This is a genomic window from Pseudomonas sp. SF2 (assembly GCF_036858055.1).
Taxonomy (GTDB): domain Bacteria; phylum Pseudomonadota; class Gammaproteobacteria; order Pseudomonadales; family Pseudomonadaceae; genus Aquipseudomonas.
In genome coordinates, this window is sequence record NZ_JAMBDI010000014.1 from 114,399 (window position 1) to 172,069 (window position 57,671).

The following is a 57,671-nucleotide window of genomic DNA, read 5'->3' on the forward strand; positions in this document are numbered from 1 at the left end:
CTTGAAGTGGCGCAGCGCCTCCATTTGCTGTTCCAGGTCGTCCTCGGGAATGCGCGTCAGGCGCTCGCGCAGCTCGCTGGCCAACTCCGGCGCCAGTGGCGGGCTGAACAGGCGGCCTTCGTTGAGCAGTTCGTCGAGCAGCAGCGGGTAACGGGCAATCTGCTCGGCAATCCACGGGCTGGCGGCGCACAGGGTCAGCAGGCGGCGCAAGGCGCCGGGGTTTTCGGTGAGCAACACCAGATAGGCAGAACGCCGTGCCACGGCCTCGACCAGCGGCAGCACGCGCTCGAGCACCAGGTCGGGGTTGTCATGTTCCACAGCCTGGGCCAGCAGCCGTGGGATAAAGGCGTCCAGGCGTTCACGCCCGATCCGTTGCATGGAACGCAGCTGCGGGCTGGAGCGCAGCGCGGCCAGGCGCCGCAGGGCTTCGGCGGGCTGCTGGAAACCGGCCTCTTGCAGCTGGCGGCCAGCGGCATCTTCATCCTGCGCCTGCTCCCACAGCGGCGACCATTCGCCCCCCACCACCAGTTCGCCCTCGCCGTCTTCATCATCCGGGTCGGCGATCACCTGGCGGAAGTGCCAGTCAATGCGGCCACGCCAGTGCGTCAGCTGGTCATGGAAGCTTTGCCAGTCGGCATAACCGAGCATGTAGGCCACCCGCGCCTGATCGGTCTCACTGTCCGGCAGCATCTGCGTCTGACGGTCGGCAATGGCCTGGATGGCGTGCTCGGCATAACGCAGGAATTCATAACCTTCACGCAGTTCGGCAACCACGGCCGGTGGCAGGTAGCCCTGGCCTTCAAGGGTGGCCAGCACTTTCAGCAAAGGCCGCTGCTGCAAGCTGAGGTCGCGCCCGCCGTGGATCAGCTGGAAGGCCTGGGCGATGAACTCCACCTCGCGAATGCCCCCGGCACCCAGCTTGATGTTGTCGGCCATGCCCTTGCGCCGCACTTCCTGCTGGATCAGCTGCTTCATGGTGCGCAGCGCTTCGATCGCGGAAAAGTCCAGGTAACGGCGGTACACGAACGGCCGCAGCATCTCCTGCAACTGCGCACCGGCCGCCTGATCACCGGCCACCACCCGCGCCTTGATCATCGCGTAGCGTTCCCAGTCACGGCCCTGGTCCTGGTAGTACTGCTCCAGGGCATTGAAGCTGAGCACCAGCGCGCCGGCCGAGCCGTACGGGCGCAGGCGCATGTCGACACGGAACACGAAGCCGTCGACGGTGACCGGGTCCAGTGCCTTGATCAGGCGCTGGCCCAGGCGGGTGAAGAACTCCTGGTTGTCCAGCGAGCGCTTCACCCCTTCGGTTTCGCCGCCTTCGGGGAAGGCGAAGATCAGGTCGATGTCCGACGACAGGTTCAGCTCCACCGCGCCCAGCTTGCCCATGCCCAGCACCACCATGTGCTGCGGCTGGCCGCTGCGGTTGCCGACAGGCGTACCGAACTGCTGACAGTGGCGCGGGTACAGCCATTGGTAGGCTTCGTCGATGGCGGCATCGGCCAGATCGGACAGGTCGCGGCAGGTTTCGCCCAGCGCGGCCTGGCGGGTGATGTCGCGCCAGATGATGCGCATCTGCTGGCGGTTGCGCTCGCGGCGCAGGTTGCGTGCCAGCTCGTCCTCGCTCTGCGCCGCCTGGGCGGCTGCCGCGATGTGACCGCGCAGTTCGCCTGCGGCGTAACGCCGGTCCAGCTCGCCACTGGCCAGCAGGCCGAACAACATGGCCGGCTCGCGCCGGGCCAGGCCGAGCACGAAGTCACTGGCGGCGGCAACCTGGTCGAACTGTTGCCGGTGCAGCGGGCTCCAGGCCTGCAGGTCGAGTTCCGGGTGGGCAGCCACGGCATCGCTGATGAATTGCTGGTTGCGCGCGACCAGTGGTTGCAGGGTAGCGGGCAGATCGGACGGCAAAGGTAGGCGCATGGTCTATCCTTGATCGGCGTGAAATAGAGGGGAAGAAGCGGCCAAGGGGAAGCCGGACCACGGTTGGACTGTCGTACAAAAGTTGGAAATAGCTGAAATGAACGAAAAAATGGCAACAACCATCAAGAATTACCCGCTCGCGACACAACGCCAACCAACATGAACGTTTTTCCTCACAAGCCAGCATGCGACGAAACGTCGCACAAATGTAGTTTTACTACTACCCGTGTCGTGTAAAAGCATGAAATGCGAAAGCAAATGTAGTAAAACTACACGGCGCCGGAGGACACCCCGGTAATCCAAGAATTCACGACGTCTGCCCATAAGGCCAGTCGCAACTTCAGGCAATCGATTCTGGTTGCCTTTCCGCCCTGGAGCAAGCCATGCAAGACCTCGATCCAATCGAAACCCAGGAATGGCTGGATGCCCTGGAGTCGGTCCTCGACAAAGAAGGCGAAGACCGCGCTCATTACCTGATGACCCGTATGGGCGAGCTGGCCACCCGTAGTGGCTCCCAGCTGCCGTATGCGATCACCACGCCATACCGCAACACCATCCCTGTCACCCACGAAGCACGCATGCCTGGCGACCTGTTCATGGAACGCCGCATTCGCTCGATGGTGCGTTGGAACGCCCTGGCCATGGTCATGCGTACCAACCTGAAAGACTCGGACCTGGGCGGACACATCTCCAGCTTCGCCTCCAGCGCCACCCTGTACGACATCGGCTTCAACTACTTCTTCCAGGCACCGACCGAAGAACACGGCGGCGACCTGATCTTCTTCCAGGGCCACGCCTCGCCAGGCGTCTACGCCCGTGCCTTCATGGAAGGCCGCATCAGCGAAGACCAGATGAACAACTTCCGTCAGGAAGTGGACGGCAACGGCCTGTCTTCGTACCCGCACCCATGGCTGATGCCTGACTTCTGGCAGTTCCCGACCGTATCGATGGGTCTGGGCCCGATCCAGGCCATCTACCAGGCACGCTTCATGAAGTACCTGGAAGCCCGCGGCTTCATCCCGGCCGGCAAGCAGAAGGTCTGGTGCTTCATGGGCGACGGCGAGTGCGACGAGCCGGAATCCCTGGGCGCAATCGCCCTGGCCGGCCGCGAGAAGCTGGACAACCTGATCTTCGTCATCAACTGCAACCTGCAGCGCCTCGACGGCCCGGTTCGCGGCAACGGCAAGATCATCCAGGAACTCGAAGGCGTGTTCCGTGGCGGTGGCTGGAACGTCAACAAGGTCGTCTGGGGCCGCTTCTGGGACCCACTGTTCGCCAAGGACACCAACGGTGCCCTGCAGCGCCGCATGGACGAAGTCATCGACGGCGAGTACCAGAACTACAAAGCCAAAGACGGCGCGTACGTTCGTGAGAACTTCTTCAACACCCCAGAGCTCAAGGCCATGGTCGAAGACCTGTCCGACGAAGAGATCTGGAAGCTCAACCGTGGCGGCCACGACCCGTACAAGGTCTACGCGGCGTACCACCAGGCGGTCAACCACAAGGACCAGCCTACCGTCATCCTGGCCAAGACCATCAAGGGTTACGGTACCGGTGCCGGCGAAGCCAAGAACACCGCACACAACACCAAGAAGGTCGACGTCGACAGCCTGCGTCACTTCCGTGACCGCTTCGACATCCCGGTCAAGGATGCCGACCTGGAGAACCTGCCGTTCTTCAAGCCGGAAGAAGGTTCTGCCGAAGCCAAGTACCTGGCCGAGCGCCGTGCTGCCCTGGGCGGTTTCGTGCCACAGCGCCGCGCCAAGAGCTTCAGCGTACCGACCCCGCCACTGGAAACGCTGAAAGCGATCCTGGACGGCTCGGGCGACCGCGAAATCTCCACCACCATGGCCTTCGTGCGTATTCTGGCGCAGCTGGTCAAGGACAAGGAAATCGGCCAGCGCATCGTCCCGATCATCCCGGACGAAGCCCGTACCTTCGGTATGGAAGGCATGTTCCGCCAGCTGGGCATCTACTCGTCGGTCGGCCAGCTCTACGAGCCAGTCGATAAAGACCAGGTGATGTTCTACCGCGAAGACAAGAAGGGCCAGATCCTCGAGGAAGGCATCAACGAAGCCGGCGCCATGTCGTCGTTCATCGCTGCCGGTACCTCGTACAGCTGCCACAACCAGCCGATGCTGCCGTTCTACATCTTCTACTCGATGTTCGGCTTCCAGCGCATTGGCGACCTGGCCTGGGCCGCTGGCGACAGCCGCACCCGTGGCTTCCTGATCGGCGGTACCGCCGGCCGTACCACCCTCAACGGTGAAGGCCTGCAGCACGAAGACGGTCACAGCCACATGATGGCGGGCACCATCCCGAACTGCCGCACCTACGATCCGACCTACGGCTACGAGCTGGCGGTGATCATCCAGGACGGCATGAAGAAGATGACCGAAGAGCAACAGGACATCTTCTACTACATCACCGTGATGAACGAATCCTACCAGCAGCCAGCCATGCCGGCCGGTGTCGAGGAAGGCATCATCAAGGGCATGTACCTGCTGGAAGAAGACACCCGCGAAGCCGCGCACCATGTACAGCTGATGGGCTCCGGCACCATCCTGCGCGAAGTCCGCGAAGCGGCGAAGATCCTGCGTGAAGAGTTCAACGTCGGTGCCGACGTGTGGAGCGTCACCAGCTTCAACGAACTGCGTCGCGACGGCCTGGCCGTGGAACGCGCCAACCGCCTGAAGCCTGGCCAGAAGCCACAGCAGACCTACGTCGAGCAGTGCCTGACCGGTCGCAAGGGCCCGGTCATCGCCTCCACCGACTACATGAAGCTGTTCGCCGAGCAGATTCGCCAGTGGGTGCCGAGCAAAGAATTCAAGGTCCTGGGTACCGACGGTTACGGTCGCAGCGACAGCCGCAAGAAGCTGCGTCACTTCTTCGAAGTCGACCGTCACTTCGTGGTGCTGGCTGCCCTGGAAGCCCTGGCTGACCGTGGCGAGATCGAACCCAAGGTTGTTGCAGACGCTATCGTCAAGTTCGGTATCGACCCGGACAAGCGCAACCCACTGGACTGCTGAGGAGTATTTTTAAGTGAGCGAACTCATTCGCGTACCTGACATCGGCAGCGGTGAAGGTGAAATCATCGAGCTGTTCGTCAAGGTCGGTGATCGTATCGAGGCTGACCAGAGCCTGCTGACCCTGGAGTCCGACAAGGCCTCCATGGAGATCCCGGCCCCGAAAGCCGGCGTCATCAAGGAACTGAAGGTCAAGCTGGGCGACCGCCTGAAAGAAGGCGACGAGCTGCTGGTTCTGGAAGCCGAGGGCGCCGCTGCTGCGGCCCCTGAGGCCCCGGCTGCCGCTCCGGCTCCAGCTGCTGCACCAGCGCCTGCCGCCGAAGCTGCCCCTGCGCCGGCAGCAGCGCCGGCTGCCGCCAGCGTGCAGGACATCCACGTACCGGACATCGGTTCGTCGGGCAAGGCCAAGATCATCGAAGTGCTGGTCAAGGTCGGCGACACCGTCGAAGCCGACCAGTCGCTGATTACCCTGGAGTCCGACAAGGCCTCCATGGAAATCCCGTCGCCGGCTGCCGGCGTGGTCGAAGAAGTCCTGTGCAAGCTGGAAGACGAAGTCGGCACTGGCGACCTGATCTTCAAGCTGAAAGTTGCAGGCGCTGCGCCGGCTGCCGCTCCGGCACCTGCCGCTGCTGCTGCCCCGGCCAAGGCTGAGGCTGCTCCGGCCGCCGCACCTGCCGCTGCAGCCCCGGCTGCTGCTCCTGCACCGGTTGCCACCGCACCGGCTGCCGGCAGCAATGCCAAGGTTCACGCCGGCCCGGCGGTTCGTCAGCTGGCTCGTGAATTCGGTGTCGACCTGGGCGCGGTTGCCGCGACCGGTCCGCACGGCCGCATCCTCAAAGAAGACGTGCAGGTCTACGTCAAGGCGATGATGCAGAAGGCCAAGGAAGCTCCGGCAGCCGCCGGTGCAACCGGTGGCGCCGGCATCCCGCCGATCCCTGCCGTGGACTTCAGCAAGTTCGGCGAAGTGGAAGAAGTGGCCCTGACCCGCCTGATGCAGGTCGGTGCTGCCAACCTGCACCGCAGCTGGCTGAACGTGCCGCACGTCACCCAGTTCGACTCCGCCGACATCACCGAGCTGGAAGCCTTCCGCGTTGCGCAGAAGGCCGTGGCCGAGAAGGCTGGCGTCAAGCTGACCGTGCTGCCACTGCTGCTCAAGGCCTGCGCCTTCCTGCTCAAGGAACTGCCGGACTTCAACAGCTCGCTGGCGCCAAGCGGCAAGGCCATCATCCGCAAGAAGTACGTGCACATCGGCTTCGCCGTGGACACTCCGGACGGCCTGCTGGTCCCTGTGATCAAGAACGTCGACCAGAAGAGCCTGCTGCAACTGGCTGCCGAAGCGGCTGCGCTGGCCGAAAAAGCCCGCACCAAGAAGCTGTCGGCCGACGAGATGCAAGGCGCCTGCTTCACCATCTCCAGCCTCGGCCACATTGGCGGCACCGGCTTCACGCCGATCGTCAACGCGCCGGAAGTGGCTATCCTGGGCGTCTCCAAGGCGACCATGCAGCCGGTCTGGGATGGCAAGGCCTTCCAGCCGAAGCTGATGCTGCCGCTGTCGCTGTCCTACGATCACCGTGTGATCAACGGCGCTGCCGCCGCACGCTTCACCAAGCGCCTGGGCGACGTGCTGGGCGATATCCGCACCATGCTGCTGTAAGGCAGCACACTGCCCCTCACCGCGAGGGGCAGTACCCTTTCGAGCTGCCACGCTCGTACCTCAACCCCGTCGATTGGCGGGGCTTTTTTTTACCTGCCGATAGAGGTTTGGCGCCTGTGAAATCGAGCGCCGCGCGGGCGGCGCTCGACCGCCCAGACGCCAAAAATCTCAAGGCGATCCAAGATTTGCCGATAACCCGTCCACAGCATCACGCATGGCTGCTTGCCAGCCCCCGGGACATGATGCAACCTTGCCAGATCCGCCGCCGCCCCAAAGCAGCGTCACCTCTTCAAGCGAGTCTTCGATGAAAAGCCAACCCGATGCCACCAGCCGTGTGGTGGCCGAGGTCGTCACGCAGTTACCCGTGCCCTCGCGGCTCGGCATGCTGCGTTTCGAAAGGCTCAACGAAGCCACCTGGTCCATGCTCTACCTCGACCCGGCCTGCGAGCGCCAGTTCGGCCTGCACGCCAGCGACCTGTGCGCCCTGGTAGACGCGCCCTATGCCAGCCTGATGGAGCCCGAGGCCCGCTACCGGCTGCACGACGAGATCCAGTTGCAACTGGCCCAGCGCGGCTACTACCGCGTGCGCTACACCCTGCACACGCCAGCTGCATCGCTACGCCTGCTGGAAGCTGGTGAAGCCTACAAGCAGCACAACCGCCACCTGTTACGCGGCTACCTGAGCGTGTTCGACGAGCAGCCCGAGGATACCGGCGAGGCCGGTGCCAGCGACCTGGAGTCGCGCAACAACCGCCTGCAACTGGCACTGCAACTGAACCAGCGCGCGCAGCAGGAACAATTCGAGCATCTGGAACGGGTACGCGGCCAGCAGGACCTGATCCTGCGCCTGGCCCGTCAGCGCTACAGCGCCGGTAACTCGCTGCGGGAAGCCGCCCAGCTGATTACCCGCAGCGCCTGCGAGATCTACAAGGTCGATATTGCCAGCATCTGGCACCTGGAAGACCAGCGCCTGGAGCCGATCACCGCCTGGTACCGGGAAGCGCAGGAGTACCGCCAGCCCAAAGCCATCGATGCCAGCCGCTTCCCCGACTACCTCGACGCGCTGCACGCCAGCCGCGCCATCGACGCTCACAATGCCGGCCACGACCCGCGCACCCGCGCCCTGGCACAAAGCCTGTACCCGGAAAACAAGGCGATGCTGGATGCCAGTATTCGCGTCGATGGTCAGGTAGTCGGCGTGCTGTGCCTGGAGCAGACCGGCCAGACACGGGCCTGGCAATCGGACGAAATCGCCTTTGCCGGCGAGCTGGCCGACCAGTTCGCCCAGGTCATCACCAACCACAACCGGCGCACCGCCGCCAGCGCCCTGCACCTGTTCCAGCGTGCCGTCGAGCAGAGCGCCAACGCCTTCCTGCTGGTCAACCGCGACGGCGTGGTGGAGTACGTCAACCCCAGCTTTACCGCCATCACCCAGTACAGCACCGAGGAAGTGCAAGGCCGCCACCTGGGCGAGCTGCCGGCGCTGGAAAACCTGAGCGAGCTGCTGTTCGACTCGCCGTCGAGCCTGGCCATGGGCAACAGCTGGCAGGGCGAGTTCAAGAGCCGGCGCAAGAACCTCGAGCCCTACTGGGGCCAGTTGTCGATTTCCAAGGTCTACGGCGACAACCGTGAGCTGACCCACTATATCGGCATCTACGAAGACGTCACCCAGACCAAGCTGGCCCAGCAGCGCATCGAGCGCCTGGCCTACACCGACAACCTGACCAACCTGGGCAACCGCCCGGCGTTCATCCGCAGCCTGGACGAGCGCTTTGCCCGCGATGGTGAGAACTCGATGTGCCTGCTGCTGGTGGACATCGACAACTTCAAGCGCATCAACGACAGCCTCGGCCACCAGACCGGCGACAAGCTGCTGATCAGCCTGGCCCGGCGCCTGCGCAACAGCTTGCACACCGGCGGTATCCTGGCGCGCTTTGCCAGTAACGAGTTCGCCGTGCTGCTCGACGACACCAGCCTGGAAGATGGCCAGGGCGTCGCCCAGCAATTGCTGCGCACCCTCGACAAGCCGATGTTCGTCGATAACCAGCTGATCAACGTCACCGCCTCGGTGGGCCTGGCCTGCGCGCCACTGCACGGTGCCGACCCGGCCAGCCTGATGAAGAACGCCGGCCTCGCGCTGCACAAGGCCAAGGCCAACGGCAAGCACCAGGTGCAGGTGTTTACCGAAGTGCTCAATGCCGAAGCCAGCTACAAGCTGTTCGTCGAGAACAACCTGCGTCGTGCCCTGACCCAGAACGAGCTGGAGGTGTTCTACCAGCCCAAGCTGTGCCTGCGCAGCGGCCGCCTGCTGGGGCTGGAAGCACTGCTGCGCTGGAACCACCCCGAGCGCGGCATGATCCGCCCGGACCAGTTCATCAGCGTGGCGGAAGAGACCGGCCTGATCATCCCCATCGGCAAATGGGTGGTACGCCAGTCGTGCCGCATGAGCCAGCAGCTGCGCGAGGCCGGCATGGGCAACCTGCATGTGGCCATCAACCTGTCGCCCAAGCAGTTCTCCGACCCGGACCTGGTGGCGTCGATCAGCACCATTCTCAAGGAAGAAGCCCTGCCCCCGCACCTGCTGGAGCTGGAACTGACTGAAGGCCTGCTGCTGGAGGCCACCGAAGATACCCACCGCCAGCTGGATGAGCTGAAGGACTTGGGCCTGACCCTGGCCATGGACGACTTCGGCACCGGTTATTCGTCGCTGAGCTACCTGAAGAAGTTTCCGATCGACATCCTCAAGATCGACCGCAGCTTCATCAATGAAATCCCGGACAACCAGGACGACATGGAAATCACCTCGGCGGTGGTGGCCATGGCCCACAACCTCAAGCTGAAAGTGGTGGCCGAGGGTATCGAGACGCCGGAGCAACTGGCGTTCCTGCGCCGGCACCGCTGTGACGTGGGCCAGGGCTACCTGTTCGACCGGCCGATCCCGGGGCGGGAGCTGGCCGAACGACTGAAGCGCTACCCGCGTGGTCCTGTGGCCTGACAGCCGCATAAACCTCGGGCACTATAGCGCTCATACGGGCCCCTTCGCGGGTAAACCCGCTCCCACAGGTACACCACAATATTCGAAATCTGTGCAGGACCTGTGGGAGCGGGTTTACCCGCGAATGCCCCAGCCCCCATCTCAAAGATCTACAGAGGAACGGCCATGGTCCTGCGTTCGGAAATCCTGGTGAACAAAAACGTCATGCCTACCGCGGAACAGGCCCTGCCTGGCCGCGAAACGCCAATGAGCCTGCCCGAGTTCCATTATGTCTTCAAAGACACGCCACTGCTCGGGCCCTTCTTCGAGGGCGCCATCGACTTCGCCATCTTCGGCCTGGGTTGCTTCTGGGGTGCCGAACGCCGCTTCTGGCAGCGTGAAGGCGTGGTCAGCACGGTGGTCGGCTACGCCGGCGGCTTCACCCCCCACCCCACCTACGAGGAAGTCTGCTCGGGCCTGACCGGCCATACCGAAGTGGTGCTGGTGGTATTCGACAAGGACAAGGTCAGCTACCGCGAGCTGCTGGCGATGTTCTGGGAACTGCACAACCCGACCCAGGGCATGCGCCAGGGCAACGACATCGGCACCCAGTACCGCTCGGCCATCTACTGCACCAGCCCTGAACAGCTGGAACAGGCCAAGGCCAGCCGCGACGCGTTCCAGGCTGAGCTGACCAAGGCCGGCTTCGGCGAGATCACCACCGAGATCGACCAGGCACCGACCGTATACTTCGCCGAGGCCTACCACCAGCAGTACCTGGCCAAGAACCCGGACGGCTACTGCGGCATCGGCGGTACCGGCGTGTGCCTGCCACCAAGCCTGCAGGGTAACTGACGCATGAGCACGATGACCCTGTTCCACTCGCCATTTTCACCATTCGTGCGCAAGGTGATGGTGGTGTTGCACGAGACCGGCCAGCTTGAGCGTGTGCAGCTGCAGCCGGTGAACATCAGCCCGATCAGCGGCGACCCGCAACTGAACCAGGACAACCCGATCGGCAAGATCCCGGCCCTGCGCCTGGCAGACGGCACGATACTGCACGACAGCCGGGTGATCTGCGAATACCTCGACCTGCAGCACGTCGGCCTGCCGCTGCTGCCGCGCGAAGGCTCGGCGCGCTGGCGGCGCATGACGCTGGTGTCGCAGGCTGATGCGATCATGGATGCGGCGGTGTTGTCGCGCTATGAAAGCTTCCTGCGGCCCGAGGAGAAACGCTGGGATGGCTGGTTGCAGGCGCAGGGCGACAAGATTCGCCGTAGCCTGGCCAACCTGGAGCAGGAGCATTTGCCCGAGTTGATGTCCGGGTTCGACCTGGCGGCGATTGGCGTGGCCTGCGCGCTGGGGTACCTGGATTTGCGCCAGCCGGAGTTCGGCTGGCGTGAGCGCCAGCCTGGGTTGGCGGCGTGGTATGCCGAGGTGGTCAAGCGGCCATCGATGGTCGCTACCTCTCCAGTAGCCTGAAAGGCCGCCATCGCCGGCAAGCCAGCTCCCACAGATACGGCGCACAGCTTTAGACTTGCGCGATACCTGTGGGAGCGGGCTTGCCCGCGAAAGGGCCAGTAAAGCCAGCCGAAATCAGCAGTCAGGCTTGCCAGCGGTAAACTTCTTGGCCGGGTTGACCGCCGCCTTGAACTCGCGCAGCGCTTTGGAGCCCACCAGCAGCGGGTAGTTGAAGCTGCTGCGGTCCACCAGGTTGACCTCCACGGTGCGCTTCACGTCCCCCAGACACAGCTCCAGGTCGACCACCGGGCGTTTGGAGATTTCCGGTGCATCGCCTTCCTCCTCTTCATCGGCACGGCCCTTGATCTTGCTGATGCGCGAGACCTTGTGCTCGTAAACCTTGCCGTCCGAGTCCTTGGTCGCCAGGCGGAAGCGTACCCACTCGTCGCCATCGCGGGTGAACAGCTCGATGTCCTTGGCCGACAGCGACGCGGTGAAGGCACCGGTGTCCATCTTGGCTTTCAGGGTTTCGCCCAGTTCGGGCAGGGCAATGTTCTCGTAACGGCCGTAGATAGTGGGTTCGGCGGCCATGACCGGCAGCGCCAGCAACGACAACAGGGCAAGCAGAGGTTTCACAGGCAGGCTTCCTTGAGAAAGGTCAGTGCTTAGACTGCACTGGCAGGATAGGTTCGCTGTCACAAGCCTAACCAACATAATGTGAAACATTTGTCCCTGCCGAAGGGCATTGGAAATTTGGCGTAGGCCACGGCCCTGCTTATCATTGCCAACCGTTTATCTCCCACAACAAGAGTCTCTTTATGCGTCGCCTGCTGACCGGCATCCTCACAACTACCCTGCTGCTGCTCAACACCCTGGTGTTGATCTGCCCGCTGCTGGTCTTCGCCCTGCTCAAACTGGTGCTGCCGGGGCGTGGGCGTGACTATGCCTCGTGGGCGGTGATGTGGGTGGCCGAGACCTGGTCGGAGATCGACAAAGCCATCTTTGCCTTGTGCATCCCTACCCAGTGGGATATCCGCGGCGTCGAGAACCTGCGCAAGGACACTTCGTACCTGGCCGTCAGCAACCACCAGACCTGGGTCGATATTCCGGCACTCATCGAGAGCCTCAACCGCCGTACACCGTTCTTCAAGTTCTTCCTGAAGAAGGAGCTGATCTGGGTGCCGCTGCTGGGCCTGGCCTGGTGGGGGCTGGATTACCCGTTCATGAAGCGCTACAGCAAGGCCTTCCTGGAGAAGCACCCGGAGCTGAAGGGCAAGGACCTGGAAATCACCAAGGCGGCTTGTGAACTGTTCAAGCGTCAGCCGGTGACTGTGGTGAACTACCTGGAAGGCACGCGGTTTACCGAAGCCAAGCGTCAGCAGCAGCAGTCGCCGTATCGCTACCTGCTCAAGCCCAAGGCTGGTGGCGTGGCGTTCGTGCTGGCGGCTTTGGGGGAGCAGCTGGATGCCTTGCTGGACGTCACCATCGTGTACCCCGGCAACAAGGCACCGGGGTTCTGGGACTTGCTCAATGGCACCATCAACCGGGTGATTATCGACATTCGCGTACGGGAGCTTGACCCGGTGCTGTGGTCGGGGGATTACGAGAATGATCCCGAGTTCCGCCAGACCGTGCAGGCCTGGGTGAACCAGTTGTGGGTGGAGAAGGACCAGCGGATCGAGCAGCTGCGGGTGGAGATGGGCTGAGATCTTTACTGCCTGTACTGGCCTCTTCGCGGGTAAACCCGCTCCCACAGGTACTGCGCAGCACTCAATACCTGTGGGTCCCCTGTGGGAGCGGGTTTACCCGCGAAGAGGCCGGAACAGGCACTGCAAGAATCCGATTAGAACCCAGGCTAATAATCAGCATAAGGATTACTTTTTTGTCATCCCCCACCTAAGTGGATAAAAATCGACCAAAGCACAACTACAAAAATGCTCTGGATCGAACGATGGCCAACCCACCCAGCTCCACCCCCGCCCAGCTCCGCCGTGTCCTCGGGCTGCCTGCCCTGGTGTTCTTCGGCCTGGTGTACATGGTCCCGCTGACCATCTTCACCACTTACGGCATCGTCACCGAACTCACCGGTGGCCGCACTGCCGGCGCCTATATCGTGACGCTGGTGGCCATGCTGTTCACCGCCACCTCCTACAGCTTCATGGTCAAGCGCTTCCCGGTCGCGGGCTCGGCGTACTCCTACACCAACATGGCCTTCGGCCCGAACATCGGCTTCCTGGCCGGTTGGTCGCTGCTGCTGGATTACCTGTTCCTGCCAATGATCAACTACCTGCTGATCGGCCTGTTCCTCAACATTGCCTTTCCGGCCATCCCCGCGTGGTCGATCGCGCTGGCCTCGATTGCCCTGGTCACGGTGCTCAACGTGGTCGGCATTCACTCGGTGGCCAAGACCAGCAACCTGATCGTTGGCGCGCAGATCATCTTCATCGTGGTGTTCGTCGCCCTGTCCTGCCAGTCTCTGGCTGGCCAGCCGCTCGACCTGCTGTCGCCGCTGCTGGGCGACGGTTCGCAGCCGGGCTTTGGCGCCCTGATGGCAGGGGCTGCAGTGCTGTGCCTGTCGTTCCTCGGCTTCGATGCTGTCTCGACCTTGGCTGAAGAATGCCGCGATGCCCGCCGCGATGTGCCACGCGCCATCATCCTCACCACCCTGTTCGCCGGCTTGCTGTTCACCGTGCTGGCCTACGTCAGCCAGCTGGTGCTGCCGGGCACCACCTTTGCCAATGCCGACGCGGCGGCCAACGAAGTGATGTTCAAGGCGGGCGGGCAGTTCCTGGCCAACTTCTTCACAGCTGCGTATGTCGCTGGCAGCCTGGGCTCGGCGCTGGCCTCCCAGGCGGCGGTGTCGCGTATTCTGTTTACCATGGGGCGCGACAAGGTGCTGCCGCAGCGCACTTTCGGCTACCTGTCACCGCGTTTTGGCACGCCGGTGTTCGCCATTTTGCTGGTTTCGGCGTTCTCGTTACTGGCACTGGTAATCGACCTGGCGACCCTTGCCTCACTGATCAGCTTTGGTGCGCTGGTGGCGTTTTCGGCGGTGAACCTGGCGGTGGTGAAGACCCATCTGCTGGACGATGCCTCGCAGCGCAGCCTCAAAGGGCTGTTGAGCTATGGCCTGGTGCCGCTGGTAGGGTTGGCGCTGACCTTGTGGCTGTGGACCAGCCTGTCGGCGCTGACGTTGGTGATTGGGCTCTGCTGGTTTGCGTTTGGCCTGGCATACCTGGCCGTGCTGACCGCCGGCTTCCGCCGACCGGTGCGGCTCGTGGACTTCACCGAAGCCGCCTGAAGCCAGCGGTGTGTGCTGATAATTCTGCCAGTTGTGCCATGCCTCGCGAAAACGAAGACTTACACAGCACATCTTTTTGCGAGGCTCTACAATTGGAAACCGCCGCCCTTGCCTACAGCCCTTACGGGTTCAACGGCAGACAAGCATCTGGAGTCAGCACGATTGGCTTCAATGGCGAACTGTTGGAAAAGCATTCTGGAACCTATCCACTAGGCAATGGCTATCGCCCGTACAGCCCAGCAATCATGCGATTCTTGGCACCTGACAGCTGGAGCCCGCTCGGCAAGGGGGGGCTGAATGCCTATTGCTATTGCGCAGCCGACCCCGTAAACAACGTAGACCCAGACGGGCATGTAACCGTAACTCCCCCACGCCGCCCCGTCATAACACGGATGCCCAATGGTTCTCTTCCTCCTCGACAAACGGCCCAGCATCTCAATCGCGCCCTCAACTCGCAGCGCTTGCAGATCGAAAACAATCCGCACAACAACCCATTAACTCCAACACCGCACAATCAGCAGCCTCGGGTCAATAGGAATCCTCTGGCAAACGGTGGTCGGATGCCGTTTGAAGACCGGAGAAATCCAAGCGTAGCATTGCGTGAAGTTGTGACGCTGGCCAATGACCTACTGGAGTCAAGGCTCAACCTTGCACGTACTCCAGATATTTTGGCACGCCTGAATGATCCGCAAATGCGTGAAGATTATCTTGCTGATATCAGTCGAATTCGTAACGAAGTAACACCTCAGCAAGATAGATTGAACACGGCGATGGTCCGCTGGTTTCACTCCTGACCAATCCCATATTTCTAACTCCGTCAAACCGACGGAGCATTTGTCGGCGCCGGGTTAGTCCATAGGCTACCCAAATTCTGCAACAACGCCCCGGCAATCCCCTGCTGCCCCAGGTATTGCAGCAGCAACGGCGCAAACTGCCCGATCATCCCGGTATCCATCCCCAGCGCCTTGAACGCATTGTCCAGGTCGCTGCGGTTTTCCACATTGCTGCCCAGCGCATTGTTCAAGGCCGACTGGCTCCCGCTGTTCTTGCCCAGCAACTCACCCAGGCCACTCAAGCCACCCAGTGCATTGGCCCCCGCAAGCAGGTCCAGCCCCGGCACCGCCTTGGTCAATTGCCCATAGTCATCGCTGCTCAGGTTATTGCGCGCCAGCCCCAACATCGCCCCTGCCCCGCCAATGGCCTGTTCGGGGGTGATATTCAATTGGCTGCCCAAGGTGTTGAGCAAATTGGCCTGCGCCTCGGGCGCCTGCACCTGGCCTTGCTGTTGCTGGTTCTGCATGGCAGACACGGCGTTGGCGGCGTCGCTGAGGTTGAAGGCGAACACCGGGCTTGCGGCCAGGGTCATCAGGGTTGCCAGGGTGAATGCTTTCATCGGGAGGGACCTCGTCGGCCGGGTTGGCCTTTGGGAAACGAGGGTTTTGACACTTGTTTTCAGCGGTTGTTCCGGGCCGGATATCAGGTGTTCAGCCAAAGCTCAGGAAGCCTGCCTTGACGCAATGACCTAGCATTTTTGTCAGTAGCGGCGCGGATCAAGCCAACAGATACTCGGTAATGTCAGCGTGTCCAGCACACAATTTTCTCGAGAATCGGAAAATGCGCCATGAGTAGCGAAAAGCATTTCTATCAGAATCAAAAAATTACCACTGTAAAAACTGGCAAACGGAACTGCTCGATTTTCCGAGGTATTCAGATTGCGCTTGCTGAGAGACAATCGGACTCCGCAGAATATTGCAATTTGCTGACTGTGGACATTAAAGGATCCGTGACCGCCGTAAAGGGCATCTCGTCCCCAGAGCTACATAGCTACTCCCCTTATGGGAATGCAGCCACTATACCTTCGTCCAGATCGCTATTGGGCTTCAATGGCGAGCGCGCAGAGCGAACGGGATTATATCTTCTTGGCAGCTACAGGGCCTACTCGGCAATACTTATGCGCTTTCTTTCCCCCGATATACTTTCTCCTTTCGACAAGGGCTGGATCAACCCATATGCCTACTGTGCAGGGGACCCAATTAACTATACTGACCCTACCGGTCACATGATGCGAAAGAACCGCACACCGGCCCAAAATGTTTCTCACTACGAAAGAAAGCTTGGAAAGCTAAACGATAGAGCACAGGGAAAAACCAACTACATACAGAATCTTGAAGCACTCCAACACAAGGCTCCAGAATACATAAAAAATCGACACACAGTATATAAAGCGACTGGCCACAAGGCGTTCCGCACTTACTTAGATGATATGGCAGATGACATTCATAAAGCAAAGTCCGAACTTTCACTAATCGGCGAAAAGGCGGAGAGAACAACAGAAAAGCTTAAATCTGCGCTAGAATTATTGGCTGCCGAAAAGGCATCACTAGCCCCCACAGCGCCCCGAGGCAGCATTATTTCCAACTATGATCCGAGCGCACCTCGGGCTAGCATCATTTCCAACTATGATCCAAGTGCACCACGAGCCAGTATCATTTCAAACTATGATCCAAGTGCACCACGAGCCAGCATCATTTCCAACCATGCCCCAAGTGCATCTAGCCTTTCATCATTAATGGAAGGTGTGCGCAGGCACCAGAGTGCCAACCCAAACAACTGACACGGACTACCATGCAAAAGCCCCTCGATACGAGGGGCTCTTGTCAAACGTCGGTTGTTATGCCGCCCCCCACATCTTGTGCGGGTCGATCACAAACTTCTTCGGCACACCCGCATCAAACTCGCCATACCCTTCCGGCGCCTGATCCAGGTTGATCACCTGCACTCCCACCACTTCGGCAATGTTGATCCGATCCCACATGATCGCCTGCATCAGTTGGCGGTTGTACTTCATGGTCGGGGTCTGGCCGGTGTGGAAGCTGTGCGACTTGGCCCAGCCCAGGCCGAAGCGGATGCTCAGCGCGCCGATCTTGGCGGCAGCATCCACCGCGCCCGGGTCTTCGGTCACGTACAGGCCCGGGATACCGATGTTGCCGGCAACGCGGGTAACCTGCATCAGAGAGTTCAGCACGGTGGCCGGCGCTTCATGCTTGGCCCCTTCGTGGCCATGGCCGCGGGCCTCGAAGCCTACGGCGTCGATGGCGCAATCCACTTCCGGCTCGCCGAGGATGTCGACGATCTGCTCATGCAGCGGGGTGTCCTTGGACAGGTCGACCACTTCGAAGCCCTGGGACTTGGCGTGGGCCAGGCGGGCCTGGTTGAGGTCGCCAACGATCACGCAGGCAGCGCCCAGCAGGCGCGCCGAAGCAGCGGCGGCCAGGCCAACCGGGCCGGCACCGGCGACGTAGACGGTGCTGCCCGGGCCGACACCGGCAGTCACGGCACCGTGGTAGCCGGTCGGCAGGATGTCGGACAGGCAGGTCAGGTCACGGATCTTCTCCATGGCCTTGTCGCGCTCAGGCAGTTTCAGCAGGTTGAAGTCGGCGTACGGCACCAGCACGTATTCGGCCTGGCCACCGGTCCAGTCGCCCATGTCGACGTAGCCGTAGGCACCGCCGGCGCGGGCCGGGTTGACGGTGAGGCAGACACCGGTGTGCATCTCTTTGCAGGAGCGGCAACGGCCACAAGCGACGTTGAAGGGTACCGAGACCAGGTCGCCGATCTGCATGCGCTCGACATCGCGGCCTTTTTCGACGATTTCACCGGTGATTTCGTGGCCCAGGACCAGGCCGACCTGGGCAGTGGTGCGGCCGCGGACCATGTGCTGGTCGGAGCCGCAGATGTTGGTGGAGACCACCTTCAGGATCACGCCGTGCTCGATCTTCTTGCCGCGTGGGTCCTGCATTTTCGGGTAGTCGATCTTCTGCACCTCGACCTTGCCGGCGCCGAGATATACCACTCCACGATTGCCAGACATGCTCTTACCTCGCTTGATTTATATTTATGCAGCGGTGGTTGAACGCGCCGCCATCCGTGGGCGGCATGTGTTTCTGGAATGAGGGGAATTGTGGGCCTGATGGGGCGGGATGCACTGACTGGGAGCGACAGGGAGATGCCTTTTAGCGGCAAGGGAAAAATGGTGGGGCCATTCGCGGGCACGCCCGCTCCCACAGGTATTGCGTAACCTTCAGGACGGTCACTTTACCTGTGGGAGCGGGCGCGCCCGCGAAGAGGCCGGAACAGGCGCTAGAGAACGACCGTCCGGTTGGCGTTGAGGAACACCCGCCGCTCGATGTGATACCCCACCGCTCGCGCCAAGGTCAGGCATTCGATGTCCCTCCCTTTGGCAATCAGATCTTCGGGGTAATGGCTGTGGTCCACCACCTCGACACCCTGGGCAATGATCGGCCCTTCGTCGAGGTCGTTGTTGATGTAGTGCGCCGTGGCACCGACCATCTTCACGCCCTTGTTGTACGCCTGGTGGTACGGCTTGGCGCCCTTGAACCCTGGTAGCAACGAGTGGTGAATGTTGATCGCCCAGCCATCCAGGCGCCGGCACAACTCGGGCGACAGCACCTGCATATAACGCGCAAGAATCACCAGCTCGGCGCCGGTTTCCTCGATCACCTGCAGTACCTTGCGCTCTTGCCCAGCCTTGTCCTTGGGGTCGAGGGCGAAGTGGTAGTAAGGGATCTTGTGCCAGTGCGCCAGGGGCTCCAGATCAGGGTGGTTGGACACCACCGCGACCACGTCCATGGCCAACTGACCGATGCGCTGGCGATACAGCAGGTCGTTCAGGCAGTGGTCGGCCTTGGACACCATGATCACCACCTTGGGCCGGTGATTCGGTGCAGTCAGCTCGAAAGCCATGCCGAACGCATCGCTGCGCTCGGCGAGGCCGGCACGGAAGCCTGCCTCGTCGAAATCGTCCGGCTGGCGGAACTCCACGCGAATGAAGAAGCGCCCCGACAGCCGGTCATCGAAGGAGTGGTGCTCCGTCACGTAGCAGCGCTGCTCGAAGAGGTAACGCGTCACCACGTCGACGGTGCCGAGCATGCTCGGGCAGTCGGCGGTGAGAATCCAGGTATCCGGTGCCCGACTCATGTTCGCTCTCCTTAAGCCTCGATGCTCAGGCCGTACTCGGCCGAAGCGTCCTGCAGCCACAGCCACCAGTAGTCGGCGAAGCTGCGGCGAATCACCAGCTCCCAGGTGTCTTCGGCGGTACGGCGGATCACCAGTTGCGACTTGGCGAACACGGTGCCGACAGCCTTGCCCACCGGGAAGTTGTTCGGGTGAACATCATAGCTGGTGGACTTCATCAGCACTTCGCGCACGTTCGGGCCGCGCAGCTCCAGCAGGCTCTGCCCGCCGCTGACATTGACCACCTGGATGTGCTGGCCTTCGAGGGCCGCGCGCAGCTTCTGCTCGACGGCAAACTCCTGGCCCCCCGGGACGATCAGCAGCCACTCGTCCGGCCCCATCCATTGCAGCGACATTTCGTTGTTGGCGACCACGGTCAGGGCCACTGGCAGCTCCAGGCCCAGGGCCTTGTGCACGCCGGCGGCAAATTCCGGGTCGTGGCCGTCACCACGGAGGGTCAGGTGGCCGAGGAACTTGCGTTCACGCAGGGTCACGCCTGCGTTCTTGCGGCCTTTGCCAACCAGGCTGGCCAGGTCGGCGTGGTGCAGTGGCGACTGGGCCTTGGCCTCGGCGCCGGGGTTTTGCTGGAAGACGTTGATAGCGCTCATTTCTTACCTGCCTTGAATTCTGTTGATCGCGAAGACCTGAGGTAGAACCTGTAGTCACAGACTGAGGAGACCCAGTGTGGGAGCGGGTTTACCCGCGAAGAGGGCGGTGAATTCACCATCGCATTCGCGGGTGAACCCGCTCCCACAGAGGTCGCATTCCAATCAGAGCTACCGGTGAAGCCTCAAACGTTCTGCCGCTCACCCTTCGGATCGAAGAACACCGAAGACACGATCTCCGCCTCGATCACGCTGCCATCCGCCTGTGGCGAGTACACGCGCTCGCCCATGCGCTTGAGGCCGCCTTTGACCACACCCATCGCGAACGAGTAGCCCAGGGAGTTGGACGCGTAGCTGGAGGTGACGTGGCCAACCATGTCCATCGGGATCGGCTGTTTCGGGTCGAACACCAGCTGGGCGCCTTCCGGCAGCCACTTGGTCGGGTCGACCGGCTTCAGGCCCACCAGCTGCTTGCGGTTTTCGCGCACGCAGTCTTCGCGGTTCATGCCACGCAGGCCGATCCACGAATACGGCTTGTTGCGGCCCACGCACCAGCTCATGTTCAGGTCATCCGGGGTCATCGAGCCGTCAGTGTCCTGGCCAACGATGATGAAGCCCTTCTCGGCACGCAGTACGTGCATGGTCTCGGTGCCGTACGGGGTCAGGTTGTACTTCTTGCCTGCCTCGATGATCTGTTCCAGCACGCCCATGGCGTAGTTGGCCTGTACGTTGACTTCGTACGACAGCTCGCCGGTGAACGAGATTCGGAACACCCGGGCCGGTACGCCGCCGACGTTGCCTTCTTTCCAGGTCATGAACGGGAAGGCTTCCTTGTCCATGTCGATGTCGGTCAGCTCGCTGAGCAGCTTGCGGCTGTTCGGGCCGGACAGGGTCATGGTGGCCCAGTGGTCGGTGACCGAGGTGAAGTACACCTTCAGTTCCGGCCATTCGGTCTGGTGGTACAGCTCCATCCACTGCAGCACGCGGGCGGCGCCACCAGTGGTGGTGGTCATGATGAAGTGGTTGTCGCCGACGCAGGCGGTTACGCCGTCGTCGAAGACCATGCCGTCTTCCTTGCACATCAGGCCATAGCGGGCCTTGCCCACGTCGAGCTTGGTCCAGGCGTTGGTGTAGATGCGGTTGAGGAACTCACGCGCGTCCGGGCCCTGGATGTCGATCTTGCCCAGGGTCGAGGCGTCCAGCAGGCCCACGCTGTCGCGCACGGCCTTGCATTCACGGGCCACGGCGGCGTGGATGTCTTCACCGGCTTTCGGGAAGTACCATGGGCGCTTCCACTGGCCGACATCTTCGAACTCGGCGCCGTTCTTCACGTGCCAGGCATGCAGGGCGGTGAAGCGTACGGGCTCGAACAGGTGACCACAGTGACGGCCCGCTACCGCGCCGAAGGTAACCGGCGTGTAGTTGGGACGGAACATGGTGGTGCCCATTTCCGGGATGGTGATGCCGATCGAACGGGCGGCAATGGCCAGGCCGTTGATGTTGCCCAGTTTGCCCTGGTCGGTACCGAAGCCCAGCGCGGTGTAGCGTTTCACGTGCTCGACCGACTCAAAGCCTTCGCGGGTGGCCAGTTCGATGGCGGCTGCGGTGACGTCGTTCTGCTGGTCAACGAACTGCTTGGGTGCACGGGCAGTGCCTTTGTCGTGCGGCACCTGGAACAGCGCCACAGTGGCCTCTTCCTTGCGTGCAACGGTTTTCGGCAGGCTGCCAACGGTGGCCTTGAAGCCTGCTTCGGTGGCTGCGCGAACGCCGCCCTCGAAGCCATCGGCGATCACGTCGCCCAGGGCGTAGACGCCGTTGATGCCACCCACGCATTCGCGTTTCTGCGGAGCATCGCCCGGCACGAAGCCGAGGATGTCTTCACGCCATACCGGGCGACCGCCCAGGTGCGAAGCCAGGTGCACGATCGGGCTGTAACCGCCGGAGGTGGCGATCAGGTCGCACTCGAGGGTTTCGCCAGGGCTGGTGACCTTGTGTGCCTGCACGTCGATGGCGGCCACACGGGCGCCGGTAACATGCTTGCTGCCCTTGGCCTCGATCACGGCGCTGGAGGTGAGGATGCGGATGCCTTTGGCACGCGCTTCTTCAACCAGCGAGCCACGCGGGTTGTGACGGGCGTCGGCGATGGCGACCACTTGCAGGCCGGCGTCGTGCCAGTCCAGCGCGGCGCGGTAGGCGTGGTCGTTGTTGGTCGACAGCACCAGCTTGCGGCCCGGGGCCACGCCGTAACGGCGTACGTAGGTGGACACGGCACCAGCCAGCATGTTGCCCGGCACGTCGTTGTTGCCATACACCAGCGGGCGCTCGTGAGCGCCGGCAGCCAGCACTACGCGCTTGGCACGCACGCGGTGCACGCGGTGGCGAACCTGGCCGATCGGGGCGCGGTCGCCGAGGTGGTCGGTGAGGCGCTCGTGGATGGTCAGGAAGTTATGGTCGTGGTAGCCGTTGACCGTGGCACGTGGCAGCAGGGTCACTTCCGGCAGGCTTTCCAGCTCCTTGACCACGGCGTTGACCCAATCGGTAGCAGGCTTGCCGTCGAGGGTTTCGCGGGTGTCGAGCAGGCTGCCGCCGAACTCTTCCTGCTCGTCAGCCAGGATCACGCGGGCACCGCTGCGGGCAGCGGCCAGTGCGGCGGCCAGGCCCGCAGGGCCGGCGCCGACGATCAGCACGTCGCAGTGCTGGTTCATGTAGTCGTAGCTGTCCGGGTCGTTCTGCAGCGGCGCGCGGCCAAGGCCGGCGGCTTTGCGGATGTACTTCTCGTAAGTCATCCAGAACGATTTCGGGTACATGAAGGTTTTGTAGTAGAAGCCCGGCGGCATCATGCTGCCGCCCACCTTGCCAAGGATGCCCATGACGTCGTTGTTGACGTTCGGCCAGCCGTTGGTGCTGGTGGCTACCAGACCTGCGTACAGCGCCTGCTGGGTGGCACGCACGTTGGGGATCTGGGTGGCTTCGCTGGAGCCGATCTGCAGGATGGCGTTCGGCTCTTCGGTACCGGCGGCGATGATGCCGCGTGGACGCGAATACTTGAAGCTGCGGCCGACGATGTCGACGCCGTTGGCCAGCAACGCGGCGGCCAGGCTGTCACCGGCATAACCCTGGTAGGTCTTGCCGTTGAAGCTGAAGTTCAGGACCTTGCTGCGGTCGATACGGCCGCCGCTGGCGAGGCGATAGGTCTGGCTCATACTTTTTCCCCTTGGCCTTTGACGGTCGACGCAGCGCTGCTTTGCTTGCCGCTGGCGGTCACTTGCGGCTTCTCGCCAATCTTGTAGGTTTCCAGAATTTCGTAGGTCACGGTGTCACGGGTGACGTTGAAGTACTGGCGGCAGCCGGCAACGTGGTCCCACAGTTCGTGGTGAATACCGCGTGGGTTGTCACGGTAGAACATGTAGGTACCCCACTCCTCGTCGGAGCAGGCGTTAGGGTCCAGCGGGCGGGCGATGTGCGCCTGGCCAGAGGCGTGGAACTCTTCTTCGGAGCGCAGCTCGCCGCAGTGGGGACAGAAAATATGCAACATGACGGTGTCTCCGGTTAGTGGGCGACGGCGGCAGCGCCGTGTTCGTCGATCAGTGCGCCGCTGTAGAAACGGTCCATGGAGAACGGCGCGGCCAGTGGGTGCATTTCGCCCTTGGCCAGGCTCGCGGCGAAGACGTTGCCCGAACCCGGGGTCGCCTTGAAGCCGCCAGTACCCCAACCGCAGTTGAAGAACATGTTCTTGACCGGGGTCTTGGTGATGATCGGGCAGGCGTCCGGCGAGGTATCGACGATACCGCCCCACTGACGGTTCATGCGCACGCGCGAGAGGTTGGGGAACATCTCGACGATGGCCTGCAGGGTGTGCTCGATCACCGGGTACGAACCGCGCTGGCCGTAGCCAACCCAGCCGTCGATACCGGCACCGATAACCAGGTCGCCCTTGTCGGACTGGCTGATGTAGCCGTGTACGGCGTTGGACATGATCACGCTGTCGATGATCGGCTTGATCGGTTCGGATACCAGTGCTTGCAGCGGGTGCGACTCCAGCGGCAGGCGGAAGCCGGCCAGCCTGGCCATGTGCCCGGAGTTACCGGCAGTGACCACGCCGACGCGCTTGGCGCCGATGAAGCCTTTGTTGGTTTCCACGCCGATGACCGCGCCGTTTTCCTTGCGGAAACCGATCACTTCGGTCTGCTGGATCAGGTCCACGCCCAAGGCGTCAGCGGCACGGGCGAAGCCCCAGGCCACGGCGTCGTGACGGGCCACGCCGCCACGGCGCTGCACGGTGGCACCGAGGATCGGGTAGCGGGTGTTCTTCGAGCAGTCCAGGTACGGGATCTCGGCCGCGACCTGGGCAGTATTGAGCAGCTCGCCATCCACGCCGTTCAGGCGGTTGGCGCTGACGCGGCGCTCGGAGTCACGCATGTCCTGCAGGGTGTGGCACAGGTTGTACACGCCGCGCTGGGAGAACATCACGTTGTAGTTGAGGTCCTGGGATAGGCCCTCCCACAGCTTCATGGCGTGCTCGTACAGGTGCGCCGACTCATCCCACAGGTAGTTGGAACGCACGATGGTGGTGTTACGGGCGGTGTTGCCGCCGCCCAGGTAGCCCTTCTCGATCACGGCAACGTTGGTGATGCCGTGTTCTTTGGCCAGGTAGTAGGCCGTGGCCAGGCCATGGCCGCCACCGCCGACGATAACCACGTCGTAGACCTTTTTAGGGGTTGGCGTGCGCCACATGCGCTGCCAGTTCTCGTGGTGGCTGAGGGAGTGCTTGAAAAGGCCGAAGCCCGAGTAACGTTGCATGGTGTGTGGCTCCACTCAGCGGTAAACAGGGAAATCTGCGCACAGGGCCGCGACGTTCTTCGCCACATCGGCTTCGACGTCTGCGTCACCGAGGTTGTCGAGGATGTCGCAGATCCAGCCGGCCAGGGCTACACATTGCGCGACCTTGAAGCCACGGGTGGTGACGGCCGGGGTGCCGATGCGCAGGCCCGAGGTGACGAACGGCGACTGCGGGTCGTTCGGCACGGCGTTCTTGTTGACGGTGATGTGCGCGCGGCCCAGGGCTGCGTCGGCATCCTTACCGGTCAGGCCCTGGCGAATCAGGCTGACCAGGAACAGGTGGTTGTCGGTACCGCCGGAGACCACGTCATAGCCACGGTCGATGAACACCTGGGCCATGGCCTGGGCGTTTTCGATGACTTGCTTCTGGTAGCTCTTGAACTCAGGTTCCAGCGCTTCCTTGAAGCACACGGCCTTGGCGGCGATCACGTGCATCAGCGGGCCACCCTGGGCGCCCGGGAATACGGCGGCGTTGAGCTTCTTCTCGATCTCTTCGTTGGCCTTGGCCAGGATCAGGCCACCACGCGGACCGCGCAGGGTCTTGTGGGTGGTAGTGGTGACTACGTCGGCGAACGGGATCGGGTTCGGGTACAGGCCAGCGGCAACCAGGCCGGCTACGTGGGCCATGTCGACGAACAGCAGCGCACCGACCTTGTCGGCGATGGCGCGGAAGCGCGGGAAGTCGAGGGTCTTGGAGTAGGCCGAGAAGCCGGCAACGATCATTTTCGGCTTGTGCTCGACAGCCAGGCGCTCGACTTCGTCGTAGTCGATCAGGCCGGTGGTGGTGTCGATGCCGTATTGCACAGCGTTGTACAGCTTGCCCGAGGACGACACCTTGGCGCCGTGGGTCAGGTGGCCGCCGTGGGCCAGGCTCATGCCGAGGATGGTGTCACCGGCCTGCAGCAGGGCCAGGTAGACGGCACCGTTGGCCGAGGAGCCGGAGTGCGGCTGGACGTTGGCGTAGTCGGCACCGAACAGCTGCTTGGCGCGTTCGATGGCCAGGGCTTCCACCTTGTCCACGTGCTCGCAGCCTCCGTAGTAGCGCTTGCCCGGGTAGCCTTCGGCGTACTTGTTGGTCAGGCCGCTGCCTTGGGCCTGCATCACGCGCTTGGAGGTGTAGTTTTCCGAGGCGATCAGCTCGATGTGGTCTTCCTGGCGCTGTTCTTCGGCATTCATCGCCGCCAGCAGTGCATCGTCGTAACCCTGGATCTGGTCTTGCTTGCTGAACATCGTGTATCTCCCGGCAGCGATCGTTTTTTGTCGTGGGGCACTGCGGCCCTTTGTGGCGATGTTATGACTGGCCGGGGCAGGTCAGATGCCTGCGCACGCCTTGCAATGGCGCGTTTACGACATTCGCTTTTGTGTCGCCCGTGCCGGCCCTTTCGCGGGTGAACCCGCTCCCACAGGTACGGCGGTGCTTCAATGCTTGCAATATCCCTGTGGGAGCGGCTTTAGCCGCGAAGAGGCCAGTACAGGCAATGCCGAAATCAAACGCTGCACCGCTTGTATAGGCAACTGCTGAATCGATGGTTTAGAGTGCTGCTCTGCGTCGTTCACAGGACAGTGTCATGACAGATAAGAGCCAACAATTCGCCAGCGACAACTATTCCGGTATCTGCCCCGAAGCCTGGGCGGCCATGGAGAAGGCCAACCACGGCCACGACCGCGCCTACGGCGACGACCAGTGGACCGAACGCGCCGCGCAATACTTCCGCAACCTGTTCGAAACCGACTGCGAGGTGTTCTTCGCCTTCAACGGCACCGCCGCCAACTCCCTGGCCCTGGCCTCGCTGTGCCAGAGCTACCACAGCGTGATCTGCTCCGAGACCGCCCACGTCGAAACCGACGAATGCGGTGCGCCAGAGTTTTTCTCCAACGGTTCCAAGCTGCTGACTGCGCCCAGCGTCAACGGCAAGCTGACGCCGCAGTCGATCCGCGAAGTGGCGCTGAAGCGCCAGGACATCCACTACCCCAAGCCACGGGTCGTGACCATTACCCAGGCCACCGAGGTAGGCACCGTCTATCGCCCCGACGAGCTGAAGGCGATCAGCGCCACCTGCAAGGAGCTGGGCCTTAACCTGCACATGGACGGCGCACGCTTTAGCAATGCCTGCTCGTTCCTGGGCTGCAGCCCGGCCGAGCTGACCTGGAAGGCCGGCGTCGATGTGCTGTGCTTTGGCGGCACCAAGAACGGCATGGCGGTGGGCGAGGCGATCCTGTTCTTCAACCGCCAACTGGCCGAGGACTTCGACTACCGCTGCAAGCAGGCCGGGCAACTGGCGTCGAAGATGCGTTTCTTGTCGGCGCCTTGGGTGGGCCTGCTGGAAGATGGCGCCTGGCTGCGTCATGGCAATCACGCCAACCATTGCGCGCAGTTGCTCGCCTCGCTGGTGAGTGACTTGCCGGGGGTGGAACTGATGTTCCCGGTGGAGGCCAACGGGGTGTTCCTGCAGATGCCGGAGCACGCCATCGAAGCACTGCGCGGCAGGGGCTGGCGCTTCTATACCTTCATTGGAAGCGGCGGGGCGCGGTTCATGTGCTCGTGGGATACCGAGGAAGAACGGGTGCGCGAGCTGGCGGCGGATATCTGCAGCATCATCGGCGCCTGACAGGCCGCATTCGCGGGTAAACCCGCTCCCACAGGGATCGCGCAGGTTTCAAGGCCTGTGATGAACCTGTGGGAGCGGGTTTACCCGCGAAGAAGCCAACACTGATCTAAAGCCTGAACCCACCCATCTGCCGCGCCAGGTCATCCGCCAAGCCACGCAACGCCTGGCATTCCTCGCGGCATCCCCGCACCTCTGCCGCCGTCTCCCGCGCCAGGTCGGAAATCCCCTGCACCGTACGGTTGATCTCCTCGGTCACCGCCGACTGCTCCTCGGTCGCCGTGGCCACCTGATGGTTCATGTCGCTGATGTGCTCCACCTGGTCAGTGATCGCCCCCAATGACGCCCCGGTGCGCTGGCTCGACTCCACCCCGGTACCGGTTGCCTGCTGCCCCGCCTGCATCGAACTCACCGCCGAACCTGCGCCCTGTTTCAGGCGCTGGATCATCTGCTGCACTTCGTCGGTGGACAGCTGCGTGCGCCGGGCCAACGTACGCACCTCATCAGCCACCACGGCAAACCCGCGGCCCATCTCCCCCGCCCTGGCCGCCTCGATGGCGGCATTCAGCGCCAGCAGGTTGGTCTGCTCGGAAATGCTACGGATTACCGCGAGAACTTCATCGATCGAGGCTACTTCGTCGGCCAACTGGCTGACCGCATCGGCCGCCTTGCCGATATCACCCGACATACCCTCGATACCCCGAATCGAGCGTTGCACCACCTCACGCGCCTGCAACGCTTCATCCCGCGCCGACTGCGAGGCCTGCGCCGCATCGCCGGCGTTGCGGGCAATGTCCTGCACGGTCAAGCCCATTTCGTGCACGGCAGTGGCGACCATTTCGGTCATTTCCTGCTGACGCCCGGAACGCTCGGCGGTGTTGTCCACCACCTGCGTCACCTGCTCGACCGCCTGGTGCAGCCGCTCGGAGGTGTGCAGTACCTCGCCGATCAGCCGGCGCTGGCTGTCGAGGAAGCGGTTGAAGCCACGCGCCAGGTCGCCCAGTTCGTCCTGACGTGAATCGTCCAGCCGGTGGCTGAGGTCACCCGCGCCACTGCCGATCTGCACCAACGCCGCAGTGACGCGCCGGATCGGCCGCACCAGGCCACGCGCCAGCACCACCACCAGCAGCAGCGACACCAGCGCCACGGCACCACCGATCAGGCTGGTCAGCCATACCGCCTGATGCATTTGTGCGTAGATCTCCCCCTCCGGCACCTCGGCCACCAAGGTCCAGTTGAGGTCGCGCAGGGGCAGGCCGAGCGCCAGGTAGCTTTCGCCATCACGGCTGAAGCGGCTGCTGCGCAGGCCTTCGCCGCCGGTCATCAGCGCCTTGGCCGCATCCGCGCCGAGCTGTTCGGTGAGCTGGCGTTTGCCGCTGAAGGCAGCGTCCGGGTGAACCTGGATCAGGCCATCGTTACGCACCAGGAACACCTTGCCGTGCTCGCCAAAGTTGAAGTCATGGATCAGCTTCGACAGCTCGGTCATGCGCAGGCCCATGCCGGCCACGCCGACCAGTTGGCCATTCTTTTCCACGCGATAGTCGATGAACAGCGCCAACTCACCCGTGGCACCGTCGATGTCGATATTGATCAGGCGCTCGGCGCCGCTGTCGATGTAGCCGTAGAACCATTTGTCCTTCGGGTTACTGCGACTTAGGGTGCGGTCCAGGCCATTCTCGCTGTAGTAATGGCCGGTTTCGGTCGAGACGAACAGAGTGGTGAAGGCCTGGTTGCGCTGCTTGGCGGCGGCCAGGTACTCGATGAATGAAGCGGCTTGGTCAGGGTCTTCACCGGCGGCAAGCCAGTCGCGCAGCAGGGTGTTGCCGGCAATGTCCGCCGCCGCCACCAGCGGCTGGCCTAGCATGCGTTCGATATCATTGCGTATGGCCTCGATACTGGCGGGCAACGCGGTATCGACCAGGTAGCGTTCGGTGAGGCGGTTGAGCGCCACCGTGAAGATGATGACCACCACCAGGATGCTCGCCAGCAAGGCGGCGCCCATGCTGGTGATCAACTGCCACTGGATGCTCTTACGCCAGATACGCATGCCCCTACTCCCCGTACATTATTGTTTTGCGGAAAGTGTATACACTTGCGTATCCAGTTAATCCAGTGCTCTGAAGCAATCCGCCGCCCCTGTGGGAGCGGGTTCACCCGCGAATGCGATGGTGAAGCCACTCGCGGGTGAACCCGCTCCCACAGGGGCCAGTGCAGGGCCTTATTGTTCGGCAATGGTCCGCACGATGGCGTCCACCGTGGCGTCAATCTGCGCCTGGGTACGCTCCAGCGTCCTGCGGTGCTCATCCTGCAACTCGATCTGTCGCGAACACAGGTTCAGCGCGGCCAGCACCAGCAGCTTGTCGCCGATCAGGGTCGGGTACTGACGCTTGGTCTGGGCCAGCGCCGTGTTGAGCATTTGCACCGCCTGGGCCAGGGTAGCTTCCTGGCCTTCAGGCGCCTTGATCGAATAGTCGTTGCCGAGGATCGACACGACATTGATCGGTTGCGCTCGCAGTGTCATGCGCCTACGACGCCGGCGTTGGCGCGCTCGAGCAGCGCCTGCAGGCGTGCGGCGGTGCTGCCGTTCTTCTCTTCCTGCTCCATCAGCGACAGCTGCAGGGTTTCGTTCTCTTCCTTGGCCTGGGCCAGTTCCTGGCCGAGGGCGGTGTTCTGCTCGGTGAGTTGAGCGTTCTTCTGCATCAGGTCGCTGACCAGTTGCTCGATTTGATTCAGGGAAGCTTCCAGCATGGGTCTATCTCAGGTTGTTGCGAGGGGCGCACACGATAAAGAAAAGTGCGGCCCATCGCCATTAAATATCGGATTCACGAGGTGTCTAACCCGCAGATTGACAGAGGAACTACCCCCTTGTTCCGACCTGGGTCAACCGCCGGTCAGGAAACGACAGCAGTCGCACAATTTTCGCCAAGCGCACTCAAGCGTGCCTCGACCTGACCGATACCCCTGAGAGTCATATTCCGTCGCACTGGGTGCGTCACCTTCACTAGCCTGGATCTGCCCAAACCATGTCATTACGCAACATGAATATCGCCCCGCGCGCGTTGCTCGGCTTTGCCCTTATCGGCCTGCTGATGCTCGGCCTCGGTATCTTCTCCCTGGTGCAGATGGGCAACATCCGCCAGGCCGGTCTGGTCATCGAGCAGATCAGCGTGCCCAGCATCAAGGTCCTCGACGAGATCAGTGCGCTGAACCTGCGCCTGCGCAGCCTCTCCTACCGCCTGCTGGTGAACCGCGAGCCGCAAACCCAGCAGGAAACCCTGAACCTGCTGGACCAGCGCAACCTCGAGATCGACCGTGCCCGCCAGGCGTACCTGCCGCTGATCAGCGCCGCCGACGAACAGGCCGCGTACGACCAGTACGTCCAGCTGCTCACCCAGTACCGCCAGCTGGAGTCACGCATGCGCAGCCTGAGCCAGGCCGGCAACCTCGACGAACTGCGCGACCTGCTCAACCGCGACCTGCTGGCCAACTCCGAGCAGATCAACAAGATCATGGAGACCTTGGTGCGCATCAACACCGAGCAGACCCGCGCCACCAACCAGACAGCTGCCAGCCAGTACAGCACCGCCTTCACCCTGGTCATCAGCCTGCTGGTCACCGCCACCGTGCTGACCTTGCTCTGCGCCTTCCTGCTGACCCGCAGCATCGTCAAACCGATCGAAGAAGCACTCAAGAGCGCCGAGCAAGTCGCCGATGGTGACCTGACCCACATCATCCGCGCCGAAGGCACCGACGAAGCCGCCCGCCTGCTGCGGGCCATGGCCCGCATGCAGGAAAATCTGCGCGACACGCTGCAGCTGATTGCCGGCTCCGCCACCCAGCTGGCCTCGGCGGCGGAAGAACTCAACAGCGTCACCGACGAAAGCGCCCGTGGCCTGCAGCAGCAGAACAACGAAATCGAGCAGGCAGCCACCGCCGTGACCGAGATGACCAGTGCCGTGGAAGAAGTGGCGCGCAATGCAGTGAGCACTTCGGAAGCGTCCAGCGAGGCCAGCCGCTCGGCCGGCGATGGCCGAGACCTGGTCATGGAAACCGTGGGCGCCATCGAACGCATGAGCGGCGACGTGCAGGCCACCGCCACGCTGATCACCCACCTGGCTGAGCAGTCGCGTGATATCGGCAAGGTACTCGATGTGATCCGTGGCCTGGCCGACCAGACCAACCTGCTGGCACTCAATGCCGCGATCGAGGCAGCGCGCGCTGGTGAGGCGGGCCGTGGTTTTGCCGTAGTGGCCGATGAGGTACGGGCGCTGGCTCATCGTACCCAGCAGTCGACCAGTGAGATCGAGCGGATGATCGGCAGTATTCAGGGGGGGACGGAAGAGGCAGTGGAATCGATGCGCACCAGCACCGAACGCGCCGAGTCCACCCTTAATATTGCCCGTGGCGCGGGTATGGCGCTGGACACCATTGCCGGAGCGGTGGCGCAGATCAACGAGCGCAACCTGGTGATTGCCAGTGCGGCGGAAGAGCAGGCGCAGGTGGCGCGGGAAGTGGACCGCAACCTGGTGAACATCAATGACCTGTCGGTGCAGAGTGCTACCGGGGCGCATCAGACCAGTGCGGCGAGTGCGGAGTTGTCGCGGTTGGCTGTGGATCTGAATGGGTTGGTGGCGCGCTTCCGCACCTGACTTCAGATAGCCGGGGCCGCTTTGCGGCCCATCGCGACACAAGGCCGCTCCCACATTGACCGGCGTAACCGGGGCCTTTGTGGGAGCGGCCTTGTGTCACGAAAGGGCTGCAAGGCAGCCCCCTGCATTCCCGGATCAGTAATCGATCCGCACATCCCCTTTCGGCACGCTGCAGCACGACAGGATGTAGCCCTCGGCTTCGTCCTCTTCGGTGATGCCGCCGTTGTGCTCCATCTCCACTTCACCGCCCAGCTTGAGCACCTTGCAGGTACCGCAAATACCCATGCCGCAGGCTTTCGGGATCATCAGGCCAACTTTGGCCGCCGCCGCGTGCACGGTCTCGCCCGGGGCGATGCGGATGCTCTTCTCGCTGCCGATGAACTCCACCAGATTGAGGTCGGCCGCATCCAGCTCCGGCGCGTCAGCTGCCTGCTCGGCGTGCTCCACCGCATCGGCCTTGGCTTCGGCCGGCGTCGCACCGAACGACTCCTCGTGGTAGTTCTTCATGTCGAAGCCGACCGCTTCGAGCATGCGCTTGACCGCAGTCATGTAGGGTGTCGGGCCACAGCAGAACACCACGCGGTCCATGTAGTCCGGCGCGATCAGCTCCATCAGGCGCTGGTTCAGGTAGCCACGGTAACCCGCCCACGGCTCGCCCAGGCCATGCTTTTCGCAAATGATGTGCAGGCTGAAGTTGGGGATGCGCGAAGCCATCTGCTCCAGCTCGCGGTGGTAGATGATGTCCTTCGGCGAACGGGCGCTGTGCACGAATACCATGTCGACATTGCCGTTGGTGTCGTAGAACCAGCGCGCCATCGACATGACCGGGGTGATACCGACACCGCCCGAGAGGTACAGCACCTTCTGTGCCGGGAAGTCGATGGCGTTGAACAGCCCCACAGGGCCGTGCACCGGCAGCTCGGCGCCTTCGTGCATGGTGTCGTGGAGGAAGTTGGACACCAGCCCGCCCGGTACACGCTTGACGGTGATCGAGAAGCTGTAGGGCACCGACGGTGAACTGGAGATGGTGTAGGAGCGCATCACCGGCTTGCCTTCGATCTCCAGCTCAAGGGTGACGAACTGCCCTGGCTTGAAGAAGAACATGATCGGCTGGTCGGCCATGAAGCAGAACGTGCGCACGTCCCAGGTCTCCTGGATGACCTTGACGCAGCGCACGATGTGGCGGCCGTTGGCCCAGGTCTGGGTAGTGACCGGATTGAGGAAGGTATCGGACATGTTCATCTCCAGCAGCCGACTATTGGCCTTTTATGGCTTGGATAATGCGCAAGCTGAAGACGACGTACATTCCTGCCAGCGACATCGGCGTGCTCATCGCGACCAGCCCCGTGCTGCAAGGGCTGGCGCGTCGTAATTCAAATCGGCCATGTCGCCCATGGATACGGTTCATGGCGCCTTCGGACGCACACTCCACGGCAAAAGAACATGCTGTTTCTTGATGAGCAGCCTTGCGGCACCACAACAACGATTAGCCACCTTTTGCCGGCCGCACACGGCCCCGAGGAATACACGATGGACGTCACCGCAACCCTGAGCCTGGGCGATCCACTGGAACCTGCACGCAAGGCCACCGCCGAGATGCTGCAGACCCGCGAGCGCACCTACTCGCTGCCCCAGCCTTTCTACAACGACGAGCGTCTGTTCCAGATCGACATGCAGGAGATCTTCCACAAGGAGTGGCTGATCGCCGGCATGACCTGCGAGATCCCGGCCAAGGGCAACTACATCACCCTGCAGATCGGCAAGAACCCGATCATCGTGGTGCGTGGCGCCGAAGGTAAAGTGCATGCCTTCCACAACGTCTGCCGCCACCGTGGTTCGCGTCTGTGCGTCAGCGACAAGGGCAAGGTGGCCAAGCTGGTCTGCCCGTACCACCAGTGGACCTACGAACTGGACGGTCGCCTGCTGTTCGCCGGTACCGAAATGGGTGCCGACTTCGACATGAACCAATACGGCCTGAAGCCGGTGAACGTGAAGGTCGCCGGTGGCTACATCTTCATCAGCCTGGCGGAAAACCCGCCGGCCATCGACGAGTTCCTGGCTACCCTCGAGCACTACATGGAACCGTACGACATGGAAAACACCAAGGTGGCGGTGCAAACCACCTTGATGGAAAAGGCCAACTGGAAGCTGGTGCTGGAAAACAACCGCGAGTGCTACCACTGCAACGGTTCGCACCCGGAGCTGCTGCAAACCCTGCTGGAATGGGACGACACCAACGACCCACGCGCCAGCCAGGAATTCAAGGACCACGTGGCCGCCTCCGCTGCCGCCTGGGAAGCCGAGAAGATCCCGTACCTGCACAAGAGCCACGGCCTGCGTAACCGCATCGTGCGCATGCCGCTGCTCAAGGGCACCGTGTCGATGACCATGGACGGCAAGCAGGCCTGCCAGAAGCTGATGGGCCGCATCAAGAACCCGGACCTCGGCTCGATGCGCATCCTGCACCTGCCGCACTCGTGGAACCACTGCATGGGCGACCACATGATCGTGTTCACCGTGTGGCCGATCAGCGCCCAGGAAACCATGGTCACCACCAAGTGGCTGGTGCACAAGGATGCCGTGGAAGGTGTCGATTACGACCCGGAGCGCATGCGCAAGGTGTGGGACGCCACCAACGACCAGGACCGTCGCCTGGCCGAAGAGAACCAGCGTGGTATCAACTCCACCGCTTACCAGCCAGGGCCGTACTCGAAGACCTACGAGTTTGGCGTGGTCAACTTCATTGACTGGTACAGCCAGCGTCTGCTGAACAACCTGGGGGCGGAGCCGGCGGCGTATCTGAAGGAAGTGCAGGCGCAGTAAGCGATTGCACTGAACTGTGGAGGGGTTGAAACACGACCCCTCCAATTCACCTCGAATGCCGTCGTCGCCTAACCCCCATCGTATCGCCCTGAAAACCCCATGCATCCGGAGCAGGACGGTTGATTCCAGATTGCCGCACCGACAGTTCACGCTGAGGTGGGGTCTGCACGCTTTCCAGTGCAATTTCCGCAGCAACCTCAGCCGGCATTCCCCCTGCCAGTAAATCGAAGTTCTTCTTTACCTGCCTCAAGGGACTGCTACCAGGGCCGACCGCAGCGTTGATAGCGCGTGCACCGGTTGCCGCCAGACTTATCGCCGTACCGACATTCGCCCCAAAAATTGCACTCTCCACGCCTGCGAATTGCGCCGCAGCACTTCCCAAGCTCAAGAGTGAGCCGAATGTACTCGTTCGTGCAGCGTTAAGCCCAAGACGATTGGTTGGTGAAGGCCCCAGGAAGTTGTACCCCAAGGTCAGTGCATTCGATGCCATCCCCAAGCCTCGTAAAGTCAGGGCCGCCGTTTCGAAAAACCGGCCTGTCGGATCGTGCCGGTTGACTGGTTCACCACCACAGTATGCGTAGACATTGATGCCCCCGCGGCCAAATGGGCTGAGGCTATCAGGGCTCAGAAATCGCATCAGAGTCGGGCTGTAGAAGCGATGACCGGTTCCCAACGGGTAATTCCCAGTCAATGGATCCCGATACTGTCCACAAAAAGCCAGCCCAGGAGCGAGGGCTGCGTTCATGGCGCCGTAAGGCGAATAGGCACGCGGGCCGAAAAGTGTTGCCATGAGTTATCCACAATGCAAAGAGTTGCAGACACGGTAATGGCTGGTTGGAAATTTGCGTACTGGCAAAAATGTCAGGCAGGCTACTGATCACTATTTGATCATATGGGCCAGGGCCTCATGTTCACTGGGCTGCAGCGGAGTTCATACACCTTGTCCACAGAGACACCAACAGAGTTTGTGAGCAACCGATGAATTTTCTGCCACCTGGTTGTGGATAAACGTCTCAAGGCCCGGATTTTCAAGGATCGAGCAGCATTCAGGCAAGATTGATCATTTTTTGAGCAAATCTTTCAAGACCTTTGACTGCGTGGCTTACAGCAGATACCGAACAGATTATCCACAGACCGGCTAACAGCGATTGTGGGCAAAATCAGGAGGATGCTGATGCGCACGCCTGCGAAGGCTGGGAGAATGCTTGATCGTTTTTTGATCAATATCTTGAAGAGCACGAAATACAAGGGCTGCAGCCATGCGCCAACACTTTATCCACACCTTGGCGAACAGATTTGGTGGGCAAAAGCATTCGGTCGATGCTGTGTATGGAATGTGGGAGCGGCCTTGTGTCGCGAAAGGTTGCGCAGCAGCCCCAGGTTTTTGCATCACTGCAGAAATGGCTGGGGCCGCTGCGCGGCCCTTTCGCGACACAAGGCCGCTCCCACAAAGAGACCTCCAAGCCTCTGCTTTCAGCGCAACACGCCCTCTTCCACCAGCAGCTTGAGGATGGCCTCGGCGCCTTCCTGTGGCGAAACGTCCTTCAGCACCTTGCCACCGCCCCCACTGGCCTTGGCGGTTGCCGCCTTCATCCGGTCAGCGCCGCTCTTGGCCTTGATCACCTTCAAGCGCTTGGGCCGTGGGCGGGCCGGTTGCAGCTCGGCTTCGGCCAGCAGTTCGTCTTCGACGATGGCCACATTGCGCGCCGCCAGCACACCCCGACGCGCCGGCCCGAAAGCACTCTGGCGCGGCTTGGGCGCTGCGTTATCCACAGTCGCCAGCAGCGGCAGGCGCACTTTCAGCCGACGCCGCTGACCACGCGGCAAAGCTTGCAGCACCTGGGCGGTGCCGTTGTCGATCGACTCCACTTCGGCCAGCCCCACAATCAACGGCCAGCCGAGCTTTTCGGCCAGCAGGAACGGCAACATGCCCGACCCCTCGCCGGTCTCGGCCTGGCTGCCGGTCAGCACCAGCTGGGCCCCGGCATCGCGCAGGTAATCCCCGAGCACGCCCAGCACATCGGCCCCGGCCGGCTGCTCCAGCACGTCCAGATGGTCCAGGCCCATGCCCAGGTAGGCGCGCAGCGCCTCTTCCCGTGGGTCGCCAGCATGCACCACCTGCAAGTTATCCCCAGCCAGCTGCAAACCCAACTCCACGGCGCGGGCATCCTGCTCGGCGCGGCGGGCGCGACCGGAGCTGGGGTGGGCACCGATGGAAACCAGGCTGATCACTTTCGTACTCATGCTCGTGCCCTTATGCCGCGTCGCGCTGGCCGCCGCTGCGGTAGTTGTCCACAGCCTCGATCAGTGCCTTGAGAATCGCCGAACTGTCGCCAATCACCGACAGGTCGGCCCGTTTGATCATGTCGCAGCCCGGGTCCATGTTGATCGCCACCACCTTGTCGCAGGCGCCGATGCCCTGCAGGTGCTGGATCGCGCCCGAGATACCCACAGCCACGTAGACCCGCGCAGTGACCCAGGTACCAGTAGCACCCACCTGGCGGTTGCGCGGCATGAAACCGTCGTCCACCGCCACCCGCGAGGCGCCCTCGGTGGCACCCAGGGCCGCGGTAGCCTTGTGGTACAGGTCCCAGTCCTTGACGCCGTTGCCGCCCGAAACGATGAACTCGGCCTCGGCCATGGCAATGGTGGCCGGGTCCACGGCCACCGAGCCGAGGTCTTCGATGCGCGACAGGCTGCGCGCCACGCTTGTGGACAACTCCACGGGCAAGGCTTCGTGACGGGTTTCGCTGACCGGCTCGGCGCACTCGGCCGCCGCCAGGATCAGGCGTGGCACGGCACGCTGCAGGTCTTGCTGGCCGGCACCGGCACGGCCGATGCACTGGCCGTCCTTGACCTGCCATACCCGTGTCGCCGGGCGCTCGCCCAGGGCTGCGCCCAGGCGCCGGCCCAGTTCGCCGCCACCGGTGCGGCTGTCTGGCAGCAGCCAGTGGCGCGGAGTGAACTGGTTATCCACAGCCCGCAGGCCTTGTACCAGTTGCTCCGGTGCATAACCTTCGAAAGCCTCGCCCTCGATGACCAGCAGGCGGTCGACCCCGGCTGTGGAAAAGTTGCTTTCCTTGTGTTCGCCAAACACCACCGCCAGCACCGCACCGTCGCTGCCGGCCAGGCTGTGGGCCAGGCCGAGCAAGTCGCGGTCGTGGCTGCTCAGGCGGCCGCCGACCATGTCCGGTACCACGGCAATGTAGAACGCCGGCGCCGGCACCTGGTGCAGCGGCAGCTTGACCTCGGCCACCGCCGTGCGCCGCCCGCCCACGGCGGTGCCCTGCTGGGCGCCGCTGCGGTCGATGCGCTTGATGCCGGCCGGGCCGATGAAGCCTGCGGCGATCGCATGGGGGTTCTTGCGGATGAGGCCGTTGGGCCCCATCCAGCTGGTCTGCTGCGTCTGCATCGCTGCATGCAGCGGGTGCAGACGGTTACGGGCGATCCACTCGGCGCGTGGGTCGCGGCGAATAATGTCGCTCATCAGTGCACCTCCGCAGGTTCACGTTTGGCCGTTTGCGGCTTTGGGGCAGAGGGCGCGTCCTCTTCGATCAGCACGTCGGCCACCAGCTCGGCCAGGTCCTTGATCTGTGGGCGCGGTTCGACGACACCTTCGAGCATCGCGGTGCACTGCGGGCACCCCACGGCCACCAGCTCGGCCTCGGTCTCGCGGATGTCGTCCATGCGCATGTCGGGGATACGCTGCTTGCCCGGGATGTCGGTGATCGGCGCACCGCCGCCACCGCCGCAGCAGCGCGAGCGGAAGCCCGAGCGCTCCATTTCGCGCACCTCGATGCCTAGCGCCTTGAGCACGGCACGCGGGGCTTCGTACTCGCCGTTGTAACGGCCCAGGTAGCACGGGTCGTGGTAGGTGACACTGCCACCTTTGTGCTGGCCGAGGTTGAGCTTGTTGGCCGCGATCAGTTCGGCAATGTAGGTGCTGTGGTGCTGCACCTGGTAGTCGCCGCCCAGGGCGCCGTACTCGTTCTTGAGCACATGGAAGCTGTGCGGGTCGCAGGTAACGATACGCTGGAACTTGTACTTGGCCAGGGTCTGGATATTGCGTTTGGCCAATTGCTGGAAGGTCGCCTCGTCGCCCAGGCGGCGTGCCACGTCGCCGCTGTCGCGTTCTTCCAGGCCGAGCACGGCAAAGTCCACGCCCGAAGCCTTGAGCACTTTGACAAACGCGCGCAGGGTACGTTGGTTGCGCATGTCGAAGGCACCGTCACCGACCCAGAACAGCACCTCGGTGGTTTTCACCTCCGACAGCAGTCGCAGGTTGAGGTCGGCGGCCCAGTTCATGCGGCCACCGGGGGCGAAGCCGCCCGGGTTGTCGGTGGCGATCAGGTTGTCCAGCACTTCGGCGCCCTTGTTCGGGGTGGCGCCTTTTTCCAGGGTGAGGTGACGGCGCATGTCGACGATGGCATCGACGTGCTCGATCATCATCGGGCATTCCTCGACGCAGGCACGGCAGGTGGTGCACGACCACAGCGTTTCGGCATCGACCAGGCCATTGACGATCGGCTGGTGCGGGTGGCCACCGTGTTCGCCGATCGGTTTGCCCGGGTACGGGCTGCCGGCGAACTGCGCGTCGGTGCCGCCGGCCAGGCCGATGACCATGTCCTGGATAAGCTTTTTCGGGTTCAGCGGCTGGCCGGCGGCGAAGGCCGGGCACATGGCTTCACATTTACCGCACTGCACGCAGGCATCGAAGCCCAGCAGCTGGTTCCAGGTGAAGTCCACCGGCTTTTCCACGCCCAGCGGCGCATTCGGGTCTTCCAGGTCCAGCGGCTTGAGGCCGGTGGAGCGGCCGCCGCCAAAGCGTTCGGCGCGACGGTGCCAGGCCAGGTGCAGGGCACCGGCGAAGGCGTGTTTCATCGGGCCGCCCCAGGTCATGCCGAAGAACAGCTCCGACACGCCCCACAGCACACCCAGGCCGAGAATGCCGACCATCACCCAGCCACCGGTATTGGCCGGCAGGATGCCGGCGACCGGCAAGGTGGCGACGAAGAAGCTGACGGCGAACGCCAGCAGGCTTTTCGGCAGGCGCATCCACGGGCCCTTGGACAGGCGCGAAGGCGGGTTGAGGCGGCGTTTGAAGACGAAGATGGCGCCGCAGAACATGATCACCGTGGCCACCAGCAACGCGTAGCCGAGGATCTTGCTCTGCAGGCCGAAGCCGTGCACCAGGATGGCCAGCACGGCCGACAGCACGAAGCCGCCTGCGGTGGCCACGTGGGTCTTGGACATGTACTTGTCGCGCTCGACCACATGGTGCAGGTCCACCAGGTAGCGGCGCGGCATGGCCAGCAGGCCGCCGATCAGGTTGACCTTGGACGGCCGGCCACGCCGCCACATGCGCACCCGGCGCAGGGCGCCGAGCACCGCCAGGCCGAGGGCAGCGAACAGCAGGATGGGTAGAAGGGTGTTCAACATGGGAGGCTCCCACAACAGCTGGATTCTTGCGCCACTCTCAAGCGCGGCGCGGACCCTGTGGGAGCGGGTTCACCCGCGAATGCGTCCGGTCAGGCAACGGTGTTGTCAGTGCTGACGCATTCGCGGGTAAACCCGCTCCCACAGGGGGCCAATCCCGCCCTCGGGGGCGGTGTTCATGCCAGTGCGATCAGAAGTCCTTGCACAGGCGCAAGGCGTCGTAGATCGCCGCATGCACGTTGCGCTGGGCCACGCAGTCACCGATGCGGTACAGCAGGTAGCCTTCGCCCGGCTGGCTGAGGATCGGCTGTGGCTTGATGGCGAACAGCGCCTCCACGTCGATCTGGCCTTTGTTGCGCGAACCTTCCTTCAGTGCGTAGTACAGCTGCTCGTCAGGACGCACGCCGTTCTCCACCACCACCTGGTCAACCACGCGTTCTTCCTTGGCGCCGGTGTATTCGTTCTCCAGCACCGCCACCAGCTTGTCGCCTTCGCGGTAGACCTTTTCCAGCATCATGTCGCCGGTCATGATCACTTCTTTCGGGTAGATGCTGCGGTAGTAGGTCGGGAAGCTGGTACCGCCCATGGCCACGCCCGGCTTGATATCGTCGGTGACGATCTCGACCTGGCTGCCCTTGTCGGCGATGAAGTCGGCCACCGACATGCCGGTGAACTCGCAGATGGTGTCGTACACCAGCACGTTCTTGCCCGGCGCAACCTTGCCGTCGAGCACGTCCCAGCTGCTGACCACCAGCCCTTCGGCGGCGCCCCAGTGCTCGTTCTGCTCAAGGAACGAATGCCCGCCCACCGCCAGCACGATGATGTCCGGACGCAGGTCCTGGATGGTCGCCACGTCGGCAGCGGTACCCAGACGCAGGTCGACCTTCAGGCGCGCCAGTTCCAACTGGTACCAGCGGGTGATACCGGCGATCTGGTCACGCTGCGGCGCCTTGGCAGCAATGGTGATCTGCCCGCCGATCTGGTCCTTCTTCTCGAACAGGGTCACGTCGTGGCCGCGTTCGGCAGCCACGCGGGCCGCTTCCATACCGGCAGGGCCGGCACCCACCACCACCACCTTGCGTTTGGCGCCAGTGGTTTTCTCGATGATGTGCGGCACCCCCATGTATTCACGGGAGGTCGCGGCGTTCTGGATGCACAGCACGTCCAGGCCCTGATACTGGCGGTCGATGCAGTAGTTGGCGCCGACGCACTGCTTGATCTGGTCGATCTGGCCCATCTTGATCTTGGCGATCAGGTGCGGGTCGGCGATGTGTGCACGGGTCATGCCGACCATGTCGACATAGCCGCCTTCCAGGATGCGCGTGGCCTGGTTCGGGTCCTTGATGTTCTGCGCGTGCAGCACCGGGACCTTGACCACTTCCTTGATGCCGGCGGCCAGGTGCAGGAACGGCTCCGGCGGGTAGCTCATGTTGGGGATGACGTTGGCCAGGGTGTTGTGGGTGTCGCAACCCGAGCCGACCACGCCGATGAAATCGATCATGCCGGTGGCGTCGTAGTAGGCGGCGATCTGCTTCATGTCCTCGTGGCTGAGGCCATCGGGGTGGAACTCGTCACCACAGATGCGCATGCCCACGCAGAAGTCGTCACCGACTTCGGCACGCACGGCTTTCAATACTTCCAGGCCGAACTTCATGCGGCCTTCGAAGGTGCCGCCCCATTCGTCGGTACGTTTGTTTACACGCGGGCTCCAGAACTGGTCGATCATGTGCTGGTGCACGGCCGACAGTTCCACGCCGTCCAGGCCGCCTTCTTTGGCGCGGCGGGCAGCTTGCGCGTAGTTGCCGATCACGCGCCAGATCTCTTCCACCTCGATGGTCTTGCAGGTGGCGCGGTGCACGGGTTCACGGATACCCGACGGCGACATCAGGGTCGGCCAGTTGAAGCCGTCCCAGCGCGAGCGACGGCCCATGTGGGTAATCTGGATCATGATCTTGGCGCCATGCTTGTGCATGGCGTCGGCCAGGTTCTGGAAGTGCGGGATGATGCGGTCGGTCGACAGGTTGACCGACGACCACCACTCCTGCGGGCTGTCGATGGCCACCACCGACGAGCCGCCGCAGATCGCCAGGCCGATACCGCCCTTGGCCTTCTCTTCGTAGTACTTCACGTAGCGGTCGGTCGTCATGCCGCCGTCAGTGGCGTAGACCTCGGCGTGCGCGGTGCTGAGCACACGGTTGCGGATGGTCAGTTTGCCGATCTGGATCGGCTGGAACATTGCTTCGAATGCCATGACGCTATCTCCGGCTTACAACGGCTTGACGACGAACAGGCCATCTTCGTGGCCTTCTTCCGACCCGCCATAGACCTGTTCGGCCACGGTGCGGATCGAGCTGCCGCGGGCAGCGAGAATCTGGTCCATGGCGCCGGCGAACCAGCCGGTGAACATGTAGTCGACCTTGCGACCGCACTTGCCATAGACGTACACGAACGCGGAGTGCTTGAGCTTGACGCTGCAGGTGCCCTTGTCGAGGTCGATGTCCTGGATCTCGAACAGGCCCCAGCCGCGCTGGCTCAGGCGCTTCATGTAGTGCTCGAACACCGCCACGCCTTCCAGGCCATGGCACTCGGCTTCTTTTTCACACCAGTGCCAGGCGGACTTGTAGCCGGCCTTGTAGAGGATCTCGGCGTACTTGTCAGCGCCCAGGACTTCTTCGATGCCCATGTGGTTGTTGACGAAGAAATGGCGTGGCACATACAGCATCGGCAGGGCGTCGCTGGTCCAGACACCGGTCTCGCTGTCGACTTCGATTGGCAATTGCGGGGCGATCTTGGCCATGGAAACTCAACTCCATAAAATTTTTTATCGGGATGCCCCGGCGTTGCTGGCAGGGGCTTTCAGGCTTGGAGAGCGGCTTACTCGCCCCACACGTCCTTGAGGACGTTGACCCAGTTCTCGCCCATGATCTTGCGCACCACGCGCTCGGAGTGGCCGCGCTTGAGCAAGGTTTCGGTGAGGTTGGGGAATTCGCCCACGGTGCGGATGCCCAGCGGGTTGATGATCTTGCCGAAGTTGGTCAGGCGACGGGCATAACCCTTGTCGTGGGTCAGGTACTCGAAGAAGTCCTGGCCGTGGCCCTGGGTGAAGTCGGTACCGATACCGATGGCGTCTTCACCGACGATGTTCATGGTGTACTCGATGGCCTCGGCGTAGTCGTCGATGGTCGAGTCGATGCCCTTGGCCAGGAACGGCGCGAACATGGTCACGCCGACGAAGCCACCGTGGTCGGCGATGAACTTCAGCTCTTCGTCCGACTTGTTGCGCGGGTGCTCTTTCAGGCCCGACGGCAGGCAGTGCGAGTAGCAGACCGGCTTTTTCGACTCGAGGATGACTTCTTCGGAGGTCTTGGAGCCGACGTGGGACAGGTCGCACATGATGCCGACACGGTTCATTTCGGCGACGATCTCGCGGCCGAAGCCCGACAGGCCGCCATCACGCTCGTAGCAACCGGTGCCGACCAGGTTCTGGGTGTTGTAGCACATCTGCACGATGCCCACGCCCAACTGCTTGAACACGTCGACGTAGGCGATCTGGTCTTCAAACGCATGGGCGTTCTGGAAGCCGAAGAGGATGCCGGTCTTGCCCAGCTCCTTGGCCTTGCGGATGTCGGCGGTGGTGCGCACCGGCATCACCAGGTCGCTGTTTTCGCGGATCAGCTTCTGGCTGGCAGCGATGTTGTCGACGGTCGCCTTGAAGCCTTCCCAGACCGACACCGTGCAGTTGGCCGCAGTCAGCCCGCCTTTGCGCATGTCCTCGAACAGCTCGCGGTTCCATTTGGCAATGATCAGGCCGTCGATGACGATGCTGTCGGCGTGAAGTTCGGCTGGGCTCATCAGGCTGTCCCCTTTTATTGAATGGGTTTGCGCCAAACCTTATTGCCGGCGCTTTGGGGCCAGCATATGCCTGTGCCCAAAGGCGCCCCGATGCAAAAACGACAGGGGGTTTGCCGAAAGCGTCAATGCGCGACAACAGGCCTTCTGGCGCGGTGTCTGGCGATGAGAGACAGTCTCGATAACGACGTTTCCGGCGGCTTTATGAACATTTCGTCAGAGAGCTACCGCCTTGCCGTCGGCTGAGCGAGAATCCCAGCGATTCGTCAGCCTGTTGAGGAGAAAACGGATGAAATCAATGGCATGGCTGGTACTGCTGGCTGTCGTATCGGGCGCCCAGGCCGGCGAGGAAGAAAGCACCCCGTGCGACAACGTCGAGACCGACCAGCAGACCTACGCCTGCGCTGCGTTCAACAAGCAGACCGCCGAGCGCGAGCTGAAAGCGGCGTATGACGAACTGATCCAGCGCATCCGCGACCAGTATGCCGATGAAAGCGACCAGGCCACTGCGCTGGTCGGGCGCATGGACGCGGCCGAGAAGCTGTGGGCGCAGCTGCGCGATGCCGACTGCAAGGTCGAGACCTACGCCGAGAAGCCCGGGAGCAAGGCGTTCGAGGCGGCGTGGGATACCTGCGTGGCGCAGCGCAGTGATGACCGCTCGGAGTACCTGCAGTCCATCGGCCAGCAGTAAGCCTGTACCGGCCTCTTCGCGGGCAACGCTGGTAACGCGCCCGATAGCAGCGGGTAAAGTACGAAGCCGACTCGAACCCGCACGCCACCCCCACCTCCAGCACACTCATGTCGGTCTGGCGCAACAACTGCCGTGCCTTGTCCAGGCGCAGTCGCAAATAGAACCCACTGGGCGTGTCATCCAGGTGCACGCGGAACAGCCGCTCCAGCTGGCGCCGGGTCACCTGCACCGCTTCGGCCAGCACCTGGGTATTGAGCGGCTGCTCGGTGTTGCGCTCCATTTCGCCAATCACCTTCACCAGCTTCTTGTTGCTGATGCCATAGCGGCTGGCGATCTGCATGCGCTGGTGGTCCTGTCGCTGGCGGATACGTCCGAGCACGAACTGCTCCGACACCTGCACCGCCAGTTCACTACCGTGGGCCTGGGCAATCAGATCGAGCATCAGGTCGATCGAAGCGGTGCCACCGGCACAGGTGATGCGCCGCCGATCGATCTCGAACAGCTCCTGGGTCGCCTGCAGGCTTGGGTAATTCTCCTTGAACGCCTCCAGCGCCTCCCAGTGCACTGTGGCGCGGTGGCCGTCGAGCAGGCCGGCCTCGGCCAGCACCACCGCGCCGGTATCGATGCCACCCAGAATCACCCCCTCGTGGTCCAGGCGGCGTAGCGCCTGCTGCAGCGTCGGCCCGTAACAGGCCAGTGGCTCGAAGCCGGCGACGATCAGCAGGGTGCCGCCAGGTTCGCCCGCTGCCAGTGCGGCGTCGGCGTTCACCGACATGCCATTGCTGGCCTGCACCGCCCCGCCATCCAGGCTCAATACCTGCCAGCGATACAACGGGCCCTTGAAGCGGTTGGCCACCCGCAGTGGCTCCAGGGCACTGATGAAACCCATGGCCGAGAACCCGGGCAACAACAGAAAGTGAATGATTTGCGGCATTGCATGCTCCACGGCAAAGGTGGTCGCCTCCGTGCAAATGTTGGTCGCCAGGGTGCGATTTTCCACCCTGACAGCAGCGTAGCTTCTTCATACGACCCAGAGAGGTCGAACCCCAATAACAATATGCACTGCCGATGGAGAGCCACCATGCACAGCTTGATCCGCCGCAGCCTGTTGACCCTTGCTCTGAGTAGCATCGCCGCTTCCCCACTATTCGCCGCCGAGCCTGCGGCCTGCAAGAACGTCCGTCTGGGCGTGGTCAACTGGACCGACGTCATCGCCACCAGCGCCATGGCCCAGGTGCTGCTCGACGGGCTGGGCTACCAGACCAAGCAGACCAGCGCTTCGCAGCAAATCATCTTCGCAGGTATTCGCGACAAACGCCTGGACATGTTCCTGGGTTACTGGAACCCGATCATGACCCAGACCATTACCCCGTTCGTCGACGCCAAGCAGGTCAAGGTGCTCGACAAGCCCAGCCTGGAAGACGCCCGCGCCACCCTGGCGGTGCCCAAGTACCTGGCCGACAAGGGCCTGAAGACCTTCGCCGACATCCACAAGTTCGAAAAGGAACTGGGCGGGAAGATCTACGGCATCGAACCGGGTTCGGGCGCCAACACCCAGATCAAGGCGATGATTGCCAAGAACCAGTTCGGCCTGGGCAAGTTCCAACTGGTCGAGTCCAGCGAGGCCGGCATGCTCGCCGCCGTCGACCGCGCGGTGCGGCGCAACGAGGCCGTGGTGTTCTTCGGCTGGGCGCCGCACCCGATGAACGTGAACATCGACATGGTCTACCTGGGCGACAGCCAGGATGCCCTGGGCCCTGACGAAGGCCGCGCGACAGTGTGGACAGTGACCGCGCCGGACTACGCCGAACGCTGCCCCAACGCCCACCGCCTGCTGGCCAACCTGAACTTCAGCGCCGAGGACGAGAGCCGCATGATGCAGCCGCTGCTCGACCACAAGGATGCGCTGGAGTCAGCCCGCCAGTGGCTCAAGGACCACCCCGAGGACAAGGCCCGCTGGCTGGAGGGTGTGACCACCTTCGATGGCAAGCCGGCTGCCGACAACCTCAACCTCAGCGCCAACTGATCCGACCCATTCGCGGGTAAAACCGCTCCCACAAGTCATGCACATGCCAGGGGCAACATCGTCCCCTGTGGGAGCGGGTTTACCCGCGAAAAGGCCACCAGACACCACAAGGAACCCCGCCATGAACCACGACGTCATCATCACCTGCGCCCTGACCGGCGCCGGCGACACCGCTTCGAAAAGCCACCTTGTTCCAGTCACCCCCAAGCAGATCGCCGAGTCCGCCGTAGAGGCCGCCAAGGCCGGCGCCACCGTGGTCCACTGCCACGTCCGCGACCCGCAAACCGGCCGCTTCAGCCGCGACGTGGCGCTGTATCGCGAGGTCATGGAACGCATCCGCGAAGCCGACGTGGACATCATCGTCAACCTTACCGCCGGCATGGGTGGCGACCTGGAAATCGGCCCGGGTGAAACACCGCTGGAGTTCGGCCCGGGCACCGACCTGATCGGCCCACTGGAGCGCCTGGCCCATGTCGAAGCACTGCTGCCGGAAATCTGCACCCTCGACTGCGGCACCCTCAACTTCGGCGACGGCAACTCGATCTACGTCTCCACCCCGGCGCAACTGCGCGCCGGCGCCAAGCGCATCACTGAACTGGGGGTGAAAGCCGAACTGGAAATCTTCGACACCGGCCACCTGTGGTTCGCCAAGCAAATGATCAAGGAAGGCCTGCTGGATGATCCGCTGTTCCAACTGTGCCTGGGCATCCCGTGGGGCGCGCCGGCCGATACCACCACCATGAAGGCGATGGTCGACAACCTGCCGGCCAACGTCACCTGGGCCGGGTTCGGCATCGGCCGCATGCAGATGCCGATGGCAGCACAGGCCGTGTTGCTTGGCGGCAACGTGCGGGTAGGCCTGGAGGACAACCTGTACCTGGACCGTGGCGTACTGGCCAGCAACGGCCAACTGGTCGAGCGCGCAGTGGAAATCATCTCGCGTCTTGGCGCCCGTGTACTGACCCCGGCCGAGGGCCGGGAAAAGATGAACCTCAAACGCCGCTGATCCCTTCAGGAGACCAACATGACCTTCATCACCGAGATCAAGACCTTCGCCGCCCTGGGTAGTGGCGTGATCGGCAGCGGCTGGGTCGCCCGCGCCCTGGCCCACGGCCTGGACGTGGTCGCCTGGGACCCGGCACCCGGCGCCGAGCAGGCCTTGCGCAAGCGCATCGCCAACGCCTGGCCCGCGCTGGAGAAGCAAGGCCTGGCGCCGGGCGCATCACAAGACCGCCTGAAGTTCGTCGCCACCATCGAGGAATGCGTCCGCGACGCCGACTTCATCCAGGAAAGCGCACCTGAGCGCCTGGACCTGAAACTCGACCTGCACGCAAAGATCAGCGCTGCCGCCAAACCCGACGCGATCATCGGCTCCAGCACTTCGGGCCTGCTGCCCAGCGAATTCTACGAGTCGGCCACCCACCCCGAGCGCTGCGTGGTCGGCCACCCGTTCAACCCGGTGTACCTGCTGCCGCTGGTGGAAATCGTCGGCGGCAACCGCACCGCCCCCGAGGCCATCGAAGCTGCCAGGACCATCTACACCGCCCTGGGCATGCGCCCGCTGCACGTGCGCAAGGAAGTGCCCGGGTTCATCGCCGACCGCCTGCTCGAAGCCCTGTGGCGCGAGGCCCTGCACCTGGTCAACGACGGCGTGGCCAGCACCGGCGAGATCGACGATGCCATCCGCTTCGGCGCCGGCCTGCGCTGGTCGTTCATGGGCACCTTCCTCACCTACACCCTGGCCGGTGGCGATGCTGGCATGCGCCACTTCATGGCCCAGTTCGGCCCGGCGCTGAAGCTGCCGTGGACCTACCTGCCAGCCCCGGAGCTCACCGACAAGCTGATCGACGATGTGGTCGAAGGCACCGCGGAGCAACTGGGCGAACGCAGCATCGCCGCACTGGAGCGCTATCGTGATGACACCCTGCTGGCAGTGCTGGAAGCGGTGAAGACCAGCAAGGCCAGCCACGGTATGGCTTTCGGCGACTGAGGAGACCGCGATGCCCGCATTGATTACCTACCGCACCCCGGTCCAGGAGGACTGGGTCGACTACAACGGGCACCTGCGCGATGCCTTCTACTTGCTGATCTTCAGCTATGCCACCGATGCGCTGATGGAGCGCATCGGCCTGGATGCCGACAGCCGTGGGCAGAGCGGTAATTCACTGTTCACCCTGGAGGCACACATCAACTACCTGCACGAAGTGAAGCTGGGCACCGAGGTGTGGGTGCAGACGCAGATCATCGGCTTCGACCGCAAGCGCCTGCATGTCTACCACAGCCTGCACCGGGCGGGGTTCGACGAGGCGCTGGCGGCCAGTGAGCAGATGCTGCTGCATGTGGACCTGGCGGGACCGAAGTCGGCGCCGTTCAGTGAGCAGAGTGTCGGGTTGCTGCAAGGCTTGGTGGAGCAACAACAGGATCTGCCGCCGGCCGAGTTCGTGGGCCGGGTAATAGGCCTGCCTGCAGCAAAGTGAGAAAAAGCACATAACCTGTGGGAGCGGGCGTGCCCGCTCCCACAGGTCATATATTCCGGCTTGAAAAAAATAACCCCGGAAAGCCGTGAGCATCCGGGGCCAAGAGCGAGCAACATCCATGCACTAACGTGGGTGACCAAACCCTTCGTTGCGGTAGATGGCTTGAGTGTGCGCACTTCCCGAACGGTGGATTTAGCCGGAAACGACCTGTTCTTAGCCAAAGCAGCCATGGCGCCATTCTGTTGTTGCGGGCATGTCGCCAGCGTCACAGAATCGGTCGTAAATCACAGCAGCACTCTCTTAGCGATAAAAGGGACAACAGCCATGATGCATGCGGATTTGATTGACCAGGACGATCTGGCAGGCCACCTGCGCGCGCGGGGGTTCGAGATTCCGGCCGGAGCTACTGCCGAGCAGGCCTGCGAAGCGGTGGTGCGTGGGCTGACCGAGCCCAATGCACGGGCGCTGAAGGGGATGGTGGAGCAGATGTATACCGGCAGTGCGACGATCCTGCCGGCGGTGCGCCAGGCCATCGACAAACAGCTGTTGCCGGCGTTGGCGCAGTTCAACAAGCGCGCCTGATTCGTTTTCCTGTACTGGCCTCTTCGCGGGTAAACCCGCTCCCACAGGTACTGCACTGCTTTTGAATTCAGTGCAGTACCTGTGGGAGCGGGTTTACCCGCGAAGAGGCCAGTGCTGTTTCAGAGCCTTACACTGGCAAAGGTCGACTCGTTGCGCGCCTGGCTCAGGGCCGCCATCGGCCCGCTGTGCGGCGACAGGGTCATGGCCTGCGGGATCGGCATCATCGCCACCTGCTGCGCAGTGTTGGAACCCACGCGCTCGTCACGCGGCGGAATGCCGAAGTACTCGCGGTAGCACTTGGAGAAGTGCGGGGTCGACACGAAGCCGCACACCGACGCCACTTCGATGATCGACATCGGCGTCTGCTTCAGCAGCTGCCGGGCGCGGATCAGGCGCAGCTTCAGGTAGTAACGCGACGGCGAACAGTGCAGGTACTTCTGGAACAGGCGCTCGAGCTGCCGGCGCGATACCGACACGTATACCGCCAGTTCGTCCAGGTCGATCGGCTCTTCGAGGTTGGCCTCCATCAGCGCAACGATTTCCTGCAGCTTCGGCTGGTTGGTGCCAAGCATGTGCTTGAGTGGCACGCGCTGGTGATCCTGCTCGTTGCGGATGCGCTCGTAGACGAACATTTCGGAGATCGCCGCCGACAGTTCACGACCGTGGTCGCGGCTGATCAGGTGCAGCATCATGTCCAGCGGCGCAGTGCCGCCAGAGCTGGTGAAGCGGTTACGGTCGAGGGTGAACAGGCGGGTACTCATGTTGACCCGCGGGTAGGCCTCCTGCATGGCCGCCAGGCATTCCCAGTGCACGCTGCAATCGAAACCATCCAGCAGCCCGGCACAGGCCAAGGCCCAGCTGCCGGTGCATACCGCGCCCAGACGGCGCGACTGACGGGCCTGGGTTTGCAACCAGGTGACATGCTCGCGGGTAACGCTGCGCTGGATGCCCACGCCGCCACAGACAATCACGGTATCGATGGGTGGCGCACTGTGCATGGCGGCGTCAGGGGTTATCTGCAAGCCATCGCTGGCCCACACCTGCCCACCATCGGCGGTGAGGGTGTGCCAGCGGTACAGCTCACGGCCGGACAGCTGGTTGGCCATGCGCAGCGGCTCGACGGCCGACGCCAGGGAAATCAGGGTGAAATTGTCCAATAGGAGAAACCCGATGGACTGGGGGGCTGTGCGGTTCTGGGTTGGGTTCCCGGAGGTGTACGACGTCATCGCGATTTCTCCTCACACAAATGCAGGGTGTGCCTCAGGCGGGCACTGATTTCTTGTTATGTATGGCCCCGGTTTCATGTGCAGGGGCTTTGGTGCCAATCTCAACGCAAACGCCGTGCCTGAAATTGAACGGCTATCCAAAAAAAACTGAAAACGACGCCTTTGTTAGGCAAATCAGGTGCTTTGACCGAGTTGGCCAATCTTCGCAAAACAGGCGTGCTAGGCGTTGTGCGTGTAACGGCTGAGCAATTTGGTGACACGCGCAGTGTAGGATGCCCAGAAACGACACTCTTGAGTGTCACCGACAACGCCCACACTGATAACGACACCCGACGATCGGTATGCGTCGTTTGCACCATAAAGAGACATTTGTAGCTGTGCTGCACCTGTTTCAATCTCAAGGCCCCCTTCGCGGGCACGCCCGCTCCCACAGGGATTGCACAGTTCCTGTGGGAGCGGGCGTGCCCGCGAAGGGGGCCTTGAGGCCAGATCAAACTATCAGCATTCGATAGCGCTGACCGCCAGGCCACCGCGCGAGGTCTCTTTGTACTTGTCGTGCATGTCGGCCCCGGTATCGCGCATGGTGCGGATTACCTGGTCGAGGGAAATGAAATGCTCGCCGTCACCACGCAGGGCCATCTGCACTGCGTTGATGGCCTTTACCGCGGCAATCGCGTTGCGCTCGATGCACGGCACCTGCACCAACCCGCCGACCGGGTCGCAGGTCAGGCCCAGGTTGTGTTCCAGGGCAATTTCAGCGGCGTTCTCCACCTGCGGCGGCGTAGCCCCCAGCACTTCGGCAAGCCCGGCAGCGGCCATGGCACAGGCCGAGCCGACTTCCCCCTGGCAGCCAACCTCGGCACCGGAAATCGACGCGTTCTTCTTGCACAGGATGCCCACTGCCGCAGCGGCGAGGAAGAAGTCGACCACGCTGGACTCGTTCACCGCATCACTGAAGCGCATGTAGTAATGCAGCACCGCCGGAATGATGCCGGCAGCGCCGTTGGTCGGCGCAGTGACCATGCGCCCGCCGGCGGCGTTCTCTTCGTTGACCGCCAGGGCGAACAGGTTGACCCATTCCATGGCGCTCATGGTCGAGCCGATCACGTTGGGCTTGCCGATTTCCTGCAGGCTGCGGTGCAGCTTGGCAGCACGGCGGCGCACGTTCAGGCCGCCGGGCAACGTGCCTTCGTACTTCAAGCCATTGTTGACGCACTCCTGCATGGCCTCCCAGAGTTTGTACAGGCCGGCACGGATCTCTTCCTCGCTGCGCCATACCTTCTCGTTGGCCATCATCAATTGCGACACGCTGAGGTCGTTTTGCTTGCACAGGCGCAGCAGTTCGGCAGCGCTGTTGAAGTCGTACGGCAGCACCGTCTGGTCGGCATCCAGCACGCCGCTGGCGGCCTGGGCGGCATCGACCACGAAACCGCCACCCACCGAGTAGTAAGTGTCGCGGTGCAGCTCGCCCTGCTCGCCTTCGGCAATCAGGGTCATGGCGTTGGGGTGGTACGGCAGGTTCTCGTCCAGCAGCAGCATGTCGCGGGCCCAGACAAATTCGATGGGCAGGCGGTTGTCCAGCTGCAGGGTGTTGGTTTCACGCAGGTCGGCGATACGCGGCACGATCTGGGTCGGGTCAATGGCGTCAGGCCATTCGCCCATCAGGCCCATGATGGTGGCGTTGTCGGTGCCGTGACCGATACCGGTGGCCGACAGCGAGCCATACAGGCGCACTTCGATCCGCTGCACACGTTCCAGCTCGCCGCGTTCGCGCAGGCCCTGGACGAACAGGGCGCCAGCACGCATGGGGCCGACGGTGTGGGAGCTGGAGGGCCCGACACCGATCTTGAACAGGTCGAACACGCTGATGGCCATTATCGAATCACCTCTTGCTGGGCTTGTCTCTGCGCGCCATGCGCAGGGCGGGGCAGCTGCTAGGCTGAAACAGCGGGCCGCCTTGAATGCACGCATCATCGGGCTTTTACCGCCCCCCTCGCCGTCTGCAACCGACGTACTTTTGTCCAGCAGCGCCGCGCTGTTTTTACGTGTGGAGCTGCCCTCGCCTCGCCGCTTTCCGGCGGCCTGGTGACGTAAAAATGCGGCTGAAGGGGTGGAAAAATCCATAAGCGACATCGCCCATACTGGATACGACCCGTTCCGTACTGGTTACGACCCCACCAGTAGGCGATTGCCCAGCGCTGGAGGATTATCGAAAGCGACTCGTAAAGCACGGCCACGCATCCTGCCCTCTGCAGGCCTGGTCGACCGGACCCTGAGAAAGCCCGGCGACCCAAGCGAACCCGAAGACAAAATCACAGGAGTCCATCCATGAAAGGTTCACCATCGCTTTTGCTGGTTGCGTTGCTGTCCGCGCCTTTGCTGGCACAGGCCGCCGAACCCGAGCAATGCCAGACGGTACGGTTCTCGGATGTCGGCTGGACCGACATCACGGTCACCACCGCGACCACCAGCGTTGTGCTCGAAGCACTGGGTTACAAGACCCACACCACCATGATCTCGGTACCGGTGACCTACAAGTCGCTGGCCACCGGCAAGGACCTGGACGTGTTTCTCGGCAACTGGATGCCGACCATGGAGAACGACATCAAGCAATACCGCGACGCCGGCACTGTAGAAACCGTGCGCGCCAACCTGGAAAACGCCAAATACACCCTGGCGGTGCCCCAGGCGCTGTATGACAAGGGCCTGAAGGATTTCAGCGACATTCCCAAGTTCAAGAAAGAACTCGACAGCAAGATCTACGGCATCGAACCCGGCAACGATGGCAACCGCACCATCCAGAGCATGATCGACAAGAACGCCTTCGGCCTGAAGGACGCCGGCTTCAAGATCGTCCAGTCCAGCGAGGCCGGCATGCTGTCGCAGGTCGACCGCGCGCAGAAACGCGGCGAGGCGCTGGTGTTCCTCGGCTGGGAACCGCACCCGATGAACACCCGCTTCAAGATGCAGTACCTGACTGGCGGGGACGAGTTCTTCGGCCCCGACTTCGGCAAGGCGACCGTATTGACCAACACCCGCAAGGGTTATGTGCAGGAATGCAGCAACGTTGGCCAGCTGTTGAAGAATCTGTCGTTCGAGCTCAAGGATGAAAGCACCATGATGGGCTATGTCCTGGACGACAAGATGAAACCCGAGGCGGCTGCCAAGAAGTGGCTCAAGGACAACCCAGGCAAACTGGAGGCCTGGCTGGCCGGCGTTACCACCGTGGATGGCAAACCCGGCCTTGAGGCGGCCAAGGCCAAGCTGACGCAATAACGAAATACGCAATAGCGCTACCTCGGGGCAGGCCCGTGCCTGCCCCGGGTGATTTCAATCTATGCAGGTGGAAGCTCGCTATCATGCTTATCGATCAGAAAATACCTCTGGGCCAGTACATCGCGTCGTTCGTCGAGTGGCTGACCCAGAACGGCGCGAGTTACTTCGACGCCATCGCGCAAGGCCTGGAGTTCATGATCCATGGCGTCACCAGTGCCCTGACTTTCTTCAATCCGTTCGTGCTCATCGCTCTGTTCGCCGCCTTGGCGCACTTCATCCAGCGCAAGTGGGCGCTGACCGCATTCGTTGCCCTGTCGTTTCTGCTGATCCTCAACCTGGGTTACTGGCAGGAAACCATGGAAACCCTGGCGCAGGTCACCTTCGCCACGGTGGTGTGCGTGGCCATCGGCGTGCCGCTGGGCATCGTCGCCGCGCACAAACCGATGTTCTATACCGCCATGCGCCCGGTACTCGACCTGATGCAGACGGTACCTACCTTCGTCTACCTGATCCCCACCCTGACCCTGTTCGGCCTGGGTGTGGTGCCGGGGCTGATCTCGACGGTGGTGTTCGCCATCGCCGCGCCGATCCGCCTCACCTACCTGGGCATCTGCGACGTCCCGCAAGAGCTGATGGACGCCGGCAAGGCCTTTGGCTGCTCGCGACGCCAGCTGCTCACCCGGATTGAACTGCCGCACGCGATGCCAAGCATCGCCGCCGGCGTTACCCAGTGCATCATGCTGTCGCTGTCGATGGTGGTGATTGCCGCCCTGGTCGGTGCTGACGGCTTGGGCAAACCTGTGGTCAACGCACTGAACACCGCCGATATTTCCCTGGGCTTCGAAGCGGGCCTGGCGATCGTGCTGCTGGCGATCATGCTCGACCGTATCTGCAAGCAACCGGACCTGCCGGTAAGGGGTGAAGCATGAGCATCATTCGTTTCGAAGACGTCGACGTCATCTTCTCCAACAAGCCGCGCGAAGCGCTGGCCCTGCTCGACCAGGGCCAGACCCGCGAGCAGATCCTCAAGCAGACCGGCCTGGTGGTGGGTGTCGAGAAGGCCAACCTGGATATCCAGAAGGGCGAGATCTGCGTGCTGATGGGCCTGTCCGGTTCGGGCAAGTCGAGTTTGCTGCGCTGCATCAACGGCCTCAACACCGTCAGCCGCGGCAAGCTGTTCGTCGAGCACGAAGGCAAGCACATCGACATTGCCCACTGCACCCCGGCCGAGCTGAAGATGATGCGCACCAAGCGCATTGCCATGGTGTTCCAGAAGTTCGCCCTGATGCCCTGGCTGACGGTGCGCGAGAACATCAGCTTTGGCCTGGAAATGCAGGGCCGCCCCGAGAAGGAACGGCGCAAGCTGGTTGACGAGAAGCTCGAACTGGTGGGCCTGACCCAGTGGCGCAACAAGAAGCCGGACGAACTGTCTGGCGGCATGCAGCAGCGCGTGGGCCTGGCCCGGGCGCTGGCGATGGATGCCGACATCCTGCTGATGGACGAACCGTTCTCGGCACTGGACCCGCTGATCCGCCAAGGCCTGCAAGACGAGTTGCTTGGCCTGCAGGCCAAGCTGAGCAAGACCATCGTGTTCGTCAGCCACGACCTGGACGAGGCCCTGAAGCTGGGTAGCCGCATCGCGATCATGAAGGACGGGCGGATCATCCAGTACAGCAAGCCGGAAGAGATCGTGCTCAACCCGGCCGACGAGTATGTGCGCACCTTCGTCGCCCATACCAACCCGCTGAACGTGCTGTGCGGGCGCAGCCTGATGCGCAGCCTGGACAACTGCAAGCGGGTGAATGGCTCGGTGTGCATCGATCCCGGCATCGACTCGTGGCTGGACCTTGGCGAAGGTGGCTCGATCAAGCGCGCACGCCAAGGGCAGAACGGGCTTGACCTGCAGAACTGGGCACCAGGGCAGGATGTGGAGCTGCTGGGCCGCCGCCCAACGTTGGTAAATGCCGATATCGGCATGCGCGACGCGCTACAGATTCGTTACCAGACTGGTAACAAGCTGGTGTTGCAGGACAACGACAAGGTGGTGGGGATTCTTGGGGATACCGAGCTGTATCACGCCTTGCTCGGCAAGAATCACGGTTGATGCAATTGGGGCCGCGTTGCGGCCCCAATCAATGGATCAGCGAACAACGATCCCGCGCGAAGCCATGTAGGCCTTGGCCTCCGGCACGGTGTACTCGCCAAAATGGAAGATACTGGCCGCCAGCACCGCACTGGCGTGCCCTTCCAGAATGCCGTCAGCCAGGTGCTGCAGGTTACCCACCCCACCCGAGGCAATCACCGGAATACCCAGCGCATCACTGATCGCACGGGTAACACCCAGGTCGAAGCCGTTCTTCATGCCGTCCTGGTCCATGCTGGTCAGCAGGATCTCGCCAGCCCCCAGGCCTTCCATCTTCTTCGCCCATTCAACGGCATCCAGCCCGGTCGGCTTGCGCCCACCATGGGTGAAAATCTCCCAGCGCGGCTGCTCACCCGGCCCTGACACCTTCTTGGCGTCGATGGCGACAACGATGCACTGCGAACCGAAACGGTCCGCTGCCTCGCCGACAAACTCCGGGTTGAACACCGCAGCCGTGTTGATCGAAACCTTGTCGGCACCGGCATTGAGCAGGTTGCGGATGTCCTGCACGGTGCGCACGCCGCCGCCCACGGTCAGCGGGATGAACACCTGGCTGGCCATGCGCTCGACGGTATGCAGGGTGGTGTCGCGGCCATCGACACTAGCGGTGATGTCGAGGAAGGTGATTTCGTCGGCACCTTGCTCGTCGTAGCGACGGGCGATTTCCACCGGGTCGCCGGCATCACGGATATTCTCGAACTTGACGCCCTTGACCACCCGGCCGTTGTCCACGTCCAGGCAAGGGATGATGCGCTTGGCCAGTGCCATGGTTCAGTCCTCAGCCTTGGTAGTTGTCGCAGAAGGCCTGGGCCTCGGCGACATCGAGGGTGCCTTCATAGATGGCACGGCCGGTGATGGCGCCGATGATGCCCGGGGCCTTGGCGTCCAGCAGGGCCTTGATGTCGCCCAGGTTATGGATGCCGCCCGAGGCGATCACCGGGATCGAGGTGGCTTCTGCCAGCGCCTTGGTGAACGGCACGTTGCAGCCCTGCATCATGCCGTCCTTGGCGATGTCGGTGTAGACGATCGCCGAGACGCCATCGGCCTCGAAACGCTTGGCCAGGTCGATGACC

The 57,671-nt window shown here is 62.7% G+C and carries 46 protein-coding genes and 3 pseudogenes (2 of these 49 cut by a window edge); 22 read left to right on the top strand and 27 right to left on the bottom strand.

What is annotated here, in order from left to right; translation table 11 throughout:
- Positions 1-1,920, bottom strand: the 5' portion of a protein-coding gene (gene glnE / locus M2S36_RS10025; protein ID WP_207833944.1) for a bifunctional [glutamate--ammonia ligase]-adenylyl-L-tyrosine phosphorylase/[glutamate--ammonia-ligase] adenylyltransferase. The gene continues 1,014 nt to the left of window position 1, outside the view; only the first 1,920 of its 2,934 coding nucleotides appear in the window; its start codon is at positions 1,918-1,920; the stop codon falls past the left edge of the window.
- Positions 1,921-2,303: 383 nt separating this feature from the next.
- Between glnE and aceE the strand changes: the two genes are divergently transcribed.
- From aceE to M2S36_RS10050, 5 genes are all read left to right on the top strand, one after another.
- Positions 2,304-4,949 (top strand): pyruvate dehydrogenase (acetyl-transferring), homodimeric type, encoded by a 2,646-nt coding sequence (gene aceE, locus M2S36_RS10030; RefSeq protein WP_207833928.1) that lies wholly within the window; start codon positions 2,304-2,306, stop codon positions 4,947-4,949.
- Between the two features lie 13 nt (positions 4,950-4,962).
- Entirely contained in the window at positions 4,963-6,600 is a 1,638-nt protein-coding gene (gene aceF, locus M2S36_RS10035) for a dihydrolipoyllysine-residue acetyltransferase (RefSeq protein ID WP_284382512.1), read from the top strand.
- 304 nt (positions 6,601-6,904) lie between these two features.
- Positions 6,905-9,595: a putative bifunctional diguanylate cyclase/phosphodiesterase gene (locus tag M2S36_RS10040; protein ID WP_207833924.1), complete on the top strand. Its 2,691-nt coding sequence runs from the start codon at positions 6,905-6,907 to the stop codon at positions 9,593-9,595.
- Positions 9,596-9,760: 165 nt separating this feature from the next.
- Positions 9,761-10,429 (top strand): peptide-methionine (S)-S-oxide reductase MsrA, encoded by a 669-nt coding sequence (msrA, locus tag M2S36_RS10045; RefSeq protein ID WP_207833916.1) that lies wholly within the window; start codon positions 9,761-9,763, stop codon positions 10,427-10,429.
- A gap of 3 nt (positions 10,430-10,432) precedes the next feature.
- Positions 10,433-11,056 (top strand): glutathione S-transferase, encoded by a 624-nt coding sequence (locus tag M2S36_RS10050; protein WP_063914526.1) that lies wholly within the window; start codon positions 10,433-10,435, stop codon positions 11,054-11,056.
- Between the two features lie 114 nt (positions 11,057-11,170).
- Here M2S36_RS10050 and rloA2 read toward each other — a convergent pair whose 3' ends face one another.
- A complete protein-coding gene (gene rloA2, locus M2S36_RS10055) occupies positions 11,171-11,671 on the bottom strand; it encodes a retropepsin-like aspartic peptidase RloA2 (protein ID WP_003257529.1) in 501 nt (166 codons plus the stop codon).
- Positions 11,672-11,853: 182 nt separating this feature from the next.
- Between rloA2 and M2S36_RS10060 the strand changes: the two genes are divergently transcribed.
- From M2S36_RS10060 to M2S36_RS10070, 3 genes are all read left to right on the top strand, one after another.
- Entirely contained in the window at positions 11,854-12,741 is an 888-nt protein-coding gene (locus M2S36_RS10060) for an acyltransferase (RefSeq protein ID WP_207833907.1), read from the top strand.
- Positions 12,742-12,986: 245 nt separating this feature from the next.
- Entirely contained in the window at positions 12,987-14,336 is a 1,350-nt protein-coding gene (locus M2S36_RS10065) for an APC family permease (protein ID WP_333957112.1), read from the top strand.
- 38 nt (positions 14,337-14,374) lie between these two features.
- Entirely contained in the window at positions 14,375-15,130 is a 756-nt protein-coding gene (locus tag M2S36_RS10070) for an RHS repeat-associated core domain-containing protein (protein ID WP_233694678.1), read from the top strand.
- Positions 15,131-15,153: 23 nt separating this feature from the next.
- Here the strand turns inward: M2S36_RS10070 and M2S36_RS10075 are convergent, their stop codons facing one another.
- The gene (locus tag M2S36_RS10075) at positions 15,154-15,729 is read right to left on the bottom strand and encodes a DUF2780 domain-containing protein (protein WP_233694677.1); all 576 of its coding nucleotides are present in this window, start codon (positions 15,727-15,729) and stop codon (positions 15,154-15,156) included.
- A 228-nt stretch (positions 15,730-15,957) separates the two neighbouring features.
- Here M2S36_RS10075 and M2S36_RS10080 point away from each other — a divergent pair, with 228 nt between their 5' ends.
- On the top strand, positions 15,958-16,950 hold the full coding sequence (locus M2S36_RS10080) for an RHS repeat-associated core domain-containing protein (RefSeq protein ID WP_333957113.1): 993 nt from the start codon (positions 15,958-15,960) through the stop codon (positions 16,948-16,950).
- A gap of 57 nt (positions 16,951-17,007) precedes the next feature.
- On the opposite strand, the gene fdhA is transcribed toward M2S36_RS10080, so the two are convergent.
- The 7 genes from fdhA to M2S36_RS10115 all read right to left on the bottom strand — a co-directional run bounded on the left by fdhA (position 17,008) and on the right by M2S36_RS10115 (position 26,044).
- Entirely contained in the window at positions 17,008-18,207 is a 1,200-nt protein-coding gene (fdhA, locus tag M2S36_RS10085) for a formaldehyde dehydrogenase, glutathione-independent (protein ID WP_039613198.1), read from the bottom strand.
- Positions 18,208-18,476: 269 nt separating this feature from the next.
- Positions 18,477-19,334: a formyltetrahydrofolate deformylase gene (purU, locus tag M2S36_RS10090; protein ID WP_207837974.1), complete on the bottom strand. Its 858-nt coding sequence runs from the start codon at positions 19,332-19,334 to the stop codon at positions 18,477-18,479.
- Between the two features lie 11 nt (positions 19,335-19,345).
- A complete protein-coding gene (locus tag M2S36_RS10095) occupies positions 19,346-19,978 on the bottom strand; it encodes a sarcosine oxidase subunit gamma (protein WP_015268660.1) in 633 nt (210 codons plus the stop codon).
- A 182-nt stretch (positions 19,979-20,160) separates the two neighbouring features.
- Positions 20,161-23,178, bottom strand: coding sequence for a sarcosine oxidase subunit alpha (locus M2S36_RS10100; protein WP_063914519.1), 3,018 nt, complete (start codon positions 23,176-23,178; stop codon positions 20,161-20,163).
- Positions 23,175-23,510 (bottom strand): sarcosine oxidase subunit delta, encoded by a 336-nt coding sequence (locus M2S36_RS10105; RefSeq protein WP_039613194.1) that lies wholly within the window; start codon positions 23,508-23,510, stop codon positions 23,175-23,177. The genes M2S36_RS10100 and M2S36_RS10105 overlap by 4 nt, the downstream gene beginning before the upstream one ends.
- 14 nt (positions 23,511-23,524) lie before the next feature.
- Complete coding sequence (locus M2S36_RS10110; protein ID WP_063914518.1) at positions 23,525-24,775, bottom strand: sarcosine oxidase subunit beta family protein; 1,251 nt, start codon at positions 24,773-24,775, stop codon at positions 23,525-23,527.
- 15 nt (positions 24,776-24,790) lie between these two features.
- On the bottom strand, positions 24,791-26,044 hold the full coding sequence (locus tag M2S36_RS10115; protein WP_207837971.1) for a serine hydroxymethyltransferase: 1,254 nt from the start codon (positions 26,042-26,044) through the stop codon (positions 24,791-24,793).
- A gap of 338 nt (positions 26,045-26,382) precedes the next feature.
- On the opposite strand from M2S36_RS10115, the gene M2S36_RS10120 reads away from it, so the two are divergent.
- Positions 26,383-27,423: a threonine aldolase family protein gene (locus M2S36_RS10120; protein ID WP_333957116.1), complete on the top strand. Its 1,041-nt coding sequence runs from the start codon at positions 26,383-26,385 to the stop codon at positions 27,421-27,423.
- 106 nt (positions 27,424-27,529) lie between these two features.
- Here M2S36_RS10120 and M2S36_RS25085 read toward each other — a convergent pair whose 3' ends face one another.
- The 4 genes and pseudogenes from M2S36_RS25085 to M2S36_RS10135 form a co-directional block, all read right to left on the bottom strand.
- The gene (locus M2S36_RS25085; protein ID WP_442969522.1) at positions 27,530-28,267 is read right to left on the bottom strand and encodes a methyl-accepting chemotaxis protein; all 738 of its coding nucleotides are present in this window, start codon (positions 28,265-28,267) and stop codon (positions 27,530-27,532) included.
- A gap of 126 nt (positions 28,268-28,393) precedes the next feature.
- A pseudogene (locus M2S36_RS25090) lies at positions 28,394-29,467 on the bottom strand (HAMP domain-containing protein); the annotation flags it as partial.
- Positions 29,468-29,638: 171 nt separating this feature from the next.
- The gene (locus M2S36_RS10130) at positions 29,639-29,941 is read right to left on the bottom strand and encodes a cell division protein ZapA (protein WP_144170219.1); all 303 of its coding nucleotides are present in this window, start codon (positions 29,939-29,941) and stop codon (positions 29,639-29,641) included.
- Entirely contained in the window at positions 29,938-30,168 is a 231-nt protein-coding gene (locus M2S36_RS10135) for a hypothetical protein (protein WP_025337390.1), read from the bottom strand. The genes M2S36_RS10130 and M2S36_RS10135 overlap by 4 nt, the downstream gene beginning before the upstream one ends.
- Before the next feature lie 290 nt (positions 30,169-30,458).
- On the opposite strand from M2S36_RS10135, the pseudogene M2S36_RS25095 reads away from it, so the two are divergent.
- Positions 30,459-31,214: pseudogene (locus tag M2S36_RS25095) on the top strand (MCP four helix bundle domain-containing protein); the annotation flags it as partial.
- Positions 31,206-32,069 (top strand): methyl-accepting chemotaxis protein, encoded by an 864-nt coding sequence (locus M2S36_RS25100; RefSeq protein WP_416775031.1) that lies wholly within the window; start codon positions 31,206-31,208, stop codon positions 32,067-32,069. The pseudogene M2S36_RS25095 and the gene M2S36_RS25100, both read left to right, overlap by 9 nt.
- Before the next feature lie 135 nt (positions 32,070-32,204).
- Here M2S36_RS25100 and gbcB read toward each other — a convergent pair whose 3' ends face one another.
- Entirely contained in the window at positions 32,205-33,305 is a 1,101-nt protein-coding gene (gene gbcB / locus M2S36_RS10145; protein ID WP_063914511.1) for a glycine-betaine demethylase subunit GbcB, read from the bottom strand.
- A gap of 294 nt (positions 33,306-33,599) precedes the next feature.
- Between gbcB and gbcA the strand changes: the two genes are divergently transcribed.
- On the top strand, positions 33,600-34,892 hold the full coding sequence (gene gbcA, locus M2S36_RS10150; RefSeq protein WP_207837965.1) for a glycine-betaine demethylase subunit GbcA: 1,293 nt from the start codon (positions 33,600-33,602) through the stop codon (positions 34,890-34,892).
- Between the two features lie 46 nt (positions 34,893-34,938).
- On the opposite strand, the gene M2S36_RS10155 is transcribed toward gbcA, so the two are convergent.
- The 7 genes from M2S36_RS10155 to M2S36_RS10185 all read right to left on the bottom strand — a co-directional run bounded on the left by M2S36_RS10155 (position 34,939) and on the right by M2S36_RS10185 (position 44,180).
- Positions 34,939-35,682 (bottom strand): RHS repeat-associated core domain-containing protein, encoded by a 744-nt coding sequence (locus M2S36_RS10155; protein ID WP_325175964.1) that lies wholly within the window; start codon positions 35,680-35,682, stop codon positions 34,939-34,941.
- A 683-nt stretch (positions 35,683-36,365) separates the two neighbouring features.
- A complete protein-coding gene (etfB, locus tag M2S36_RS10160) occupies positions 36,366-37,136 on the bottom strand; it encodes an electron transfer flavoprotein subunit beta (RefSeq protein WP_003257512.1) in 771 nt (256 codons plus the stop codon).
- Positions 37,137-37,146: 10 nt separating this feature from the next.
- The gene (gene etfA, locus M2S36_RS10165; protein WP_333957122.1) at positions 37,147-38,379 is read right to left on the bottom strand and encodes an electron transfer flavoprotein subunit alpha; all 1,233 of its coding nucleotides are present in this window, start codon (positions 38,377-38,379) and stop codon (positions 37,147-37,149) included.
- Positions 38,379-40,331, bottom strand: coding sequence for a dimethylglycine demethylation protein DgcB (gene dgcB, locus M2S36_RS10170; RefSeq protein WP_207837957.1), 1,953 nt, complete (start codon positions 40,329-40,331; stop codon positions 38,379-38,381). The genes etfA and dgcB overlap by 1 nt, the downstream gene beginning before the upstream one ends.
- Positions 40,332-40,518: 187 nt before the next feature.
- Positions 40,519-42,579 carry a dimethylglycine demethylation protein DgcA gene (dgcA, locus tag M2S36_RS10175; RefSeq protein ID WP_170027867.1) on the bottom strand — a complete coding sequence of 687 codons (2,061 nt, stop codon included), beginning with the start codon at positions 42,577-42,579 and terminating at the stop codon, positions 40,519-40,521.
- A gap of 15 nt (positions 42,580-42,594) precedes the next feature.
- Entirely contained in the window at positions 42,595-43,125 is a 531-nt protein-coding gene (locus M2S36_RS10180) for a DUF5943 domain-containing protein (RefSeq protein ID WP_046614486.1), read from the bottom strand.
- Between the two features lie 77 nt (positions 43,126-43,202).
- A complete protein-coding gene (locus M2S36_RS10185) occupies positions 43,203-44,180 on the bottom strand; it encodes a dipeptidase (RefSeq protein ID WP_023382781.1) in 978 nt (325 codons plus the stop codon).
- 286 nt (positions 44,181-44,466) lie between these two features.
- On the opposite strand from M2S36_RS10185, the gene M2S36_RS10190 reads away from it, so the two are divergent.
- Positions 44,467-44,868: a lysozyme inhibitor LprI family protein gene (locus tag M2S36_RS10190; RefSeq protein ID WP_087501963.1), complete on the top strand. Its 402-nt coding sequence runs from the start codon at positions 44,467-44,469 to the stop codon at positions 44,866-44,868.
- 7 nt (positions 44,869-44,875) lie between these two features.
- Here the strand turns inward: M2S36_RS10190 and M2S36_RS10195 are convergent.
- Positions 44,876-45,802 (bottom strand): annotated as a pseudogene (locus M2S36_RS10195) (GlxA family transcriptional regulator); the annotation flags it as partial.
- A gap of 147 nt (positions 45,803-45,949) precedes the next feature.
- Here M2S36_RS10195 and choX (M2S36_RS10200) point away from each other — a divergent pair.
- The 5 genes from choX (M2S36_RS10200) (at position 45,950) to M2S36_RS10220 (ending at position 49,953) form a co-directional block, all read left to right on the top strand.
- Positions 45,950-46,894, top strand: a complete 945-nt coding sequence (choX, locus tag M2S36_RS10200; RefSeq protein WP_063914504.1) for a choline ABC transporter substrate-binding protein — start codon at positions 45,950-45,952, stop codon at positions 46,892-46,894.
- A 121-nt stretch (positions 46,895-47,015) separates the two neighbouring features.
- Positions 47,016-47,900: a 3-keto-5-aminohexanoate cleavage protein gene (locus tag M2S36_RS10205; protein ID WP_063914503.1), complete on the top strand. Its 885-nt coding sequence runs from the start codon at positions 47,016-47,018 to the stop codon at positions 47,898-47,900.
- A gap of 18 nt (positions 47,901-47,918) precedes the next feature.
- Complete coding sequence (locus M2S36_RS10210; RefSeq protein ID WP_063914502.1) at positions 47,919-48,884, top strand: L-carnitine dehydrogenase; 966 nt, start codon at positions 47,919-47,921, stop codon at positions 48,882-48,884.
- Between the two features lie 10 nt (positions 48,885-48,894).
- Positions 48,895-49,371 (top strand): thioesterase family protein, encoded by a 477-nt coding sequence (locus M2S36_RS10215; protein ID WP_207838031.1) that lies wholly within the window; start codon positions 48,895-48,897, stop codon positions 49,369-49,371.
- 324 nt (positions 49,372-49,695) lie between these two features.
- A complete protein-coding gene (locus M2S36_RS10220; protein ID WP_046614493.1) occupies positions 49,696-49,953 on the top strand; it encodes a hypothetical protein in 258 nt (85 codons plus the stop codon).
- A gap of 119 nt (positions 49,954-50,072) precedes the next feature.
- On the opposite strand, the gene M2S36_RS10225 is transcribed toward M2S36_RS10220, so the two are convergent.
- Together M2S36_RS10225 and M2S36_RS10230 are read right to left on the bottom strand one after the other, a co-directional pair.
- A complete protein-coding gene (locus tag M2S36_RS10225) occupies positions 50,073-51,179 on the bottom strand; it encodes a GlxA family transcriptional regulator (protein ID WP_025337376.1) in 1,107 nt (368 codons plus the stop codon).
- 498 nt (positions 51,180-51,677) lie between these two features.
- A complete protein-coding gene (locus M2S36_RS10230) occupies positions 51,678-53,054 on the bottom strand; it encodes an L-serine ammonia-lyase (RefSeq protein WP_207838029.1) in 1,377 nt (458 codons plus the stop codon).
- A 453-nt stretch (positions 53,055-53,507) separates the two neighbouring features.
- On the opposite strand from M2S36_RS10230, the gene choX (M2S36_RS10235) reads away from it, so the two are divergent.
- The 3 genes from choX (M2S36_RS10235) (at position 53,508) to choV (ending at position 56,559) form a co-directional block, all read left to right on the top strand.
- Complete coding sequence (gene choX / locus M2S36_RS10235) at positions 53,508-54,455, top strand: choline ABC transporter substrate-binding protein (RefSeq protein ID WP_063914499.1); 948 nt, start codon at positions 53,508-53,510, stop codon at positions 54,453-54,455.
- 80 nt (positions 54,456-54,535) lie between these two features.
- Positions 54,536-55,384 (top strand): choline ABC transporter permease subunit, encoded by an 849-nt coding sequence (choW, locus tag M2S36_RS10240; RefSeq protein ID WP_172827548.1) that lies wholly within the window; start codon positions 54,536-54,538, stop codon positions 55,382-55,384.
- A complete protein-coding gene (gene choV / locus M2S36_RS10245) occupies positions 55,381-56,559 on the top strand; it encodes a choline ABC transporter ATP-binding protein (protein WP_063914497.1) in 1,179 nt (392 codons plus the stop codon). Before choW ends, choV begins: the two co-directional genes overlap by 4 nt.
- Before the next feature lie 36 nt (positions 56,560-56,595).
- Here choV and hisF read toward each other — a convergent pair whose 3' ends face one another.
- Together hisF and hisA are read right to left on the bottom strand one after the other, a co-directional pair.
- Positions 56,596-57,366, bottom strand: a complete 771-nt coding sequence (gene hisF, locus M2S36_RS10250; RefSeq protein ID WP_025337372.1) for an imidazole glycerol phosphate synthase subunit HisF — start codon at positions 57,364-57,366, stop codon at positions 56,596-56,598.
- A gap of 10 nt (positions 57,367-57,376) precedes the next feature.
- A protein-coding gene (gene hisA, locus M2S36_RS10255; protein ID WP_003257484.1) for a 1-(5-phosphoribosyl)-5-[(5-phosphoribosylamino)methylideneamino]imidazole-4-carboxamide isomerase crosses the window boundary here: on the bottom strand, positions 57,377-57,671 show its end. Its footprint extends 443 nt past the window's final position; 295 of the gene's 738 nt are visible here — the last part of the coding sequence; its start codon lies off the right edge, out of view — the gene reads right to left on this strand; its stop codon occupies positions 57,377-57,379.

Bases quoted from the DNA above. Each gene is read 5' to 3' on its own strand.
- aceE (WP_207833928.1), top strand. From the start codon at position 2,304: ATGCAAGACCTCGATCCAATCGAAACCCAGGAATGGCTGGATGCCCTG.
- M2S36_RS10040 (WP_207833924.1), top strand. From the start codon at position 6,905: ATGAAAAGCCAACCCGATGCCACCAGCCGTGTGGTGGCCGAGGTCGTC.
- msrA (WP_207833916.1), top strand. From the start codon at position 9,761: ATGGTCCTGCGTTCGGAAATCCTGGTGAACAAAAACGTCATGCCTACC.
- M2S36_RS10050 (WP_063914526.1), top strand. From the start codon at position 10,433: ATGAGCACGATGACCCTGTTCCACTCGCCATTTTCACCATTCGTGCGC.
- M2S36_RS10060 (WP_207833907.1), top strand. From the start codon at position 11,854: ATGCGTCGCCTGCTGACCGGCATCCTCACAACTACCCTGCTGCTGCTC.
- M2S36_RS10065 (WP_333957112.1), top strand. From the start codon at position 12,987: ATGGCCAACCCACCCAGCTCCACCCCCGCCCAGCTCCGCCGTGTCCTC.
- M2S36_RS10070 (WP_233694678.1), top strand. From the start codon at position 14,375: ATGCCTCGCGAAAACGAAGACTTACACAGCACATCTTTTTGCGAGGCT.
- M2S36_RS10075 (WP_233694677.1), bottom strand. From the start codon at position 15,729: ATGAAAGCATTCACCCTGGCAACCCTGATGACCCTGGCCGCAAGCCCG.
- M2S36_RS10080 (WP_333957113.1), top strand. From the start codon at position 15,958: ATGAGTAGCGAAAAGCATTTCTATCAGAATCAAAAAATTACCACTGTA.
- fdhA (WP_039613198.1), bottom strand. From the start codon at position 18,207: ATGTCTGGCAATCGTGGAGTGGTATATCTCGGCGCCGGCAAGGTCGAG.
- purU (WP_207837974.1), bottom strand. From the start codon at position 19,334: ATGAGTCGGGCACCGGATACCTGGATTCTCACCGCCGACTGCCCGAGC.
- M2S36_RS10095 (WP_015268660.1), bottom strand. From the start codon at position 19,978: ATGAGCGCTATCAACGTCTTCCAGCAAAACCCCGGCGCCGAGGCCAAG.
- M2S36_RS10100 (WP_063914519.1), bottom strand. From the start codon at position 23,178: ATGAGCCAGACCTATCGCCTCGCCAGCGGCGGCCGTATCGACCGCAGC.
- M2S36_RS10105 (WP_039613194.1), bottom strand. From the start codon at position 23,510: ATGTTGCATATTTTCTGTCCCCACTGCGGCGAGCTGCGCTCCGAAGAA.
- M2S36_RS10110 (WP_063914518.1), bottom strand. From the start codon at position 24,775: ATGCAACGTTACTCGGGCTTCGGCCTTTTCAAGCACTCCCTCAGCCAC.
- M2S36_RS10115 (WP_207837971.1), bottom strand. From the start codon at position 26,044: ATGTTCAGCAAGCAAGACCAGATCCAGGGTTACGACGATGCACTGCTG.
- M2S36_RS10120 (WP_333957116.1), top strand. From the start codon at position 26,383: ATGACAGATAAGAGCCAACAATTCGCCAGCGACAACTATTCCGGTATC.
- M2S36_RS25085 (WP_442969522.1), bottom strand. From the start codon at position 28,267: ATGACCGAAATGGTCGCCACTGCCGTGCACGAAATGGGCTTGACCGTG.
- M2S36_RS10130 (WP_144170219.1), bottom strand. From the start codon at position 29,941: ATGACACTGCGAGCGCAACCGATCAATGTCGTGTCGATCCTCGGCAAC.
- M2S36_RS10135 (WP_025337390.1), bottom strand. From the start codon at position 30,168: ATGCTGGAAGCTTCCCTGAATCAAATCGAGCAACTGGTCAGCGACCTG.
- M2S36_RS25100 (WP_416775031.1), top strand. From the start codon at position 31,206: ATGCAGGAAAATCTGCGCGACACGCTGCAGCTGATTGCCGGCTCCGCC.
- gbcB (WP_063914511.1), bottom strand. From the start codon at position 33,305: ATGTCCGATACCTTCCTCAATCCGGTCACTACCCAGACCTGGGCCAAC.
- gbcA (WP_207837965.1), top strand. From the start codon at position 33,600: ATGGACGTCACCGCAACCCTGAGCCTGGGCGATCCACTGGAACCTGCA.
- M2S36_RS10155 (WP_325175964.1), bottom strand. From the start codon at position 35,682: ATGGCAACACTTTTCGGCCCGCGTGCCTATTCGCCTTACGGCGCCATG.
- etfB (WP_003257512.1), bottom strand. From the start codon at position 37,136: ATGAGTACGAAAGTGATCAGCCTGGTTTCCATCGGTGCCCACCCCAGC.
- etfA (WP_333957122.1), bottom strand. From the start codon at position 38,379: ATGAGCGACATTATTCGCCGCGACCCACGCGCCGAGTGGATCGCCCGT.
- dgcB (WP_207837957.1), bottom strand. From the start codon at position 40,331: ATGTTGAACACCCTTCTACCCATCCTGCTGTTCGCTGCCCTCGGCCTG.
- dgcA (WP_170027867.1), bottom strand. From the start codon at position 42,579: ATGGCATTCGAAGCAATGTTCCAGCCGATCCAGATCGGCAAACTGACC.
- M2S36_RS10180 (WP_046614486.1), bottom strand. From the start codon at position 43,125: ATGGCCAAGATCGCCCCGCAATTGCCAATCGAAGTCGACAGCGAGACC.
- M2S36_RS10185 (WP_023382781.1), bottom strand. From the start codon at position 44,180: ATGAGCCCAGCCGAACTTCACGCCGACAGCATCGTCATCGACGGCCTG.
- M2S36_RS10190 (WP_087501963.1), top strand. From the start codon at position 44,467: ATGAAATCAATGGCATGGCTGGTACTGCTGGCTGTCGTATCGGGCGCC.
- choX (WP_063914504.1), top strand. From the start codon at position 45,950: ATGCACAGCTTGATCCGCCGCAGCCTGTTGACCCTTGCTCTGAGTAGC.
- M2S36_RS10205 (WP_063914503.1), top strand. From the start codon at position 47,016: ATGAACCACGACGTCATCATCACCTGCGCCCTGACCGGCGCCGGCGAC.
- M2S36_RS10210 (WP_063914502.1), top strand. From the start codon at position 47,919: ATGACCTTCATCACCGAGATCAAGACCTTCGCCGCCCTGGGTAGTGGC.
- M2S36_RS10215 (WP_207838031.1), top strand. From the start codon at position 48,895: ATGCCCGCATTGATTACCTACCGCACCCCGGTCCAGGAGGACTGGGTC.
- M2S36_RS10220 (WP_046614493.1), top strand. From the start codon at position 49,696: ATGATGCATGCGGATTTGATTGACCAGGACGATCTGGCAGGCCACCTG.
- M2S36_RS10225 (WP_025337376.1), bottom strand. From the start codon at position 51,179: ATGACGTCGTACACCTCCGGGAACCCAACCCAGAACCGCACAGCCCCC.
- M2S36_RS10230 (WP_207838029.1), bottom strand. From the start codon at position 53,054: ATGGCCATCAGCGTGTTCGACCTGTTCAAGATCGGTGTCGGGCCCTCC.
- choX (WP_063914499.1), top strand. From the start codon at position 53,508: ATGAAAGGTTCACCATCGCTTTTGCTGGTTGCGTTGCTGTCCGCGCCT.
- choV (WP_063914497.1), top strand. From the start codon at position 55,381: ATGAGCATCATTCGTTTCGAAGACGTCGACGTCATCTTCTCCAACAAG.
- hisF (WP_025337372.1), bottom strand. From the start codon at position 57,366: ATGGCACTGGCCAAGCGCATCATCCCTTGCCTGGACGTGGACAACGGC.